Raw genomic sequence first — 54847 nt, forward strand, 5'->3', positions numbered from 1 at the left:
GACCAGGCGCTTCAGGTCGCCCGCCTGAGTGACGTCGGTCTGGGCAATGGCGGCCTGGCCGCCGGCGGCCGTGATTTCCTCGGCGATGGTATTGAGCAAATCCATGCGGCGCGCACCGAGCACGACGCAGGCGCCCAATGCGGCCAGATGGCGCGCGGTGGCTTCGCCCAGGCCGCTGCTGGCACCGGTGATGAGGACGACTTTCCCTGCAATAGCTTGACTCATGATGGGTTCCTTGTGAAGGCAGCACAGTGCTGCGGATGACATCGATCAATGCCGGCACAGCTTAGCGCATTTGCGTCCTTTTTTGCTATAAAAAAGATAATTACCAAATGGTAATTGTTAGGCACGAGCAATCAGCACCTGCATGGGGGCCATGGGAAAATCGCTGGCGCCATATTGCTCCACTTGCCGCCAGCCCGTGTCGCGCAGCAGCTGCGCCAATTCACCGTGCCGTGTCACCGTGCGGCCCAGCATGCGCATCGGCAAGTAATACGGCAGCACGCGCGCCGCGTCGCCCGGCGCCGCCGCGATTTCCGCCTGCACGCAGACGAGCACGCCACCGGGCTTCAAGGCCGCCTGCATCTTGCGCAAGGCAGCCGCCATGTCTGGCACGAAATGCAGCACGGACGAGCACCAGATGAGGTCGTAGCCGCCGCCGATATCGTCGCTGTCCAGGTCGCCGCCCAGGGTCTCCAGGCGGCCGGATAGTTGCGCATGGGCGATGTTCGCGGCCGCCACGGCCACCGTTTCCGGCCAGTCGAAAACGCAGCCGTGCACGCCCGCATGGGCTTGCGCCAGCGCAATGGCCACCCAGCCGGGACCGCCGCCCGCGTCGAGCAGGCGCAGCGGCGTGTTGCCGTCCGCAAACGGCGCGACGCGCTGCATCACGCACAGGGCGGCGCGCATGGTGACGGCGCGCTGCTCCTGGCCGATCTGCTGCTGCGCGGCGGCGGCCCAGTTGACCCCGCTCGCCGTGCTGTATGGCGTTACTTTTCCGCCGTCGCGCACCAGGGTGTTGAGCTGTGTGGCGAAATGGCGCAGCGCGTGCAGCCGGTATAGCCAGGCGTCGCCGCAAAAGGCAACAGCGTCGCGGCAAAAATACTGCAAGGTGGTGGCCGTGCAGCGGTAGCGTAGTGCGTTCGCATCCGTATCCGCATCGGCCCCATCGCGCTCCAGCACCTGCATGCTCCAAAGCAATTCCAGCAGCAAGGCCGTGTGCGGCCCATGTAGCGACAGGACGTCCGCCAGTTGCGCCGGCGTGTGCGGCGTTGCCAGCACCTCGAAAATACCCAGTTCCAGGGCGGCGGCCAGTCCATCGGCCTGGACGGGCGCGACGGCCAGGTCCCAGTACGGTTGCAAGGCGTGTTGCGTATCGAATGACATGATCTTCCTTTCGGCGAGGTGGGCATCAGCATCATTTTATGCAACAATGAGAATAATTATCATTTGCATTTGTATGCGCGGCGGCGTATTTCGTATGCGGGACGGCGCGCGGGAAAACGGGGAGGAGCGATGAGGGGACAGGAGAGGGAAGCGGCAGGCTGGACGCGGCGCCAGCTGGACCCGGGGTTGAAAGAGTGCCGCGCCGACCAGCGCCAGGTCGACCAGGGCTTGCTGCTCGTGCATTCCGACTACCGGCCACGGCTTGCGCTCGTCGAGCCATCGCAGCATGACGACGGGGGCGGCATGGTGATCACCATCGGCCTGGAAGGCGCGTCCGCCTACGCCACGCGCGATGGCGAACAATTGCGCTTCCAGGGCGGCCATACGACGATGACGGTGTTTCGCCACGTCAGCGGCGAGCGCCGTTTCGAGGCGCATCAACGGGCGGCGCAGTTGCGCGTGCTGGTCGATGAAGACGCGCTGGCGCGCTACTGGCCGGAGGGATTGGCGTCTCTGCTGCCCCACGGCGGCGCACGCCAGCTGGCGCATGCGGCCACCACGGCGGCCGCTACCCTGCACGCCCGCTCGCTGCTGCGCGCGACGGACCCGCTGGCCGTGCATATCAGCGTGCTCAGTATCCTGGCGGAACAGCTGCGGGGACTGCGGCCTGCGCCCGTTCTTGTACCGCGCTGGTCCGAGGCCGACATCGTCAAATTGGAACGCGTCTACGCGCTGATGCAGGAGCAGATGGCGCAGGCACTCACGCTCGATTACCTGTGCGCGCAAGCGGGCTTGAGTTTGTTCAAGCTCAAGCAGGGATGGCGTTACCGCTACAACGACAGCCCGCAGCGCACCCTGCTGGCGCTGCGCATGCAGCGGGCAAAGTTACTGCTGGAAAATGGTTGCCAGGTGGCGCAGGCGGGCTGGCAAACGGGCTACCGTCACCCGGCCAATTTCAGTGCCGCCTTCAGCCGCTATTTCGGCTACGCGCCGAAGACTGTGGGACGCGCGGGCGCGTAAAAAGCCGGTGTAGAATCGGCGGGCAGCATCCATAACTACGACCCACAAGGAGACATGATGGCCCGCAAAATCTTTGTCAATCTGCCCGTCCAGTCGCTGGAACGCTCCGTGGCGTTTTTCACGGCGCTGGGCTTCAGTTTCAATGCCCATTTCACGGATGAAACGGCGACGTGCATGATCGTTGCCGACGATATCTTCGTGATGCTGTTGACGCACGACAAATTCAAGCAATTCACGCCCAAGCAGCTGTGCGATACCAAGGTGGCGACGGAAGTGCTCGTGTGTTTGTCGGCCGAGAGCCGGGGCGAAGTCGATGCGCTGGTGGCAAAAGCCGTCCAGGCGGGCGGCAGCATCTACAAGGAGCCGATCGATTTCGGCTTCATGTATGGCCACAGTTTCCAGGATCCCGATGGGCATCAGTGGGAATTGATGTACATGGAAGCAGGCGCCGTACCTGGCTGATCGGTGGTGGTGTCGGATTACGCGGCGTGCCGCCGCTAATCCGACACTACGCTACGGCTCAGGCAGATCGGGTAGGTCGGATTAGCGCGGCAACGCCGCGCGTAATCCGACGTCTCCGGCCAGCTTAGGAAGCCAGCGCCAGCAGATCGACCACGTCCAGCCCGGCCAGGTCTTGCGTCGTATTGCCCGCAAACGCGGCGCGGCTTTGCTGGCCGTTTTTCAGCCAGGTGCGCGTGACGTCCTTGATCTGTGCCAGGGTGCAATTGAGCACGCCGGTACGGAACTGCTGGCGCACGGCTTCCGTCGTGCCCCGCTGCTGCATGTTCCACGCCGTCAGCGCTTCCGCGTACGGCGAGTGCGGCTTGTCGAGGCCCTTGATGACGCAGATGATGGCTTCTTCCACCTGCTCTTGCGAGAAATCGCCGTCGAGGATCTGGTCGAGCGTCGTGCCGAAGTCGGCGAACGTGCCGGCCAGGCGCGGATCGCGGTAGGAGCTCAGCGTGAATGTGCCGGCGCCGGCCGCGTAGCTGGCGCTGCCGCCATACGCGCCGCCTTTTTCGCGCAGGGCCGTATGCAGCACCTGGTTGGTCATCAGCTCGGCGGCCACGGCCAGGGCCGAAGCATCGGGATTATGCACGCCGGGCACGGCCCAGGAAACGAAGCAATGGTTGATCTGGCTCGTCGCATGCAGGGCCGTGTTGGCCAGTGGCAAGGCAGCCGGAGCGGCGGCAACGGCTGGCGCGGCCGCATCTTTGCTGGCGGCTGGCAACTCGAGCAGACGTGCCAGCGTGATGCCATCCTGCTCCAGGCCCGCGCACAGCACGGTCGGCTGCTGGGCGATGATGTGCGCGTGCAGGGTGTCGAGTTCGCGCGCGATTTCCTGCAAGCCTGCCGACGTTTTGCTCAGCTGCTGCAAACGGCGGTAGAACGGCAATGCTGCCGGGCCGCCGACGATGTCGTCGAAGCGGCGCGTCGGCGACAGCGGCGCTGCCGAGGCCAGCATGGCGTAGCGGTTGCCCGATTCGGCCAGGCTGGAGAGTTTGTCCTGCACCAGGCTTTCGATCAGGAACGCCAGGCGCTCTTCTTCATCGAAGCGTGGCTTGGCGATCCAGGCCGACAGCACGGCGGCGATCGCCGCGTGTTCTTCGCGCAAGCCGCTCGCCGAGAACGACAATTCCACGCGCATCGCCTGCTGCGGGCGGGGAATGGCTTCCAGGCCGATGTGGAACGACGGCACCATGCTCTGGCGCCAGGCGCTGGCGTCATCGAACGACATGTCGCCCACGCCCAGTTCCGGCGCCAGGTCCGTGTACAGGCGCAGCCATGGCCACGACGCTTCCGGCAGGCCCGATACGTCGTACAGCACGTTGGCATAGCTGATGCCGTTTGAGGCGATACTGAACGCCACGGCGCCATCGACTGCCGGCGGAATCGGCAGGGCCGGGCGCGGCGCGGCGCTGACGTCGCCCGGGCGGATGCGCGGCAGCACTTCCGAATTCGACGGCAGTTGCTGATGCGCTTCCAGCGCGGCCGACTCGGCCACGATGTGCTCGCGCTCGGCATCCGTCAGCTTCGCCTGCAGGGCGGCCAGCCTGGCGTCTTCCTGCGCGGCGCGGTCCGTGAAATAGGCGGCATCGGGCACCACGTGCGTCGTCAAACGGGTCGGGTTGGCGATCAGCTCGCGCACCAGCTGCTTGAAGAAGGCCGGGTCGTCGATCTGCTGCTCCAGCGTTTCCAGGATGGCCGCATTGTCGAAGGCGTCCATCACGTTGCCGTCGTACATGGCCAGCGGCAAGGCGTGCAGCAAACGGCCCAGGCCGTAAGGCATGCGGCCGCTGCTGATTTCGCGCTGGCTGTATTTGATGTCGCGCAAGGCCGCGTGCAGCACGGCGGCGGGAATGCCCTCTTCCGCCGTTTCTTCCAGCGCGGCCCAGATGCGCTGGTGCGCGTCGGCGATCTGTTCTTTGGTCAAACCTTCCATGCCGATGTGGAACACCATCTGGCGGATGCCCGCGTCGCGGCCATTCATGTCCGATGGGCGGCCATAGCCGGCCGATTCCATGGCGCGCATGACGGGCGCCGACGATTCGCCGAGCAAGCCGTGCGACAGCAAATGCGCGTGGTAGTAGGCGATGGGGTCGCTCGATTCGCCCATCAGCCAGGCAAATTGCAGGCCGAATTCATCGTCGCGCGCTTCCTGTGAAGGAATCTTGACGATGTTTTCCTGCGGCGCCGTCCACGCGGGCGCCAGCTGCGGCAGGCGGCGCGGGCTAAAGCCGCTGAGCTTGGATAGCACGCGCTCGGCGACCTGCTCCTGCACGGCCCACGCTTCGATATTGCCGGCGGTCATGATCACGGCTTGCGAAGGATGGTAGTGACTGGCGTGGAATTCTTTCAGCATGTCATGCGTCAGCTCGGGGATATTCAGCGGATCGCCGCCCGATTCCACTTCATACGTCGTGCCCTTGAGCAAGGCGCTGGCGATGCCGCTGTCGAGCGCACGCATGGGGCTGTTGAAGGCGCCCTTCATTTCATTGAAGACGATGCCCTGGTACACGAGCTTGTCGCCTTCGAACGCGTGGCGCCAGCCTTCCTGGCGGAAATTCAGGTAATCGAGATTCGGGAAGAAGGCGGCGTCGAGGTACACGTCGAGCAGGTTGAAGAAATCCTTGCGGTCGGTGCTGGCGAACGGGTACACGGTGCGGTCCGGATAGGTCATCGCATTCATGAAGGTGGCCGTCGAGCGGCGCAGCATCGAGAAGAACGGATCGCGCACCGGGTAGCGCGACGAACCGCACAGGGCCAGGTGCTCGAGGATGTGGGCGCGTCCGTCGCTCACTTCCGGCACAGTGGGAAAGGCCACCAGGAACACCATCTCAGCCTGCTCGGTATGCATGTGGATATGGCGCATGCCCGTTGCTGGCTCGACATATTGCTCGATGGTTGCCTGCAAGACTGGAATGAAGTTGCTGCTGACTTTTTCAAATGTGCTCATGCGGTATGGGATCTCTTCGGTAGGTGATTCGGAGTGTCGGTGGGGCTGCATCACATGTGGGGGCAAAGTGGCGCAATGCCAGGGGCGGGGCCACTTTGATGCCTGCGTGAAGTTTTTCCCTATTGTACTAGGAGTATTCGTGCGCCGCCGCCGGGGCCTTGCTGGCCGCCGGAAAAGCGACAGTGTTGCAAAATTGATCATTGCAAGGTGGGTGGCGTCTCCGAATGAAAGCTTAGCGTACCATGCGCCTTTTGCACTCCAGACTGAACCGAAGGCGCCTACCTTGTCCCGACTTTCCTTTCGCCAACTGTTATTTGCCGCCTTCATTTTGACGACGGGTATCTTGACGGCTACTTCCGTGCAAGCCCTGCTGACCCTGGAGCACCTGGCCCGGCTGGGGCGCGAGACGGCGGCGCAGGCGATTGCCCTGACGGAACAGTCGCAGCGCCTGTCCGAGCGCACCCTGGCCATGGAGCGCAGCGCGCGCCAGTTCCTCGTGCTGGACGACCCCGTGTTCCGCGAGCGCTACGCGGCGGCCCGCGACGAAGCGACGGCGGCGCTGCAAGTGCTGAACCGCGCCACGCCCGAGTTCGCTCCCCAGCTGGCCGACGAGTGGACGGTGCAGGCGCAATCGGCGTGGGAAGTCTTGCAAGCTGGAAAACGCCGCAAGCGCGATGGCCACGCCGTCGTGTACCGCGCGTTTGCCCGCATGACGCAGATCAATGACAGCCTGGCGCGCGAAAGCAAGACGGAAATCGGCAGCCGCAATGACGCGCTGCTGGCCGAGCTGGAGCGCCAGCGCCGCCTGCTGGGCCTGCTGGTGGGCGGCGCCGTGCTGCTGGCGGCCGTGCTGGCCACCTGTTTCGGTTTTTTACTCTCGCGCCCGCTGCGCCGCATCGAGACGGCCATCGAGCGCCTGGGCGAGAAGCGCTACGACCAGCCCATCGTCGTCGGCGGCCCGGCCGACACGCGCCGCCTGGGCCAGCAGCTGGACTGGCTGCGCCAGCGCCTGGCGGACCTCGATGCCGACAAGGAACGTTTTTTGCGCCACATCTCACATGAGCTGAAAACCCCGCTGGCGGCCCTGCGCGAAGGCGTGGCCTTGCTGGAAGACGAGGTGGCCGGCAAGCTCAGCGACAGCCAGCGCGAAATCGCCGGCATCTTGCAGCAAAACACGGCCTCGCTGCAAACCCAGATCGAAGACTTGCTGCGCTACAATACCGCCGCTTTTGACGCCCAGCATCTGGCGCACAGCAAGGTCGACTTGCTGGTCTTGCTGCAAGATGTGGTGGCCGCGCAGCGCCTGCAATGGCTGGCGCGCCGTTTGACGGTCGAGGTGCAGGGCGAATCCCTGATCGTGCAGGCCGACCGCGACAAGCTGGCCACCGCCCTGGCGAATTTGCTGTCGAATGCCGTGCGTTTCAGCCCGGAGGGCGGCACCGTGCGTTTCACCCTGGCTTGCGAAGGAGGCCGCGTGCGCATCGATTGCGTCGACGAGGGGGCCGGCGTGGCGCCCGAGGATGCCGCGCGCATTTTTGAACCGTTTTACCAGGGAGTGCGCCAGGCGGCCGGCGCGCGCAACGGCAATGGCATCGGCCTGTCCATCGTGCGCGAATATATCGCCGCCCACGATGGCAGCGTCACTCTTTTACCGCGCCAGGCTGGCGCGCATTTTCGGATAGAACTGCCCTTATGATGACGAGAACTTCCCTGGCCGGCATGGCCGCCTGTGCGCTGCTGTTGGGCGCTTGCGCCGCCAAGCCCCCCACCCAGACGCCCGTGCTGGTACAGACGCCGCCGCGCGTGGTGGTCGTGGCCGACCCCCAGCTGGCCGAACTGCTCGCGTATCAGAGTGCCTTGCGCCTGATGACGCCGTCGGAACTGGCGAAAGCGCAGCTGGACCTGGCGAAAGCCGATCATGCGCCGCACAACACGCTACGCCGCGCCATGCTGCAGGCGACCGTGCGCGGCCCCGGCGACCTGGCCCGCGCGCAAGCCTTGCTGGAACCGCTGGCCACGGCCACGGGCAAGGATGCGCAGCTGCTGGCGCCGCTGGCGCAATTGCTCGGCAGCCAGTACGCGGAACTGCGCCGCCAGGAAGACAGCATCGACAAGCTCAACACGCAGTTGCGCGACGCGCAGCGCCGCAACGACTTGCTCAATGAAAAGCTGGAAGCACTGAAAAACATCGAGCGCAGCCTGTCCGTGCGCCCTGCCGCGGGAGCGGCGAAATGAGCGAGCACGCCCACATTTTATTGGTCGACGACGACCCCGACCTGTTGCGTTTGCTGACCATCCGCTTGAAGGCGGGCAACTACCGCGTGACGGCCGTGGGCAGCGCGGAAGCGGCGCTGGCGCGCCTGGCCGTGGAATTGCCGGCCCTGGTTATTACCGATGTGCAATTGCCGGGCCGCGACGGGCTGGCCCTGTTCGATGAGATCCGCCGCCAGCATGCTGCCCTGCCCGTCATTTTGCTCACGGCGCACGGCACCATCCCCGACGCCGTCGATGCCACGGCGCGCGGCGCGTTTGCGTATCTGACGAAGCCGTTCGACGGCAAGCTCTTGATGGAAAAGGTGGCGTATGCCATCAACTTGTCCACCGTCATGCCGGCGCCCGCGTCCGGCGACGAAGGCTGGCGTGCCGAACTGATCAGCCGCAGTGCGCAGATGGCCGAGCTGCTGGCCGAAGCCAAGCTGGTAGCGGGGTCCGACGCCAGCATCCTGATCCGCGGCCCCAGCGGCACGGGCAAGGAATTGCTGGCGCGCGCGCTGCACAACGCCAGCCGCCGCGCCAAGGCGCCGTTCATCGCCGTCAACTGCGGCGCCATCCCCGAACAACTGCTGGAATCGGAACTGTTCGGCCACGTGAAAGGCTCGTTTACGGGCGCCGTCGGCAACCGCGAAGGTTTGTTTCAGGCGGCCGATGGCGGCACCCTGTTTCTGGACGAGATCGGCGACATGCCGCTGCCGCTGCAAGTCAAATTGCTGAGGGTGCTGCAGGAGCGGGCCGTGCGGCCCGTGGGCGCCGACCAGACGCGGCCTGTCGACGTGCGCTTATTGTCCGCCACGCACCGCGACCTCGATGTGGCCATGGTGGAAGGGCAATTCCGCGAAGACCTGTATTACCGCCTCAACGTGGTGACCTTGACCTTGCCGCCGCTGGCCGAGCGCCGCGAAGACATCGCCTTGCTGGCAAACCATTTTCTGCAGAAACTGGCCGCCAAGTACCAAAAAACCCTGAACGGCTTCGCGCCCGACGCCCTCACGGCGCTGGTGGCCGCGCCATGGCCGGGCAACGTGCGCCAGCTGGTCAATGTCGTCGAGCAAGTCTGCGCGCTGGCCACGGCGCCGCTGGTGCCCTTGTCGCTGGTGCAACGGGCCTTGCGCGTGCCGTCGCTCGAAGCGCTCAGCTATAACGAAGCCAAGCAGCGCTTCGAGCGCGACTACCTGATCCAGCTGCTGCGCCTGACGGACGGCAACGTGGCCGACGCGGCCCGCCTGGCTGACCGCAACCGCACGGAGTTCTACCGTTTATTGCAGAAATACGAGCTGACGCCGGCCCTGTTCCGGGCCGACGGCGACCCTGTCGCTGATTAGCGACAAAAATAAAGCGTTAAAAATCAGCGGCTTAGCCTGAAACATTGATATTGTTGCCACATTCTGTCGCTGACAGGCGACAAAAAGCCCCGTTTTTCGGGCCAGATCCGGCGGAAACGGGCTGGAAAAATCGAGTTTGCATGTAAGTCGTTGATTTTTAATGAAATTTAAAAGCTGGCACGGTGCTTGCTGTATGGGTAGATGTGACGCTTCAAAGTGTTGCTTTATCCAAGTAAGAAGCTTTTAACTTCATTGAGAGGAACTACCATGCAAACATCGAAACTGTTCAATACCCTGGTTGCCGCTATCGTACTGTCGGGCGCCTCGATCACCGCTTCGCATGCAGCTGACTCCGCCCCAAAAGCACAAGCTCCTGCTGACACCGTCGTGGCCGCCAACGCCGCCGCAGCCGTCCCTGATGAAACCATCACTTCCTCGGCCAAGGCCGCCCTGAGCGCCGATGCGCAAGCCGCTGCCCTGCCAGTCAAGGTAGCAACCCAGCAAGGTGTGGTCGTCCTGTCGGGCGACGTGCCGAGCGCCGAAGCGGGTGACCGCGTCGTGCAGATCGTCGCTTCCGTGAGCGGCGTGAAAGAAATCAAGAACGAGCTGAAAGTCAAAGCCGCCGGTTAATCCCTCGCGCTGTACTTTACTCCGGGTTGCCCTGTCTGCGGACAGGGCATTTTTTTGTCTATTTCAGTTGGTCTTGACTGTTTCGGCAGTTGCTTGCGGAGGCGTCAGTGTCACCGGGGCCGCAACGATGTCCCGCATCTGGATTGTCGTTGTATTGGGATAATCAAAGCCCGCCCCCGTGTTCCGGTCGACAATGTAGCCGATGCCACCACCCAGTAGAATATTGCCCCATACGGCACCATTCGACTTCGATACCAGAGTCGAACTTCCAGACAAATTGCCTTTCTTGCAGTCGACGATCATGTCGCCAGTGCTCTTATGCACCATAACGCTGCCAGGGCTGACAACGAACCAGTTCCCAGCATCGTTGCTGAGATTGCAGCCAATACCGGACACTTCCTTGCTCTCATGAATGGTTTGGATCGATACAGGCTGAAATTTTTCGCCCGCGACGGATGCGCAGCCAGTCAACGCAAGTGATGCTAAAACAAGAGGTAACTTATACATATTGACCCTAGATGTAGTTATAGTTTTTGGAACAAATCAGTGTAAATTGGCATTGTTTATTTATCTATGAAAATATTATATTTGTAGAAATTCTGTTTCTTTTTAGATGAATCATTGAAAGCGCGAATAATGCGGATAGCAAATTTTCGTCATTCTCACTGTATGATTTTTAGCGATGAGGAATCGAGTTCAACGGTAGAATAGCCAGCACTGGCGCCGATTCCGGCGCTTTTTGTCATCCATGGCGCAGTGTTGCAAGGCTGGGCCGCTACCAGGCCACCGCATGTCTTCTTTTTCTTCCGCCGCCCTGCTGCGCAATCTGAAACCCGACAACTTCACCATCGCCCTGCTCGTCACCGTGGCGCTGGCCAGCTTCCTGCCCTGCACGGGCCAGACGGCCGTGGTCTTCGGCAATATCACCACTGTTGCCATCGGCGCCCTGTTCTTCCTGCATGGCGCCAAGCTGTCGCGCGAAGCCGTGGTGGCCGGCGTCATGCACTGGCGCCTGCATTTGCTGGTGCTGGCCAGCACGTTTATTTTGTTCCCCCTGCTGGGCCTGGCCCTGCGGCCGCTGGCGCTGACCTTCCTCACGCCCGAGCTGTACGTGGGCATCCTGTTCCTGTGCGCGCTGCCATCGACCGTGCAATCGTCGATCGCGCTGACGGCCATGGCGCGCGGCAACGTGCCGGCCGCCATCTGCAGCGCCTCGGCCTCGAATTTCATCGGCATTTTTCTTGCGCCCATCCTCGTGGGTTTGCTGGTGGCCAAGGGCGCGGAAAGCAAGTCGTCGGTCGACGCCGTTTTATCGATTGTCATGCAATTGCTGCTGCCCTTCCTGGCCGGCCAGTTCCTGCGCCGCTGGATAGGCCGCTGGGTCGACCGCCACAAGGCCATGCTCAAGTTCGTCGACCAGGGCTCCATTTTGCTGGTGGTCTACACGGCCTTCAGCGAAGCCGTCAGTGAAGGCCTGTGGCACACGATCTCGGTGGAAACCCTGGTCGCTCTGGGCGTGTTCAGCATCGTGCTGCTGGCCCTGGTCCTGGGCCTGATGACCTTCATCAGCCGCCGCCTGGGCTTTAGCAAGGAAGATGAAATCGCCATCGTTTTCTGCGGTTCCAAGAAAAGCCTGGCCAGCGGCGTACCGATGGCCAAGGTCTTGTTTGCCACGCACTCGCTGGGCATGGTGATTTTGCCGCTGATGCTGTTCCACCAGATTCAGCTGATGATCTGCGCCGTGATTGCGCAGCGCTATGCGAGGCGCGACGAGGCGCAGGAAGTGCCGGCGGCGACGCCGTGATGCGGCTCCTGCAGTAGCCGCAGCGCATGCCGCAAGCCATCGACTATCACCGCATACGCCTGGCGCCGGCTCTCTTCGTCCCGTGCGCGCAGCACGTACGACGGGTGATACACGGCCACCACCCAGCGCCCGTCGTGTTCGATGGGCGTGCCGATCAGCGGCGTCATGCTGACCGCGCCATCCTGCAGCACAGATTTTAGTGCCGTGCTGCCCAGCGCCACGATCACCTGTGGTTTGCCACGTTCGATCTCTTCTTCCAGCCAGCCATGGCAGGCGAGGATCTCGCGCTGCGCAGGCGTCTTGTGCAGGCGGCGCTTGCCGCGCGGTTCCCACTTGAAATGCTTGACAGCATTGGTCAGATAGATGCTGTCGCGCGCCAGGCCCGCTTCCTGCATGGCCTGGTCCAGCAGTGTCCCGGCCGGGCCGACGAAGGGCAGTCCGGCCAGGTCTTCCTGGTCGCCCGGTTGTTCACCGACGAGCATGATGCGGGCGGTGTGCGGGCCTGTGCCGGGCACGGCTTGCGTGGCGTGCTGCCACAGCGCGCAGCGTCGGCACTGGTCCAGCGTCGTGGCAGTCGCGCGCGCGGGCTGGGCCCGCTCTGCGCTGATCGGGATCATGGCGGCGCCCTGCCGCTGTCCCACGCTGGCGGTCTGGCCCGTGCGCCGCTCGCCGTTGGCCGCGCCGCTCAGCATGGCGGGCACGATGGCGCCTTCGGGTAAATTTTTCCAGAAGCGCGAAGGGATATGGCTGTGCAGCAAGTCCGCATTCACGCGCGCGGGATTGAAGATGCTGCGGTAGTAGGTCAGCCACAGCGCTTCGCCCGCATCGTCGATGTCGGCCGCGCCGCGCAGCAGGGCCGGTCCCGCGTGCAAGGTGGCGCCATCCCACAACATGCTGGCGCCGGGCGTGGCGATCATCCAGCTGATGGAGCCCATGCGGCGCGCGAAGTGGCGCGCCACCTGCGGCAGCACCGCGTGCGTGGGCTCGAACCAGGCCACGAAGCGGGGCGCGCCGTCACTTTCGGCCCGCTCGCGGAAGCGCACGTAGGCATGCATGTCGTGCTCCTCGCGGTGCACGGCCTTGACCATGGCGTGCAGGCGCGCGCCGTCCGCGTCGGCCGGGGACACCACGTCGTGCTGGCCCTGCTGCCAGCGCCACAGCACCTGATACAGGAAGGCCCAGCGGTCATGCACGTTGAAACAGGCGGCGCTCTCCAGCAGTTCCACCAGCTGGCGGGGCAGGCGCAGCGGTGGCGCGCCGGTATCCGTGGCCTCTGGCGTGGAGGAAAACAGGTCGCCCTCGCCGGGCTGCGATTGCCAGGCCACGTCGGCAGGCGGCACGCCGCGCGCGATCAGTTCGCGCGCGGCCGCGCGCCACGCGTCGAACGATTGCGCCAGCCGCACCACGCGCTCATTGATCTCTTTCATGCTGCCTGCAGCTCCGGCCATAAGTTCAATTGCTGCGGTGCGTCCGCCATGGCGCGGCGCAAATGTTCGGAGGCGGTGGTGTCGCGTGCGGGAAAGTAGTCGGCCGTGATGATGAAGGGGGCAATCTTTTTCATGCTGCAGCGCAGGCGCGACAGGTCGGCATAGCGCACTTGCCGCAAACGGCGCAGGTCGACGATGCGCTGCGCGTTACGCAGGCCGATGCCGGGCACGCGCGCGATCATGTGCTGCGCCGCGCGGTTCAAGTCCAGCGGAAATTGTTCGCGGTGCGCCAGCGCCCACGCCAGTTTCGGATCAATGTCGAGCGCCAGGTTGCCGCCGCTGGCGGGCAGCAGTTCGCTGGCCTGGAAACCATAGCTACGCAGCAAGAAATCGGCCTGGTACAGCCGGTGTTCGCGCAGCATCGGCGGCGGCGCCAGCGGCACGCTTTTCGGGCTGTCGGGAATCGGGCTGAAGGCCGAGTAGTACACGCGCTTGAGTTTATAGCTGCCGTACAAGGTCTCGGCCGTGGCGAGGATTTGCTGGTCGTCGCTGGCGTCGGCGCCGACGATCATCTGCGTGCTTTGCCCGGCCGGCGCGAAGCGCGGCGAGCGCGGTTCTTCGGCCTTTTCATCGAGCTTGCGGCGGATGGCGCCCATGGCCAGCTTGATCGTGTGCACGCTCTTTTCCGGCGCCAGTTTCTGCACGCTGTCCTGGGTCGGCAGTTCGATGTTGACGCTGAGCCGGTCGGCATAGCGGCCCGCCTGCGCGACCAGGGCCGGATCGGCGTCGGGGATGGTTTTCAGGTGGATGTAGCCGCGGAACTGGTGCACCTCGCGCAACTCGCGCGCCACCTGCACCAGTTGCTCCATCGTGTAGTCGGCCGACTGGATGATGCCGGAACTGAGGAACAGGCCGTCGATGTAGTTGCGCAGGTAAAAGTCGGCCGTCAGTTTCACCACTTCGGCCACCGTAAAGCGCGCGCGCGGCACGTTCGAGGTACGGCGGTTGACGCAGTACTGGCAATCGTACAGGCAGTAATTGGTCAACAGCACTTTCAGCAGCGAGACGCAGCGCCCGTCCGGCGTGTAGCTGTGGCAAATGCCCATGCCCGAGGTGGCGCCAAAACCGTCCTTGCCGATGGAATCGCGCTTCGGCGCGCCGCTGCTGGCGCAGGAAGCGTCGTACTTGGCCGCGTCGGCCAGGATTTCCAGCTTGTCCGTCAATTCCATGGTGCACCTCGATATACTGTGTTTATATACAGTATATCAGGGAATCGGCCTGGTACCGGCTTGATCTGTGCAATGGCAGAACGCTATATATCGGTGTATATTACGGACCTGGTTCTTTTCTCATTCAGGATACGCTCATGTGCCTCACCTTGCGCCTCACCTCCCTCGCCCGCCTGCTTGGCGTCACCCTGCTCGCCACTGCCGCTACCTCCGCCCTTGCCGGCGAAGTGGTCGTGTCGGCCGCGGCCAGCCTGACGAACGCGTTCAAGGATGCGGCGCAAAGCTACGAGGCGCAGTATCCGGGCAGCAAGGTGTCCCTGAACTTTGCCGCCTCGGGCGTGCTGCTGCAGCAGATCGTCAAGGGCGCGCCCGTCGACGTGTTTGCCTCTGCCGACCAGGAAACCATGGATGCGGCGCAAAAGCAGGGCCTGGTATTGCCGGCCGACCGCATGGACTTCGTCGGCAACAGCCTGGTGCTGATCGTGCCGCACGATAGCAAGCTGGGCATCAAAGCTTTGGCCGACCTGACGCACAAGGGCGTGACCCGCGTGGCCATCGCCAACCCGGCCAGCGTGCCCGTCGGCCGCTATTCGGAAGGCGCGCTGAAGAAGGCGAAGCTGTGGGAAGCCGTGCAGCCGAAAGCCATCGGCACGCAGAACGTGCGCCAGTCGCTCGACTATGTGGCGCGCGGCGAAGTCGATGCGGGCTTTGTCTACGCCACCGACGCGGCCATCATGAAAGACAAGGTGAACGTGGTGCTGGACGTGCCGCTCGACGCGCCCGTGCTGTACCCGATCGCCACCATCAAGGGCAGCGGCAATGCGGCCGAAGCGAAGCGCTTCGTCAGCTACCTGCAGACGGCACCTGCGCAAGCCATCCTGGCCAAGTACGGGTTTAAAAAGCCATAAAGTAAAAAGACTGTACATGGATATCGCCTGGACCGCGCTGGCCCTGTCGCTCAAAGTTGCGGCGTGGGCCACGGCGCTCAATTTGCTGCTCGGCATCGGTACGGGCTATCTGCTGGCGCGCACGCGCTTTCCCGGGCGCGAGCTGCTCGACGCCCTGCTGACCCTGCCGATGGTGATGCCGCCCACCGTGCTCGGCTATTACCTGCTGGTGCTGCTGGGCCGGCGCGGCACCCTGGGCGTCTGGCTGCAGGACAACTTCGGCATCAACCTGATCTTTACGTGGCAGGGCGCCGTGATCGCTTCCACGGTGGTCGCCTTTCCCCTCGTCTTTAAGCCCGCGCGCGCCGCCTTCGAGGCGGTCGACGGGCAGCTCGAGCAGGCGGCCCGCGTGCTGGGCATTTCGGAGCTGGCGATTTTCTTCCGCGTCACCTTGCCGCTGGCCTGGCGCGGCATCCTGGCCGGCGTGCTGCTGGGCTTCGTGCGCGCGCTCGGCGAATTCGGCGCCACCCTGATGGTGGCCGGCAGCATTCCCGGCAAGACGCAGACCCTGTCGGTGGCCGTGTATGAAGCCGTGCAGGCGGGCCAGGATGACGTGGCCAATACGCTGGTCGTGATTATCTCGCTAGTCTGCATCGTGGTGCTGCTGTCGGCTGGCCGCCTGGCGCCCGGACGCGTCGCGCACAAATGAGGCCTATGATGACGCCCATGCAACTCGACCTCGACATTCGCGCTACCTTGCGCTCCGGCAAACGCCGTTTCGACCTGCACGTGCAATGCACCTCCGGCAGCCAGCGCATCGCCATGTATGGCCCGTCCGGCGCCGGCAAGAGCATGACCCTCAAAGCCATTGCCGGACTGTTTACACCGGATGCGGGCCATATCCGCCTGAACGGGCGTACCCTGTTCGACTCGGCCGCCGGCATCAACTTGCCGCCGCAGCAGCGCAATGTCGCCTACCTGTTCCAGGATTACGCGCTGTTCCCGCACCTGACGGTGCGCCAGAACGTGGGCTTCGGCCTGGCGCGCGGCTGGTTCAATCCGCGTGCGCGCGAAAAATTGCAGACGGTCGAGCATTGGCTCGATGCCTTCCACTTGCAGGAACTGGCGCACCAGTTTCCCGACGAGTTGTCCGGAGGCCAGCGCCAAAGGGTGGCGCTGGCGAGGGCGCTCGTGGCCGAGCCGAACGCGCTGCTGCTCGACGAGCCGTTCGCCGCCCTCGATCCGGCCCTGCGTGTCAAAATGCGCCTGGAACTGAGCCAGTGGCAGCAGCGCCTGGACGTGCCCATGATCCTGATCACTCATGATCCGGAAGATGCGCGCATCCTGGGCGAGCATGTGCTGTACTTGCGCGACGGACAGATCGATAACAGGGAAGAACACATGGCATTGGGTGAACGCATTGGATAAATCAGCGGCAGCGGAAATCGGCCTGCAAGGCTCGGTATGGATGACGGTGGGAGGCGAGCACCTGGGTGGCGCCGGCCGGGTGGAATTGCTGGGCGCCATCGCCGAGTGCGGCTCCATCACGCAGGCGGCCAAGCTCGTCAAGATGAGCTACAAGGCGGCCTGGGACGCGATCGACGCGATGAACAACCTGGCCGGCGAGCCGCTGGTCGAACGCCTGACGGGCGGCAAGGGCGGCGGCGGCACGCGGCTGACGCAACGGGGACGCCAGCTGGTCGACAATTTCCGCATCATCGAGCGCGAGCATGCGCGCTACCTGCGCCAGCTGGGCAGCCAGGCCGAAGGCATCGCCGACGATCTTTTACTCATACGGAGAATGGCCATGAAAACCACGGCACGCAACCAATTCCTGGGCAAGGTGGCCGAACTGAAACAGGGCGCCGTCAACGACGAAGTCACGCTGGAATTGCCCGGTGGCCAGCACATCGTGGCCATCGTCACGCAAGGCAGCAGCGCCAGCCTGGGCCTGGTGCCGGGCGCGGAAGCGTTTGCGCTGATCAAGGCATCGTCGATCATCCTCGTGGCCGACAGCGCAGGCGCGCGCTTTTCCGCACGCAACCAGCTGGCCGGGCTGGTGACGCGCGTGCAGACGGGCGCCGTCAACACGGAAGTGGTGCTGGACTTGCCACGCGGCGGCACGATCGCCGCCATCATCACCAACCAGAGCAGCACCGAGCTGGGCATCGAGATCGGCAGCAGTGTGACGGCGATTTTCAAGGCGTCCAGCGTGATCCTGGGCGTGCCGGCGTAAATGGGGTAGGTCGGATTAGCGCGCAAGCGCGTAATCCGACAAGGTTCCGGGGCCTGACCCCAGTTTTACGTTGCAGGCTTAATCCTTCAGCCTGGACAACCAATCGGCCGCCGCCGCCAGCGCCTGCTCCAGTTCCTGCGCCGTCTGCGCCAGCAGCGCTGGCACCTCGTCGAGGCGGCCCGCATCGATGGCTTCCTCGGTGGCGAACGCGGTGCGGATCAGGCGTTTCGTGCCCAGGGTGCCGACGGAGCCGCGCACGCTGTGCAGGATGCGCGCCACGTCGCTGTGGCGGCCTGCCTGCAAGGCTGTTTCGGCATCGCGCATGGGCGTCATGCCCTTGTTCAGCGCGTCTTCCACCATGCGCCGCAGCACGCCGCGCCCCTTCGCGTCGCGCCCCATCACGCGCATCAGCGGCGCCATGGAAAACACTTCCTCATCGGCGACGGGCGCCGGCCCCGCCGTCTGCACTGGCGGGCGCTTGGGCAGGTGGCGCAGGATCACTTCCATCATCTCTTCCACCACCACGGGCTTGGCGATGAAATCGCTGATGCCGGCCGTCATGCAGCGCTCGCGCTCGGACGCCAGCACGCCGGCCGTCATGGCGATCACGGGCAGGCTCAAGCGTAGTTCCGTGCGGATGATGTGGGTGGCGCTGAAGCCGTCCATGACGGGCATCTGCATGTCCATCAGCACGATGTCGTAGCGCAGCGCTTCCGTGCGCAGCCGTTCCACGGCCTGCAAGCCGTCGCCCACCACGTCGAGGGTGGCGCCCATGTGTTCGAGGATGCCGCGCGCCACGGCCTGGTTCAAATGGTTGTCTTCCACCAGCAGGAAATGCACGCCGGCCAGTTCCGTGCCCAGCGGCTGCTGCAGCATGCGCTGCTCGCCGCCGTCGTGCTTGGTAATCAGCGCCTGGTGCAGGGCATCGAACAGGCTCGAGCCCGTGATGGGCTTCATCAGCACGACATCGGCCTCGGCCGCGCTGGAGATTTCCTCGAGGTGGTTGCGGGCGAAGGCGTTGACCATCACCACGATGGGCTGGCGCTGGCCGCTGGCTGCCTGGCGGATGGCCTTGGCCGTGGCCAGGCCGTCCATCACGGGCATGTGCCAGTCGGCCAGCACCACGTCGTACGGCTGCTGCTGCGCCAGGCGCTCGCGGTACAGTTCGATAGCGGCAAAGCCGGAGTCCACTTCGTCGGCCAGCCAGCCCCACGCCTCGATCAGCTTGACGATCAGTTCGCGCGTGGTGCGGTTGTCGTCGGCCACCAGCAGGCGCAGCTGGCCCAGGGTGGGCGTGCGCCGCGTTTCGGCCGGCTGCGCCAGCATCTCGAACGGCACGCTGAACCAGAAGCGGCTGCCCTTGCCTTCGCTGCTGGCGACGGCGATGTCGCCGCCCATCATGTGGATCAGCTGCTTGCTGATGGCCAGGCCCAGGCCCGTGCCGCCGAAGCGCCGCGTGATGCTTTGGTCGCCCTGCGAAAACGCGGCAAACAGCTGCTGTTGCTGCAGTTCCGTCATGCCGATGCCCGTGTCGCGCACTTCGAAGCGCAGCCAGGCACGGCCGTTGTCCTTCTCGGCCAGGCTGACGGCCACCACCACTTCGCCGCTCTCGGTGAACTTGATCGCATTGCCGGCCAGGTTGACGAGAATCTGCTGCAGGCGCTGGGCGTCGCCCATGAGGCGGCGCGGCACGTCGGGCTCGACGGCAATCGCCAGTTCCAGCTCCTTTTCGCCCGCATTCATCGTCATCGTCGTGGCCAGCGTGTTCATGACTTCGTCGAGGTCGAATTCGACGGGCGACAATTCCATGCGGCGCGCCTCGATCTTCGAATAATCGAGCACGTCGTTGAGGATGCCCAGCAGCGACTGGCCCGCCACGCGCACCATGGTCAGATACTTGCGCTGTTCCGTATCGAGCTTGGTATTGCCCAGCAAATACACCATGCCCAGCACGGCATTGAGGGGCGTGCGGATTTCATGGCTCATGTTGGCCACGAAATCGCTCTTCGCGCGGTTGGCCGCCTCGGCCCGGTCGCGCTCCTGTTCCAGCTCCGCCGCGCGCGATTCGAGCTCCTGCTGCAAGCGGTCGCGCTCGCTCATCAGGCCGTTGAACGCTTCCGTCAGCTCGCCGATCTCGTCGCGCTGCTGCACGGGCACGGGAGTGAAACGGCTGCCGCTGGTGCGCAGCGCCTGCAGGGTGTCGCGCAGGCGCACCAGCGGCGAGAGCAGGCGCACGGTGACCCAGCCCAGCACGGCTGCGGCCAGCAGCGAGGCGAGGATGCTCCACAGCACCAACCGGTACAGCACGCCGTCGAACGGTTCGAAGGCGTCGTCGAGGGGCAGCGAGGCGGCCAGCAGCCAATTTACGGATTTCAGGCGCTTGAAGCTGTTGACGGCCGTGATGCCGCGGCTGTTGGTGCTGACCATGGTGCCTTCGCCATCGTCCTTCAGCAGCCGGGTGGTCGTCAGGTTGGCGTTCGGCAGGCGCGGCTGCAGCAAACGGCTGGTGTCGGGATGCAGCACATAGCGCGGCACGGCGCCGCGCGTGAGGACGAAGTAATAGCCGCTCTTGCCGATCTTTTCTGAGCGCAACCTCCCCAGCAGGTTATCCTTGTACAGGCGCAGCACGCCGATCACCACGCCGGCCACCTGGCCATCGGCGCCCAGCACGGGCGCGACCATCTGCACGATGGGCATGCCGCTCGATTTGCCCAGCATCGGCTCGGTGATCATGGGCTGGCGCGTGCGCAGCACGGTCTGGAAATACTCGCGCTCGGCGACGTTGATGCCGGCGCGCCCCGCCACTTCCGGCATGTCGGCCACGACGGCGCCGTGCGCGTCGAGCACCAGCACGTCGTCGAACAGCACCAGCATCGAGCGGCGCGAATAGTATTCGCGCAATTGGGCGGGCTGGGCGATCAGTTCCGGCGGCTGCTGCCGGGCCGTCAGGGTGACGATCTGCAGCAGCATGCCCAGCTTGTCGTCGAGCTCGGCGGCGGTGCGGCTGATCAGGGACGACTGCTGGCTCAACAGTACCTTGGTGAAATCGTCGCGCATGTGCTGCACCTGGATCATGGTGACCAGCGCGATCATGGCGATCGAGGTCAGGCTGGTGGCCAGCGCGACTTTTGCTTTGATGCCGAGAGGCTTCATGATTTCCTTTTCAGTACCGGGCGGCACAGGCGGCAGATAATGCTGTCAGGAATTTTCCTATCAATACCCCAGCTTGGCAAGCGCCGCCACGCAAATTGCCCTCTCCGCATGGGCTTTTGACGATGTTGCCATATAATTAAAGTCGGAACGTCGTTTATTCAGCGAAATTGCGGTGAAATTGGCACACGGCAACCCTGTATGCAGTAAACTTGTTGTTGCATTTTCTAAAAGGTACCGACATGACTGAAGCGCTACTCACTCCAACCTCGCCCACAGTGACCGTGGAAGCGTTGCGTGCGCGATGCTCGACCTGCAGCATGCATCAATTGTGTCTGCCGATGGGCCTCGACGTGGGCGACATGGACAGACTGGACCAGATCATCGGCCGCCGCCGCAAGATCGTGCGCGGCGCTTCGCTGTTCCGCATCGGCGACTCGTTCCAGAACCTGTATGCGATCCGTCTGGGCCACTTCAAGACCTACCAGATCAATCCGGGCGGCGAAGAGCAGGTGACGGGTTTCCAGATGGCGGGCGAACTGCTGGGCATGGACGCCATCAGCGCCGACCGTCACCACTGTAATGCGGTGGCGCTGGAAGACAGTGAAGTGTGTGAAATCCCGTTTTCCAGCCTGGAACAATTGCTGGGCAATATGCCGACCCTGCTGCGCCATTTCCACCGCATGATGAGCCAGGAAATCACGCGCGAGCAAAGTGTCATGCTGTTGCTGGGCAACATGCAGGCGACGCAGCGTTTTGCCGCCTTTATCGTCAACCTGGCGTCGCGCTATGAAGCGCGCGGCTATTCGGCCAGCAAATTTCAGTTGCGCATGTCGCGCGAGGAAATCGGCAACTACCTGGGCCTGACCATCGAAAGCGTCAGCCGTTTATTGTCGAAATTCAAGAAGGAAGGCTGGCTGCGCGTTTCCAACCGCGAGATCGAGATCTTGCAGCCGGCCAAGTTAAAAGCTATTACAGCCGGCACCGACGTCTGCAAGTAACAGCACCGTCAAAACCTGCTGCGCGTCGTGCTTTGCGGCCTGCGATGCTCGCTGTGCTATAGCACAGCTGTGCTTCTCAGCCACAAATCACTGCCGCTCGCTACGGTTTTTTCCCGGCGCTGTACGTTATAGCTCTTCATCCGCGTGCAGCGCGATGCTGCGTTGCACGGGCCAGGTCCAGATGCCGGACAGGCGCCACTCGCGTTTGTCGTTTTCCACCAGCACTTGCCAGCGGCTGCGCTCGAGCATCGGCAGCGCCACGGAAAAATTGCCGGCCGCATCGGGCTGCACCAGCAGCTTGATATCCTTTTCCGGCAGGGTCGCATGCGCCAGGTGCAGCTGCAAAGGCCCCTGGTACGCCTTGCCGAAGCTGTGCACGGAGCCGCTCAGGCGCGCTGCAGCGACGTCATACGACAGGGTCGTATCCATGGCCAGGTCGCTGGCGATCGTGTCGCGCTTCAAATCCTGGTTGATCGCCTTGCCCTGCTTGTAATAGTCGCCCACCACCAGCGCATCGGGCTGCGTAAACGCGATATAGCCCATGAAGCTGCCGACGACCACGGACAGGCCGGGACCGATCATCAGCAGCCATGGCCAGCGATGCTTGTACCAGGGGGCAACGGGAGGTTGCAGTTTCAGACTGTCGGACATGGTATTTCTCCTGTGTTTCTGGTATACGGCCAGCCCCCATGCGGGGACCGGCCTTCCTGCATTAGCGCGGCACGATGAACACCGCGCTTTCGCGCACGTGCAGCGACGGGTCGTCCAGCGAGTGCAATTCGATCGCAATCTTGTTCGAGCCCTTCTCGCCGACGCCGTGCGGCACGCGCAGGCGGATCGGCCAGCCCAGCGTTTCCGTCGGCTGCAAGGTCACTTCGTCGCGCGTCAGCAAGGTCAGGCCCGGCAAGCCGGATGCGCTGATTTTGAAATGCTGGCTTTGCTCCGAGGTGTTCATGATCTGCAGACGATAGACGTTTTCGATCATGCCGTCTTCCACCTCGCGTCCCATCGAACCGCGGTCGCGGATCACGTCCATTTTCAGGGGCGTGCGCAGGGCCAGCGACGTACACACGGCGATGATGATCAGGGCCAGGATGGACGTGTAGATCAGCACGCGCGGGCGCATGGCGCGCTGGCGGATCTGCTTCGAATTGAAGTTGTTTTCCATCGCATGGTCGGTGCTGTAGCGTATCAGGCCACGCGGCCGCTCGACCTTGTCCATCACGGTATTGCAGGCATCGACGCAGGCGGCGCAGCCGATGCATTCATACTGCAGGCCGTTGCGGATATCGATACCGGTCGGACACACCTGCACGCACAGGGTGCAATCGATGCAGTCGCCCAGCTTGTCGTTGTTGCCGGCCTTCTTGCTCATGGCGCCGCGTGGTTCGCCGCGCTTGGCATCGTAGGTGATGATCAGGGTGTCCTGGTCGAACATGGCGCTCTGGAAGCGCGCGTAGGGGCACATGTATTTGCACACCTGCTCGCGCAGCCAGCCCGCGTTGCCGTAGGTTGCCAGGCTGTAGAACAAGACCCAGAACCATTCCCAGGGACCGAAATTGAGGGTGGTCACCTCGCGCGCCAGTTCCTTGATCGGCGTGAAGTAGCCGACAAAGGTAAAGCCCGTCCACAGGGCGATGGCGCCCCATACCAGGTGCTTGGCCGTCTTCTTGAACGCCTTGCGCACGGAGGGGCCCTGCTTGTCGAGGGCCATGCGCGCGCTGCGCGTGCCCTCGATGCGGCGTTCGACCCACAGGAAGATTTCCGTGTATACCGTTTGCGGGCAAGAAAACCCGCACCACACCCGCCCGGCAATGGCCGTGACGAGGAATAACAAATACGCACAGATGATCAGCAGGGCCGCCAGATAGATGAAATCCTGGGGCCACAGCACGACGCCGAAAATGTAGAACTTGCGCGTGGTCAAATCGAACAGCAGGGCTTGCCTGCCATTCCAGGTCAACCACGGCAAGCCGTAGAACGCGAGCTGGGTAAGCCATACGCATACCCATCGCCAGGTAGCGTAGCGTCCTTTGGCCTCGCGAGGGTAGATTTGCTCGCGGGCCGCATACATCTTGATGACTTGAGGTTCCATTACATCATTTCACGGGCGTCTGGGGATTCGACAGGCTCCAGACATACGCCGACAGCACGTGTACCTTGGATTCGCCGAGGAAGTCGCTGAAGGCCGGCATGGTGTTGTTGCGACCCTTGCGCACGGTTTCCATGATGGTATCGGCGCTGCCGCCGTACAGCCAGATCTTGTCCGTCAGGTTAGGCGCGCCGAGCATCTGGTTGCCCTTCGCATCGGCGCCGTGACAGGCCATGCAGGCGCCGAACTTGGCCTTGCCCAGCACGGACTTGACGGGGTCCGACGTGGAACCGGACAGACTCAGCACGTAATGGGCCACGTTCTCGACATCTTTTTCGGAACCGAGCGCGGCGCCCATCGGCGGCATCTGCCCATTGCGGCCGTGCATGATGGTGGTCTTGATGATGTCGGGATCACCGCCATACAGCCAGTCCTTGTCCGTCAGGTTGGGGAAGCCCTTGTTGCCGCGGGCATCCGAACCGTGGCACTGCGCGCAGTAGGTCAGGAACAGACGCTGGCCGATCGCTTGCGCCTGCGGATCGGCGGCCACCGTCTTCAAGTCCTGGCTCAGGTACTTGTTGAACAGGGGGCCGTAGTCGGCTTCCGCCTTCTTCAGCTCTTCCTCGTACTGGCCCGTCGATTTCCAGCCCAGGCTGCCGGCGTAGGTGCCCAGGCCCGGGTACAGGAACAGGTAGGCCAGCGCGAAGACGATGGTGATGTAGAACAGCCACATCCACCAGCGCGGCATCGGCGTATTGAGTTCCTTCAAGTCCTCGTCCCACACGTGGCCCGTGGTGCCGTCGGCGGGGGCGCCGGCGGCCACTTTCACTTTCGACTGCGAGTACAGCAGCACGCCGCAGCCGATGATGCCCAGCAGGGACAGCACGACGATGTAGATATTCCAGAAGCCATTGGTAAAGTCAGCCATGGTTGCGCTCCCCTTGTGCCGGCGCGGCATCGGCCGGATAGTCGAGCGCCTCGTCGGCGAACGGCAGGCGTGCCGCCGCGTCGAAGTCGCCATTGCTGCGGCTGAACGTCCACCACAGGATGCCCACGAATGTCATAAAGGAAACCACCGTCATGACGCTGCTGGCGCTGTCAAACAGGTTTTCGATTGCCATGCTAATTCCTTGTTTTGATTAATGTACCGAGGCCTTGCAGATAGGCGACCAGGGCGTCTTCTTCCGTCTTGTCCTGCAGCTGCGCGGGGCCGGCGGCGATCTCTTCGTCGCTGTACGGCTGGCCCAGGCGTTTCAGGGCGCGCATCTTCGGCATGATGTCGTCAGGCACCAGCTTGGTCTTCGCCAGCCATGGGTAGGCCGGCATGTTCGACTCGGGCACCACGTCGCGCGGGTTGTTCAAGTGCGTGCGGTGCCATTCGTCGCTGTAGCGGGCGCCCACGCGGGCCAGGTCCGGCCCCGTGCGCTTGGAACCCCACTGGAACGGACGGTCGTAGACGAACTCGCCGGCGACCGAATAGTGGCCATAGCGTTCCGTTTCCGCGCGCAGCGGACGCACCATCTGCGAGTGGCAGTTGTAGCAGCCTTCGCGCACGTAGATGTCGCGGCCCGCCAGGCGCAGCGGCGAATACGGCTTCAGGCCGGCGACGGGCTCCGTCGTGCTCTTCTGGAAGAACAGGGGGACGATCTCGACGGCGCCGCCGATGCTGATCACCACCGTGACCAGGGCGATCAGCAGCCAGGGGTTTTTCTCAATCCATGCATGTGAAAATTTCATTTGCTTTCGCTCCTATCAGGCGTGCGCCGCGTTCAGTTCCGGAATGCGGGCGACGGGGAGTTTGCTGCCGCGCAGAGTCATCCAGGTGTTGTAGCCCATGATGCACATACCCGACAGGTACAGCAGGCCGCCGGCCACGCGCACCACGTAGTACGGATACGTTGCTTTCACGCTCTCGACAAAGGTGTAGGTCAGGGTGCCGTCCGGATTGACCGCGCGCCACATCAGGCCCTGCATCACGCCGGCGATCCACATCGCGGCGATGTACAGCACGATGCCGATGGTGGCCACCCAGAAGTGCACGTCGACCAGGCGCGTGCTGTGCATCTGCGTGCGGCCCGCCAGGCGCGGCAGCAGGTAGTAGATCGAACCCATGGTGATGAAGCCCACCCAGCCCAGGGCGCCCGCATGCACGTGGGCAACGGTCCAGTCGGTGTAGTGCGACAGCGAGTTGATGGTCTTGATCGACATCATCGGACCTTCGAAGGTGGCGATGCCGTAGAACGACAGCGAGACGATCATGAATTTCAGGATCGGATCGGTGCGCAGCTTGTGCCAGGCGCCCGACAGGGTCATGATGCCGTTGATCATGCCGCCCCAGCTTGGTGCCAGCAGGACCAGCGAGAAGACCATGCCGATCGATTGCGTCCAGTCAGGCAATGCCGTGTAGTGCAGGTGATGCGGGCCCGCCCACATGTAGGTGAAGATCAGCGCCCAGAAGTGGACGATCGACAGACGGTACGAGTACACGGGGCGCTCGGCCTGTTTCGGGATGAAGTAGTAGACCATGCCCAGGTAGCCGGCGGTCAGGATGAAGCCCACCGCGTTATGGCCGTACCACCACTGGATCATGGCGTCCTGCACGCCCGCATACGCGGAATACGACTTGGTGAACGAGGCTGGCATGACGGCGCCATTGACCACGTGCAAAATCGTCACGGCCAGGATGTAGGCGCCGAAGAACCAGTTGGCCACATAGATGTGCTTGACCTTGCGCTTGATCAGGGTGCCGAAGAAGACGATGGCGTAGGCGATCCAGACGACGGCGATGAGGATGGCGATAGGCCATTCCAGCTCGGCGTATTCCTTGCCGCGGGTCAGGCCCATGGGCAGGCTGACGACCGCGCACAGGATTACCGCTTGCCAGCCCCAGAAGGTAAAGGCGGCCAGTTTGTCGGAAAACAGGCGCACCTGGCAGGTGCGTTGCACGACGTAGTACGAGGTGGCGAACAGGCCGCAGATGCCGAAGGCGAAAATCACCGCATTCGTGTGCAGCGGACGCAAGCGTCCGTATGTCAGCCATGGTATGTCGAGGTTCAGGGCAGGCCAGGCCAGCTGAGCGGCGATGATAACGCCAACCAGCATGCCGATGATGCCCCATACCACAGTAGCGACCGCGAATTGCTTCACGATCTTGTAGTTATAGTTCAGCGATTGATCCACAAAGACTCTCCCTGGAATTACTATTTATGATGGTGGCCAGAGAGTAAGTGTTTGACCGCGAAAAAACTTTGATGTGGATCAAAATTCCCCGGATGAAATAAGCGTAGCGAACTGGCATCGAAATAAAGTGATATTTCGATCAAAAAAGCCGTACAAGATCCCTGCAAAAAGGGCATGTGGAGCAGACGCGCCGGCCATGGCGTGCGGGACGCCGGCCGGGCGATGAAGTCAGGGATGCGGTTCGCCGGGCGCCGGCTTGACCGTCGTATCGTCGTCCTGCAGCACGCGCAGGCCCGGTCCGACGAGGTCGTCGAACTGGCCGCTGTCCGAGGCCGTGAAATACACCCACAGGGCGATGAAGACGACCACGACGCTCAGGGGGATGAGGAGATACAGTGCTTCCATGTTCAGGCTTTCCGCAGGCGCAGGGCGTTGGCGATGACGACGGCCGAGCTGGCAGCCATGCCGACGCCGGACAGCCAGGGGTTCAAGAAGCCCAGCGCGGCGGCCGGGATGGCCGTCAGATTGTACAGCGTGGCCCAGCCCAGGTTCTCGCGGATGATGCGCATGCTGCGCGCGGCCGTCTTGGCCGTGTCGAGCACGGACACCAATTGGCTCGACAGCAGCACCGTGTCCGCATGCGCTTGCGCCAGCGCGGCGCCGGAGCCCATGGCGAAGGACACGTCGGCACCGCTCAGCACGGCGGCGTCGTTGATGCCGTCGCCCACCATCGCCACCACGGCACCCGTCGCCTGCAATTGCTGCACGAAATCGAGCTTTTCATCGGGCAGGCATTCGCCGCAGGCCGTGGCGATGCCCAGCTCCGCCGCCACGCTTTGCGTCAGCGCTTCCTGGTCACCGCTCAGCAGCACGACTTGCTTGCCGTGCCGGTGGAAATACGCGACCACGTCGCGCGCTTCCGGGCGCAGCGCGTCGCTGAGCAGGAAGCGCGTCAGCCAGCGCCCCTGCGTGCCCAGGTACAGCGGCGTCATTCCCTGCATGCCGACGGCCGTGTCACCCAGCGGCGGACCCGCGATGGCGGCGACAAAGGCCGCATTGCCCAGGCGGTAGCGCACGCCGTCGACGAGGCCCTCGAGGCCCTGCCCCTGCACTTCCTGTAATTGTTCCGCATGCGTGCGCGGTGTTTCTCCCGCTGCTGCCAGGATCGCCTGTGCCAGCGGATGGGCGCTGCCCGCCTCCAGCGCGGCGGCCACCTGCAGGCAGTCGTCTTCCGTCATGCCGTCCAGGCCCTCGATCTGTTTCAGCACGGGCCGGCCCAGGGTCAATGTCCCCGTCTTGTCGAAGACGATGTGGGTGGCGCGGTGCAGGGTTTCCAGCACGTGCGGCTGGACGATCAGCACGCCGCGCCGCAGCAGGCTGTCGGTGGCGGCCGCCAGCGCCGTCGGCGTGGCGAGAGACAGCGCGCACGGGCACGAGACAACCAGCACGGCAATGGCCACGGGCCACGCCTGCGACGGGTCGTGCCAGCTCCAGAAGGCGAACACGGCGACGGCAAACAGCAGCAGGCCCAGTACGAACCAGGCGGCGACCTTGTCGGCCCACTGCGCGATCTGCGGCTTGCCGCTGCCGGCCCGCTCGATCAGCTTCAACAGGTCGGACAAGGTGCTTTCGCGCGCCGGTTTCAGTACGCGCAAGATCAGTGCCGCGCTGGCATTGATTGCGCCGCCCGGCACCCGCTCGCCCAGTTTGCGGCGCTGCGCCGCGCTCTCGCCCGTCAGCAGCGATAAATCGAGCGCGCTCGTGCCTTCGATGATGACGCTGTCGGCGGCGATCGCCTCGCCCGGCTTGACCAGGATGATGTCACCGACGGCCAGGCTGCCGGCCGGCACCAGGGTGGTGGCGCGGTTGTCGGGAAAGCCCGCCATCAGCGAGGCGGACGCGGGCAAGGCATGCTGCAGCCTTTCCAGCGCCGAGGCAGCCTTGCGGCGCGCCTGCAGCTCGAAATAGCGGCTGCACAGCAGCAGAAAAATGAACATCGTGGCCGAGTCGTAATACACCTCGCCGCGGCCCGTAAACGTCGCCACCACGCTGCCGAAGAACGCTGCCAGGATGCCCAGCGCCACGGGCACGTCCATGCCCAGGGTGCGCGCGCGCAGGCTGGCCCAGGCGCCCTGGAAAAACGGCATGGCCGAATAGCAGATGGCGGGCAGGGTCAAGAGCAGGCTGGCCCAGCGCATCAGGCTGGCCATATTGTCGTCCAGCGTGCCGTCTTCGGCCGCCAGGTAGGCGGGTGCCACGTACATCATCACCTGCATCATCGACAGGCCGGCCACGAACAGCTGGCGGCCTAGCGTCTTGCTGGCTTTTTGCAGGCGTTCGCCATGGCGCACGGCGTCATACGGATAGGCCGTGTAGCCGACTTGCCGCACGGCTTGCAGGATATCGCCCGGCTCGCACTGCGCGCGGCTCCAGCGCACGTACAGGCGCTCCGTGGCGACGTTCAGGCTGGCCGCCTGCACGCCTGGCAGGCGCGTCAATTGACGTTCGATCAGCCAGACGCAGGCGGCGCAGCGGATGCCTTCGACAGACAGGGTCGCTTCGCAGCTGCTGGCGTCGCGCGCGAATTGCGCGTCGTCATTGCTGTACAAACGCAGTTCGGGCGGCACCATGGTGGCGTCAGCCGCGTTGACGGCGTATTCGTCGCGGTCGCGGTAGTAGGCGCTCTGGCCGATGTCGACGATGGTTTGCGCCACCGCTTCGCAGCCGGGGCAGCACATGGCGCGCGGCACGTCGTCGATGGTGACGTGCCAGCTCGAGCCGCTGGGTACGGGCAAGCCGCAATGGAAGCAGGCGGAGGGTTGTAAAACTGCATTCATAAGTTTGTTTTCATGCGTCTTTTCATGGATGGCCCGTGACGCACAGGGCGTCGAGCCAGCCCAGCGAGACGCCATTCGCTGCGCGCAGCAGGCCCAGCAAGCCAAAGCCCAGCACCAGCACGCCGCTGGCGATGCGCACGGGGCGGCGCTGCATCTGTGCGCGCAGGCGCGTGCCCAGCAGTCCCATGCCCAGCAACGTGGGCAGGGTGCCCAGGCCGAAGGCGGCCATCGTGGCCGCGCCGCTCAGGGCCGAGCCTTGCATCATGGCCGTCAGCAGGGCGCTGTAGACCATGCCGCACGGCACCCAGCCCCACAGGCCGCCCACGGCCAGCGCCTTGAACGGCGTATCCATGGGCATCAGCGGTTTCAGCAGGGGACGCACGCGGCGCCAGACGACGTTGCCCGCCGCTTCCAGCCGGGCCAGGCCGCGCCAGGCATCCATCAGGTACAGGCCCAACGCCACCAGCATCAGGTTGGCCAGCCAGTAGCCGGCCACTTGCAGTGACGCCATGTGCAGCATGCCGGCGCCGGCCAGGCTGCCGGCCAGGGCGCCGGCCAGCATGTAGCTGCCTATGCGCCCGCCGTTGTAGGCCAGCACGCGCAGCACATTGGCCTGCACGGTTGTCTGCAATGCCGGGCGCGCCACGGCGATGGCGATCACGGGGCGCGCTGGCGCGGGAGCGGCACCGCCGCTGATCGACAGGGCGCCCACGATGCCGCCGCACATGCCGATGCAGTGCACGCTGCCGGCCAGGCCGACCAGGAACATGGGCACGAGGCTGAGGGCGTTCATCGGGCGGTGTTACACCGTTTTCGAGTAGCGCAGCGGCTGCACCGCGTCCGGCGCCGCGTTGGCGCGCGCCATGGTCAGGTAGCGGTCGAAAACCATGCAGATATTGCGGATCAGCAAGCGCCCTTTCGGCGTCACCGTCAGCCAGTCTTCCTCGATGACGAGCAAGCCGTCACGCGCCAGTTCGCGCAGCTTTTCCAGTTCCGTGGCGAAGTAGCTGCGGAATTTCACGGGGTGCGCCTGCTCGATGGTGGCGATCGACAATTCGAAATTGCACATCAGCATCTGGATGATGATACGGCGTAATAAATCGTCCGTATCGAGCTTGATGCCGCGCGCGATCGGCAGCACGCCTTCGTCGAGCTTTTCATAGTACGCGTCGAGCGTCTTTTCATTCTGGCTGTAGACGGCGCCGACGGAACTGATGGCCGACACGCCGCAGGCGATCAGGTCCGCTTCCGCGCGCGTGGAATAGCCCTGGAAATTGCGGTGCAAGCGGCCCTGGCGCTGCGCCACGGCCAGGTCGTCCGTCGGCTTGGCGAAATGGTCCATGCCGATGTAGACATAGCCGGCGGCGGTCAGGCGCGCGATGCACAGGCCCAGCATGGCCAGCTTGGTGGCGCTGTCGGGCATGTCGGCGTCGAGGATGCGGCGCTGCGGCTTGAACAGGTGCGGCATGTGCGCGTAGTGGTACAGGGCGATGCGGTCGGGGCTGGCGTTGATCACCTTGCGCAAGGTTTCCGTCATCGTGTCCAGGTTTTGCTTGGGCAGGCCGTAGATCAGGTCGATGCTGATCGAGCGGAAACCGGCGTCGCGCGCCGCCTGCATGATGGCCACCGTTTCCGCTTCCGGCTGGATGCGGTTGACGGCTTTTTGCACGTCCGCGTCGAAATCCTGCACGCCCAGGCTGATGCGATTAAAGCCTTGCGCGCGCAGGGAAAACACGCGCTCGCGCGACACGGTGCGCGGGTCGATTTCGATCGAATATTCGCCGTCTTCATCGGACGCGAACTCGAAATGCTGGCGCAGGTGCGCCATCAGTTCGTCCATCTGCTTTTCGCTCAGGTAGGTGGGCGTGCCGCCGCCGAAGTGCAATTGCTCGATCTGGTTCATGCCGGCAAACAGCTTGCCCTGCATGGCGATTTCCTGTTTCAGGTAGCTGAGGTAGGTGGCGGCCTTGCTGCGGTCTTTCGTGATGATCTTGTTGCAGGCGCAGTAGTAGCACAGGGTGTCGCAGAACGGCACGTGCACGTACAGCGACAGCGGACGTCGGCCGCCGCGCATGCGCAGGGCGGCCAGCGCTTCGAGGAAATTGCCGTAGCCAAAGTCGGCACTGAAACGGTCGGCGGTCGGATACGACGTGTAGCGGGGGCCGGACTGGCTCATCTTGCCGATGATGACCGGGTCGAATTCGACGACGGCGTCCAGGTCGGCGGAAGCACTGCTGAGGAGTGTAGGCATGATGTGTTTTGATGTCTTGAAAGGTTTAGGCGGCCAGGCGTTTCATGGCGGGTTTGCCGGCGTTCGCGGCGCCGCCCTTGCCGCCGGGCATGGCGACGCGGCGCGGTGGCGGCATCTTGCCGAAATTGAACAGGCTCACGGCTTGCGACAGGCTGGCTGCTTCTTCCGCCAGGCGCGTGGCGGCCGCGGCGGCTTCTTCCACCAGGGCCGCGTTCTGCTGCGTCACCTGGTCCATGTGGGCGATGGCCTGGTTGACCTGGTCGACGCCGATGCTCTGCTCGCGCGAGGCGATGGAAATTTCCTGCATGATCGCCGTCACCTGCTTGACGGAGCTGACCACCTGTTCCATGGTGGCGCCCGCGCGGTTCACCTGCAGCATGCCGGCGCCCACCTTGCCGACGGAAATTTCGATCAGTTGCTTGATGTCCTTGGCCGCCACGGACGAGCGCTGCGCCAGGTTGCGCACTTCGCCCGCCACCACGGCAAAGCCCCTGCCCTGCTCGCCGGCGCGCGCCGCTTCCACGGCCGCGTTCAGGGCCAGGATGTTGGTCTGGAAGGCGATGCCTTCGATCAGGCCGATGATGTCGACGATCTTCTTTGACGAGGTGTTGATGTCGTCCATGGTGGTGATCACTTCGGAAACGATCTCGCCGCCCTGCACCGCCACTTTCGAGGCGGCCACGGCCAGTTCATTCGCCTGCACCGAGTTGTCCGCGTTCTGTTTCACGGTCGACGAGAATTCCTCGATGCTCGACGCCGTCTCTTCAAGGCTGGCCGCCTGCGATTCCGTACGGCCCGACAGGTCCATATTGCCGACGGCGATTTGCTTGGTGGCCACGGCCATGGTTTCCACGTTGATGCGCACGTCGCGGATGGTGGCGATCAGGTTGCTGTTCATCTGTTGCAGGGCGCGCAGCAGCTGGCCCATTTCATCCGTGCTGTCCGTTTCAAAACTGCCCGACAGATCGCCGGCGGCAATGGCCCGCGCGCCGTTCAGGGCCTTGCCCAGCGGCTTGAGCACGGACATGCGCAAGGTGTACCAGAGGAAGACGTTGATCAGGAAACCGAACAGGGTGGCGCCGAAGATGGCGTAATTGGTGATCTTGCCGCCGCTGGCGAACAGGCTGATGATGCACACCAGCAGCTGCAGGCAGTTGACGATGGAGGTGGCGGCCCAGATGCGCAGGTTGAGCGACATGTGCGTCAGGTTGTGCAGCAGGTGCGCCAGGCCCGGGCGCACGATCTGGCCATGCTTGATGACGATGTTGCCGCCTTCCTTGTTGCGGATGGCCGCGTAGGCTTCCTCGGCCGCCTTGACCTGGTCCTTGTCGGCCTTCACGCGCACCGACATGTAGCCGATGGTCTTGCCCGCTTCGCGGATGGGCGTGACATTGGCGCGCACCCAGTAAAAATCGCCGTTCTTGCAGCGGTTCTTGACCAGGCCCGTCCAAGGTGTGCCGGCCTGAATCGACGCCCACAGGTCGGCAAACGCCTCGGCCGGCATGTCCGGGTGGCGCACGATGTTCTGGGGCGAACCGAGCAGCTCTGCCTCGCTGAAGCCGCTGACCTGGCTGAAGTACGGATTCACGTAGACGATATTGCCGTTCATATCCGTTTTCGACACGATGGCCTGGTCGTCCTGGACGAGGACTTCACGGTTAGTCACTGGCAAATTTTGTCGCATGGTCGCGGCTTCCTGGTCGGTTAAATGAGCAATTGGTAAGTAAGACTTGCACGATTGCAAGAATGGAGATCAGTGTAAGGAGTCGCCTGCGCAAATTTATTGATGTAGATCAAAATCCTCCAGATTGGCTCGGGTAATTTGCCGCAGCTCTCAAGCCAGTCCCATTTCGTCCCGGCAGCTTTTCGTTTATAGTGCCAAATTGGCTATTTCTTTTGCTAAGCTGCACTATTTTCCAGAGCAGCGGTCCTTTTCAGGAGACGCATGGGTTTATTCGATTTTTTCCGCAGCCCTCCCTCGCGCGATGCCTTTGCGCAGATCGTCCTGCGGCAGATCGGCCAGGATGGCCTGGCATCCGACAGCCGCTATGAACGGGAACAGTTTCGCATCGTGTCGGGCAGCGACGACGGGCATGTTTTCAATCTGGACAATGCCTACCGCGACTATTGCGCCGCGCCGCGCAAGCAGCGTGCACACGTCGTGCAGCACTACCTGAGCATCTACTCGGCTCCCGGCGTGCCATCCAGCTTTGCCGACGCCCGCGCCAGCCTGATGCCCGTACTGCGCAGCCGCCGGCAGGGCGACCATCTGCGCCTGCTGGCGCAGACCGAGCCGCAGCGTCCGGCATTTGCCACTGCCTGCCAGGACTTCAGCGAGGATGCGGTCGTCATGCTGGCCTACGATACGGAAGCGAATATGGCCACCATCGGCCAGGCTACGCTGGCGCAGTGGGGCGTGACGTTCGAACAGGCGCTGGCGGCGGCCATGGACAATTTGCGCGACCGCACGGCGCACAGTTTCGTCGCGTTGGGCAACGGCTTGCTGCTGGGCGACTGGAACGACGCCTATGATTCTTCGCGCCTGCTGCTGCCGGACTTGCTGTACCGCGCCTGCGAAGGCGGCGAACCGCTGGTGATGGTGCCCACGCGCGGCCGCTTCCTGCTGGCGTCGTCGCACCATGCGGCGGGACAGCTGGCCATGGTGGCCCTGGCCGACCAACTGGCGCGCGACGAGGGGCGGCAGGTCTCGACCGCCCTGTATGGCGTGCGGGATGGGAAAATCGTCGCCTGCGAACCGGCCGATGCGGCCGTCGCCACGGCGCTGCGGCGTTTCCAGACGATCGTGCGCGCCGATCTCTACAACCAGCAGAAGGAAGAGTGGGAGCAACTCAACACGAGCACGGGCGAAGATGTCTTCGTCGCCAGCTGCCTGCTGATCGAACGGCAGCCGGGCGAGCGCGTCGTTTCCGTGAGCAGCTGGGCCCGCGACGTGCATACCTTGCTGCCGCGCACCGATGTCGTGGCGCTCGAGGTGCGCGACGAGCATGGCGAGCGCAGCGGCAGCAAGCTGCTGGCGTGGGACGAGGCGCAAGCCATCGGCGGCGGCCTGATGGAGCAAATCGATTGCTACCCGGTGCGCTACCGCGTGCGCGCGTTTCCCGATGCGCAGTGCGTGGCGGCGGCGCCGGCCTGCGAGCTCTGAAGCTGGCCGCTAATCCACGCCCGCCGTCAGCGGCCGCAAGCCGCCCACGGCGTAGCCTTGCGCATAGTCGATGCCCAGCTCGCGGATGACGGCCAGGGTGGCTTCGTCTTCCACGTATTCGGCCACCGTTTGCAGGCCCATCACGTGGCCCACTTCATTGATGGCCTTGACCATGGCGCGGTTGATGGCGTTGGTGGCGATGTCGCGCACGAAGACGCCGTCGATCTTCAGATAGTCGACGGGCAGGGCCTTCAGGTAGCCGAACGAGGAAAAGCCGCTGCCGAAGTCGTCGAGCGAGAAGCGGCAGCCCATGGCCTTAAGCTGGCGCATGAATACTTGCGCCTTGGGCAGGTTGGCGATGACGGCCGTTTCCGTGATTTCAAAACAGATTTGCTCGGGCGCAATCGCGAATTGCACGAACTGCTCGGTAATGTAGTCGTGCAAGCCCGTGTCGGCCAGCGACATGCCCGACAGGTTGACGGAATACAGGGCCGGTGCGCGGCGCCGGCTTTCGGCCAGCGCCTCGAGCGGCGGCAGGCTGTCGCGCACGCTTTCGATATGCGCGCAGACGGCGCGGATGACCCAGCGGTCGATGGGCAGCATCATGTCGTAGCGTTCGGCGGCGGGAATGAAGGCGCCGGGCAGTATCAGGTCGCCCTTGCTGTTGCGGATACGGATCAGCACTTCGTCGTGGTGTTCCTCGCGGTCGTGCAGGTGCACGATGGGCATGGCGTACAGGCGGAAATAATCGTGTGCGAACGCTTCGTTCAGACGCGAAATCCACAGCATTTCGCCGTGCCGCTGCGCCAGCATGACGTCCGATTCCTGGTAGACATGGATGCGGTTGCGGCCCTGCTCCTTGGCCAGGTAGCACGCCTGGTCGGCAGCGCTCAGCAGCTCGCTCATGGACTTGCTGTCCTGGTTGATTTCCACGATGCCGATGCTCACGCCCAGCTCGAAGCTGCGGTTATCCCAGGCGAAGCGGAAATCGCGGATGGACTGGCGCAGCTGTTCGCCGATCTGCCGCGCGTGATCGAGCGGGCAGTGGGGCAGCAGCACGCCCAGTTCGTCGCCGCCAAGGCGCGCCAGGATGTCGCTGTCGCGCATGCGCCCCTGCAGCATCTTGGCCAGCAGCTGCAGCAGCACGTCGCCGGCGCCGTGGCCGCAGGTGTCGTTGATGACCTTGAACTGGTCCAGATCCAGGTACAGCAGCGCATGTGTGTGGCCGTCCTGCTTGGCCGTGTGCAGGGCGCCGGCCACCAGATGTTCGAATTCGCGCCGGTTGATCAGGCCCGTCAGGGCGTCGTGCGTGGCTTGCCACGACAGCTGCTGGCTCAGCTTGCGTTCGTGGCTGACGTCGCGAAACACGACGACGGCACCGAGGATCTCGCCGTCGCGCGACCAGATGGGCGCGGCCGAGTCTTCCACGGCGATATGCCGCCCTTCGCGCGTGACCAGCTGCGCATGCGTGGAAATGCCGATGGCCTGGCGCTGGCGCAAGCACTTGATGGCCACGTGTTCGAGCGGCGCCCCCGTGTGTTCATCGACGAGCTTGAGGGTTTCCCAGATGTCCAGGCCCTGCGCCAGCTCGTTGCTCCAGCCCGTCAATTGCTCGGCCACCCGGTTCAGGTAGCGCGTCTTGCCCTGAGGATCGGTGGTGATGACGCCATCGCCGATGGAGCTGAGCGTCACTTCGGCCAGTTCCTTGCTTTCTGCGATCAGAAGTTCGCGCTCCATGTGCTCGGTGATATCCCAGATGATGCCCAGGGTGCGTTCGGGATGCCCGTCGGCATCCATGAAAATTTGCGCCTTGGCCGCCAGCCAATGTTCGCTGCCGTCGGGCCAGACGACGCGGTATTGCAGGGCGTAGCCTTCGCGCCGGCGCACGCCGTCCTGCAGCACGGTCATGACCTTGTCGCGGTCGCTGGCGTGCACGCAGTCGAGAAAGGCGCGAAATGGCTGCGTCAGCGCGCGTTCTTCCAGGCCCAGCAAGGCAGCGCCCTTGGCCGACCAGCTGACCGTGCCGTCGATGACCTGGCCATCGACGATGCGCGAATCCCAGATGGCCATGTGCGCCGCCTCCAGTGCCATCTGCAAACGTTTCTGCTGGTCGCCCATCATCCCCTCCCGACATGGATACGGAGATAGACGGGGCGGTGGCGTTTAAGTTCCCGGCACGTCCTGCGGTGCGAGCGGCGCGGCGCGCGCCACGTCGCGCACGTTCTTTTGCACGGCCACGGCGGCGAACAGGCTGAGTAAAAACGCCATGGCATAGAACCCTTTTTCGCTGTTTTGCAGGGTGGCGTTCCACAGGCCCACCGTCAGCAGCAGCAAGGCCAGCAGCACGGAAATCCAGCACAGGCCAAAGTAAATCCCCGTCACGGCGATGCCTTCGGCGCGGTCGCGCACGGATTTCTGCAGCGAGATGGCGGCGAACAGGCCGTACACGAGAATCGTGAAGTAATAGCCCTTCTCGTTGAGGGGCATGCTGGCGTTCCACAGGCCGGACAGGTAAGTGACGATGCCGATCAGCAATGCCGCCCAGGACGCGCCGATAAAGGCGCTGCTGGGGCGTGGGGCGGGGGAAGTCTGCATAAGGTCTCCATGGGCAGCGGGCGCCGCCGGCATGGCCGGGGCGGCAGGCACGGATGCGCCTGCCGCCTCATCAGACCAGAAAGTTTATTTGCTTGGCTTGATCATGCGCAACAAAGCGGACACGGCGGTGACGCCTGCCAGCACCAGGCCGCCGGCGATCAGGCCGGCCACCGCGTTGATCAGGCTGGGCGTGACGGCGGCCAGCACGGGGCCGATGCCGGCCACGCTGCCCACCGCTTCTTCCGCATGGTGCAGCATCGCGCTGGCCCACGGCCAGCCGTGCGTCAGGATGCCGCCGCCGACCATGAACATGGCCAGCGTGCCCACGACGGACAGGAATTTCATCAGTTTCGGCGCCGCCGATACCAGCATGCGGCCAAAGCCGCGCACGCCATCCATCAGCGCGCCCGCACCCTTGCGCGCGGACAAATAAAAGCCCGCGTCATCGAGCTTGACGATGCCGGCCACCAGGCCGTACACGCCCACCGTCATGATGATGGCAATGCCGACGACGACGGCCACCTGCTCGGCAAAGGTGGCCGCGGCCACGGTGCCCAGCGCGATGACGATGATTTCCGCCGATAAAATAAAATCGGTGCGGATGGCGCCCTTGATCTTGTCCTTTTCCAGGGCGACGAGGTCGACCTGCGGGTCGCGCAGCGCCTGCGCCAGCTCGGCCTTGTGGCTGTCGTCCGGATGCAAATACTTGTGGGCAATCTTTTCGAAACCTTCGAAGCACAGGTAGGCGCCGCCCACCATCAGCAATGGCGTGATGGCCCACGGCGCAAACGCGCTGATGGCCAGCGCGGCGGGCACGAGGATGGCCTTGTTCTTCAGCGAACCGACGGCGACGGCCCAGACGACGGGCAGTTCGCGCTCGGCGCGCACGCCGGCCACTTGCTGCGCGTTCAGGGCCAGGTCGTCGCCGAGCACGCCGGCCGTCTTCTTGGCGGCCACCTTGGTCATCAGGGAAACGTCATCGAGGATGCTGGCGATGTCGTCGAGCAGGGCCAGCAGACTGGAGCCGGCCATCTCAGCGCGCTCCCATGGTGGTGGCAGGGAGTCGTGGAGCGAGGAAAGTGTTGTTTTTCATGATGTTATTCTTGGTTGTACGGCAAGGAAGTGTGTGACTGCGATCTTACCTCAGGGCGGGCCGGCAAGGCCGCACCGACCGGGTTAAAATTGCTCATCGTCACCATTTTTTGGACACCGCATGCATTTCGCCACCTGGATCACCTTTGTCATCGCCGCTTCCATCATCGCCGTCTCGCCCGGCTCGGGCGCCGTGCTGTCGATGTCGCACGGCCTGTCGTACGGGGTGAAAAAGGCCAGCGCCACGATTCTGGGCTTGCAGCTGGGGCTGCTGGTGGTGCTGGGCATCGCCGGCGCCGGCGTCGGTTCCCTGCTGCTGGCCTCGGAGGTGGCGTTCAATATCGTCAAGACGGTGGGCGCCCTGTACCTGATCTATTTGGGCCTGTCGCAATGGCGCGCCAAGGTGGCCGTCACGGGCGACCTGCATGCCGACGCCGTGGTGCCTTCCATGGGCCGGCGCGTGCTGACGGGCTTTCTGACCAACGTGACTAATCCGAAGGGCATCATTTTCATGGTGGCGGTGTTGCCGCAATTTATCAGCCCGGCAGCGCCGCTGCTGCCGCAGCTGCTGATCCTGGCCGTCACCATGTGTACGATCGATCAGATCGTCATGCACAGCTACGCCTTCCTTGCCTCGTCGATGCAGCGCTTTTTCCGCGATGCGCGCGCCGTGAAAAAGCAGAACCGCTTCTTTGGCGGCTTGCTGATGGCCGTCGGCGCGGCCCTGTTCTTCGTCAAGCGGGGCAGCCAGGCTGCATCCTGAACGAAGTCAATATGCAAACATTTGTAAGCCCGCTTGCGAGGTCCGTCGAATGCGGATGTAATCGGTGGCAATCATCCCTGTAAGTCCTGCCTGGAGCGCTGCCATGCGTCCGACCCTGTCTTTCCCCTTCCTGCGCACCGTGTGCGCCGTGCTGCTGTCGTCGGCGTGCGCCTTCGTCCTGGCGCAGGACCCGCCCGCCCGCGTGGGCCGCATTTCCACCGTCGAAGGGCAAGTGCTGGTGCGCGCCGGCGATGGCGACGCGCAAAACGCCCTCTTGAACTGGCCTGTCACGACGGATAACCGCTTGAGCACCCTGCGCGGTGCGCTGGCGGAATTTCGTGTGGGCGCGGCCGCCGTGCGCCTCGATGGCGATTCCGAGCTGGAAGTGAGCGAACTCGATGACGACAGTTTCAAATTGCACCTCAGCTATGGCACGGTCAGCGTGCGCGTGCGCAACCCGGACGCGCTGCGCGGCTTCGAGCTGACCACGGCCCAGGCCCGTGTGATCCTGACCCAGCCGGGCTGGGTGCGCATCGAGGCGGGACGCCAGCCCGGCACCAGCGTCGTCAGCGTGCTCGACGGCGCGGCCGACGTGGATGGCGCGACGGGCAGCGTGACCTTGCGTGCCGGCAAGCGCGCCGAGTTGACGGACGAAGAATTGCGCACGGGCGCGGTGCAGCGCGTGGCGTTCGACCACTGGCCCGAAGCCTTGCCCGCCGCCGCGCCGGCCTTGCGCTATGTCACGGACGATACCACCGGCTATGAAGAGCTGGACCGCTACGGCGCCTGGCAGGAAGACGCACAATACGGGCCCCTGTGGCTGCCGAGCAGCGTGCCGGCCGGCTGGGCACCGTACAGCGACGGGCGCTGGACGTGGATCGCGCCGTGGGGCTGGACCTGGGTCGACAATGCGCCGTGGGGCTATGCGCCCTCGCACTACGGCCGCTGGGTGCTGCTGGGCCACCGCTGGGGCTGGGCGCCCGGCCGCGAGCGCGGCCGCGTGCCGTGGGCGCCGGCCCTGGTGGGCTGGGTCGGCGGCAACCATGGGCAGCAGCACGGCCAGCGGCCGGGACCCGGTATCGGCTGGTTCCCCCTGTCGCCGCACGACCGCTACGTGCCCGGCTACCGCGCCAGCGCGGACTATGAACGCCGCATCAACCGCGTGGCCGAGGGGCGCCGTTTCGTGGCGGGCGAACGCGAACGGCGCGAAGGCATGACCATGCTGCCCGGCGAGCGTTTTGGCGCCTCGCGCACGGTCGACGTGCCGCGCCGCAACCGCACCACCATGCCGCCGCCCGTCATGCAAAGCTTGCCGTTGAGCACCGCGCCTGCACCGGCCGACAACTGGCAGCGTCCCGTTGAGGCGCCGCGCGGCGACCGGGAGCCCCGGCGCGACTGGGGTAGCCGCCCTGGCCGCCTGCAGACGGACGACGGCCAGACGCACCTGGCGCCGCATCCCATGCAGCCGAACCGCCCGCCCGTGCCGGCCCAGCCGCAGCAGCCCCCCATGCCGGCGCAGCCCGTGATGCCGGCGATGCCGGTCTTGCCACCGGTGCATGACCATGTGGCCCGTCCCGGCTGGCGTGGCGAGGAGCGGCCCCGCGCCGACTGGCCCCGCGCCGAGCGTGGCCCCCGCCGCGAGGTGCTGCAGACGGCGCCGCCGCCATCTTTGCCCGCGCCGCCGCCGGTGGCACAGCCGCGCCCTGCGCCGCCGATGCCGGCCCCTGCCGCCCGTCCGCCCCAGGAAGCGCGCAGCGCCGAGCGTCCCAATCCGCCCCGTGAACGCAACAATGAGCGCAACATTGAGCGCAACAACGAGCGCGGCGGTCCCGGCCGCAATGGCCGGATGCAGGAAGCGGAGCGCTGACGGCCGTGCCGTCTGTCGCGCCGTATCGACGTTCAAGCCGCGAAATGCGCAGTTCGTCACATACCGGAGGTAAAGCCGCCGTGGTTTGGCTACAGTACGGCCACTGCTTATCCTCCAAGTGACAGCATCGACTTTTCCGGCTATTTTGTCCAAACGAAATAGTTTTCGCCAGCTTACCCAGCTGGCTTTTTTTTTCCGCGCCCCTGGGGCCATGGCGGCCGGCGCAGGCGCTGCCAAAGTTGGCTACAATACGCCTTTATGCAGCCGCCGCGCGATAAGCGCTGCCTGTTCTGACCGGCACTGATTGGATTTCCCATGCAAACCACCCCACCGACCGAAGTGACGATTCCTCCCAGCGAATCGCTGATCGAATACCCGAGCGATTTTCCCATCAAGATCATGGGTCCGACGCATGTCGATTTCGCGCCGACCATGCTCGAGCTGGTCATCAGCCACGATCCGACCTTCCATGTGGGCCGCATGGAAGAGCGTCCATCGGGCAAGGGCAATTACACGGGCCTGACCGTGACCGTGCGCGCCATCAGCCGCGAGCAGCTCGACGCCCTGTACATGGCGCTGTCGGGCCACCCGATGGTCAAGATCGTCATGTAAGCAAGGTGGGCGCTTCGCGTGCCTGGAAGGCGGCGATTTCTTCGTCCAGCCAGGCACGGAAGGCGTGCACGGGCCCGCGCTGCGCCGCAGCGGGCGGGCTGACCAAGTAATACGCGTCGGCGCAGGGCACCGCCATATCGAACAGGCGCACCAGCCGTCCCGCGGCCACTTCCTGCAACGCCACCACATGGCGCACCAGCGCCACGCCATCGCCATCGATGGCCGAACGGATCAGCATCGACAAATCCTCGTACAGTACGCCGCCCACGGGTTCAGCCAGCGGCAAGCCAGCCGCCGCAAGCCACGGCCGCCAAGGCTCGAGCGAGCGCAGCAAGGTCACCTGCGCCAGCGCCTCCGGCGTGGCCGGCAAGTTGCCGCCCCGGTAACGGGGGCTGCAGACCGGGTAATACACGTCGCCCATCAGCGGCTGCACCAGCAGGCCGGGATAATGGCCGCGGCCGAAGCGGATGCCCACGTCGATGCCTTCGCCTTCCAGGTCCTGCAAGGCGCCGCTCGTTTGCAGCACCACTTCGATGCCGGGATGGCGTTCGATGAAATGTCCGAGGCGCGGCGCCAGCCAGCGCGCCGCAAACGAGGGAATCGCGGTGATCGTCAGCCGCGTATTGGCAGGCGCAGGCCGCAGGGCTTGCGCCGCCGTGGCGATCTCTGTAAAAGCCTTGCCCAGCACCAGCGCGAATTGCCGCCCCTGTGGCGTGACCGTCACATGGCGGCCATTGCGCAGGAATAGCGGCAAGCCCAGCTCTTCTTCCAGCTTGCGCACCTGGTGGCTGATGGCGCCGTGCGTCAGGTGCAACTCCTCGGCCGCGCGCGAAAAATTGCCGTGGCGGGCAGCCGCCTCGAAGGCGCGCAGTGCTGAAAAATTCGGCAATCTGGACATGGCGTTTAATGTGAATAAAAGTAACTAGAACGTCGAATATAACTCGTTTTGTTAGCTTAACACGGCGCTTTATGATGAATCCTGTTCACTTATCCACAGGAAGGCCCGCCATGTCCCTCATTTTGTATGTCGACCGCAACCGCATCAGTCCGTACGCCCTGTCCACCTATGTCGCCCTGAGCGAAAAGCGGCTTCCCTTCACCGTCCAGGACGTCGACCTGGACGCCGGCGCGGCGCGTCAGCCGCCGTTCAGCGCCCTGAGCCTGACGCAGCGCGTGCCCGCCATCGACCACGACGGCTTTATCCTGACGGAATCGAACGCCATCGCCGATTATCTCGACGACGTCTTTGCCGCGCCCGACTATCCTTCCGTGCTGCCGCGTGATCTGCGCCAGCGGGCACGGGCGCGGCAGGTGCAGGCCTGGCTGCGCAGCGATCTGCTGGCGCTGCGCAACGAGCGCGATTCCACCGTCGTGTTCCACCCGCCCCGCGCGGACCATGCGCCGCTGTCGCCGGCGGCACAGGCCGCTGGCGCCAAGCTGCTGCAGATCGCGGGCGAACTGGTGCAGGGCGAGCATCTGTTCGGCGCCTGGAGCATCGCCGACACGGACCTGGCCCTGATGTTGTTGCGTTTGATCAAGAGCGGCCAGCCCGTGCCGCCTGCGCTGCGCGCGTATGCGCTGGCCCAGTGGCAGCGTCCTGCCGTGCGGCAGTGGCTGGCGAACGTGCCGTTGCCGCAACTGGCTTAGTCAGCAGCCACACGAGGGCAAAGGCGCCGCTGGCCGCCGCCGTCACCCACAGCAGCGGCTTTTCGCTGCCGTCCGTGATGGCGGCGATGACGGCGCCGCAGGCGGCCGTGATGGCCATCTGCACGAAGAAGAACAGGCCCGAGGCGCTGCCCGCCTGGGCGCCATACGGCTGCAGCACGGCCAGCTGGCAGGCGGGAATCGCCATGCCCACCGACACCATCACCAGCAGCATGGGCGCCACCAGCGACGCCACATGCTGTGGCGCCAACGTACCCGCCAGCAACAGGCTGGCCGCCCCCGCCACATTCAGCAGCACCGCCACGCCCAGCATGTGATCGGCGCCCAGGCGCGGTCCCAGCGCGCGGAACAGGCTCGAGCCCGCGATATAGCCGCTCACCGTCAGCCCGAACACCAGCGCATACGCGCCAGGCGACAGCTGCATGCCCCTTTGCAACAGCACGGACGATTCCGCGATGAAGGGGAAATACGTGCAATACACACAGCCGATGGCCAGCGCATAGCGCAGGAAATATCTGTCGCCCAGCAGGCGGCAGTACAGCGCCAGGGTATTGCCCTGTGGTACGACGCTGGCCGGCTTGGTTTCCGGCACCCAGGCGGCGATCAGCCACAGCGAAAGCGCACTCAGCAGGCACAGCACGCCAAACACGGCGCGCCAGCCGAGCGCCGCGTCGAGCACGCTGCCGGCCAGCGGCGCCAGGATCGGCGATAAACCCATCGCCATCGATATTCTGCCCAGCATGCGCGCCTGCGTGGCGGGGTCGAAGCGGTCGCGCACCATGACCCGGCCGATGATGGTGCCGCTGCAGCCGCCGAACGCCTGCAGCACGCGCGCGGCGATCAGCACGTGCACATCGCTGGTGAAGGTGCAGACGATGCTGGCGAGCACAAAAATGCCCGTGCCGGCCAGCAACACGGGTCGGCGTCCGTAGCGGTCGGCCAGCGGCCCGCAGGCGAGCATCGAGGCGGCGGAGCCGGCCATGAACAGGCTCAGGGTCAGTTGTAACTGGGCATCGCTGGCATGCAGGGCATCGGCCATGGCCGGCAGCGAAGGGAGATAGATGTCGATGCTGATGCGCGACAGGCAGACCAGCAGCAGCACGATGCCGCCCCAGGCCCATAAAGCGATGTGTTTCTGCATTGTTTTATACGATCCTTGCAAACGTGCGCCCCGCTGGCGCACCGGAACGGTGAGAGTAGGTTGGTTGTGGTGTAATGCGAAGTGCCACTCATCAGAAAACTTATTGGACCACTTGGACGATCATCATGCCGCGAGGAAAATCACCGCACGCCCTGGACTTGCCTCGTCCCACCAGCTGGCTCGACAAGGCGGGCGTCAACAAGCAGGATGGCGCGTATGAAGCGCTGCGCTCGGCCATCCTGACGAAGATGCTGCCGGCGGGCAGCCGGCTGCCATCGAGCCGCACCCTGGCCGAACGGTGGGAGTTGTCGCGCGGCACCATCGAAACCGTGTTCGACCGCCTGCACGCGGAAGCGTATGTGACGCGCGTGCCCGGTTCCGGCACGCGCGTGTGCGCCGTGGTGCCGGAGCGCTTTTTGATGGCAGGCTTCGGCGATACCGCCCCGGCCGCGCCGGCCAGCGTGCCCGCGCCTGCCTTGGACACGGGTGTGCGCGACGGCTTGCCCTTCGTGGCGCGGCGTGCCGACGCCAGCCTGTTTCCCATGGCTGCCTGGTCCAAGTGCGCCACGCGGGCGCTGGCGGCCGCCACGCCGGAGCAGCTGTGCAGCGCCGATCCGGCCGGCTTGCCCCAGCTGCGCCAGCAGATCGCCGACTTCCTCGCCAAGTACCGCGGCATCCGCTGCGACCCGCAAGATATCGTTGTCACGACCGGCATCCGCCACGCGATCGACTTGCTGGCGCGCGGCATCGTGCGCGATGGCGACAAGGTGTGCCTGGAAGAACCGGGGTACCCGGCCGCGCGCGCCCTGTTTGCCCTGGCCGGCGCCGTGCCCGTGGATATTGCCGTCGACGCCGAGGGCATCGATTGCGCCGCCCTGGCCGCGCACACGGACGCCTGCCTCGCGTACGTGACGCCGGCGCACCAGTCGCCGCTGGGCGTGACCATGTCCGTCACGCGCCGCCTGGCCTTGCTGGAATGGGCGAACGACAGCGGCGCCTGGGTGGTGGAAGACGATTACGACAGCGAATTCAATTACCACAGCGCGCCGCTGGCGGCCCTGAAGGCACTGGACCAGTACCAGCGCGTGATTTATTGCGGCAGTTTCAACAAGACCCTGTTTGCCGGCCTGCGCGTGGGCTTCATGGTGCTGCCGCCCGCCTTGCGCCCGCAGCTGCTGCGCATCGTGCAATTGACGGGCAGGTCCGTGGGCGTGACGGAACAGCTGGCGCTGGCCGCCTGGATGGAAGAAGGCGCCTTCGTGCGCCATCTGCGCCAGGCCAGGCTGGCCTACAAGGAGCGGCGCGACCTGCTGCTGGCCTGCCTCGAGCAGACGGCCCCCGGGCGTTACACGATTTCCGGCCAGCAGGCGGGCTTTCATTGCGTGCTGTGGCTGCCGCCCGATGGCGATGAACGGGCCTTTTGCGCGCGCGCGGCGCAGGAGGGTCTGGCGCTGCAGCCGCTCGGCGATTTTTGCCACAGCGCCAGGCTGGCGCCGGCCGTGCTGCTCGGTTACACGGCCTTGAGCCTGGCCCAGGTGCGCTACGCTGCACAAAAATTGGGCAGCTTGCTGCTGCCTTCTGGCAACGACGAGGCGCCCTTGGCTGAATGAAACGGCGGCCTGGCTTATAATCACGGCTTCGCCGCAGCGTCCGCAGGGCGCCGGCAGCTGATTACAGAATCTGTCATGACCACCACCCGCACCGAAACGGCGCTGATCCGCGAGCTGGGCCGCGTCGATTACGAGCCGACCTTTGCCGCCATGCGCGCCTTTACCGATGCGCGCACGACGGACACGCGCGACGAACTGTGGATCGTCGAACATCCGCCCGTATTTACTTTGGGCCTGGCGGCCGACCGCGGCCATCTGCTGGCCGGCGCCGAGAGTGTGCCCGTGGTGCAGACGGACCGGGGCGGCGAAGTGACGTTCCACGGCCCCGGCCAGGTGGTGATTTACCTGCTGATGGACTTGCGCCGCAACAAGCCGGGCGGCAAGCTGTATGCGCGCCAGTTCGTGCATAAAATCGAGCAAGCCATCATCAACGTGCTGGCGGCGTATAATCTCGCTGGCGAGCGCATCGATGGCGCGCCTGGCATCTATATTGCTGGCGGACCAGACAAGGGTGCGAAGATCGCCGCGCTGGGCTTGAAAGTGCGCGGCAACGGTTGCACCTACCATGGCGTATCGCTCAACGTGGCGATGGACCTGGCGCCGTTTTCCTGGATTAACCCTTGCGGCTATTCCGGCCTGAAGACGGTGGACATGCGCAGCATGGGCGTCGTGGCGCCGCTGGCCGAGGTGCAGCGGGCCCTGGCCCAGGAATTGACCGTATTACTCGATGTAAGCGAAGTAAACAGCGCCGCAGGCGCGCCTCAGGCAGCGGATGCCTGAGCAAACAAACCAACATGCCCGTCAAGGGCTTGCAGCCATGACTTCTGAGACCATTTCCAGCACCGCCCCCGCCGCTCCCGCCTACAACCCGAGCGAAAAGCAAAAAGGCGCCAGCAAGACTTCGCGCATCCCGATCAAGATCGTCCCGATCGAGCAGATCGAGCGCCTGAAAAAGCCGGACTGGATCCGCGTCAAGGCCGCTTCGGCTTCGACCCGTTTCTATGAAATCAAGGATGTGTTGCGCGAAAACAAGCTCGTGACCGTGTGCGAGGAAGCCAGCTGCCCGAACATCGGCGAGTGCTTCGGCAAGGGCACGGCCACCTTCATGATCATGGGCGACAAGTGCACGCGCCGCTGCCCGTTCTGCGACGTCGGCCATGGCCGTCCGGACCCGCTGGACAAGGAAGAGCCGGCCAACCTGTCGAAAACCATCGCCAAGCTGCGCCTGAACTACGTCGTCATCACCTCCGTCGACCGCGATGACTTGCGCGACGGCGGCGCCGGCCATTTCGTCGAGTGCATCCAGCAAACGCGCGCCCTGTCGCCGAACACCCGCATCGAAGTGCTGGTGCCCGACTTCCGTGGCCGCCTGGAAAAAGCCCTGGATCTGTTCAAGGATGGTTTGCCTGACGTCATGAACCACAACCTGGAAACGGCACCGCGCCTGTACAAGGAAGCACGTCCCGGCTCCGACTACATGCACTCGCTGAAACTGCTGAAGGATTTCAAGGCCATGTACCCGGACGTCAAAACCAAGTCCGGCATCATGGTGGGCCTGGGCGAGACGGACGAGGAAATCCTGCAAGTCATGCGCGACATGCGCGAGCACGACATCGACATGCTGACCATCGGCCAGTACCTGGCGCCATCGAACAGCCACCTGCCCGTGCGCCGTTACGTGCACCCGGACGTGTTTAAAATGTTCGAAGAGGAAGCCTATAAAATGGGCTTCACCCACGCCGCCGTGGGCGCCATGGTGCGCAGCTCGTACCACGCGGATGAACAGGCGCACAGCGCCGGCGTGGAATCGGCGCTGAATTTCTAAGCAGCTTGCGCCACATCAAAGCCGCCCGCGATAGCGTGGCGGCTTTTTTTTGCCTGATTGAGGTGATGTACAATATCCTGTACAATTATTGGCATGTACTTTCCATGGAGTGGTGGCACCGCATGAATATCCTGACTTTCAGCGAGGCGCGCGCGGGCCTGAAAAGCGTGATGGACGACGTCTGCAACGACCATACGCCTACGGTGATCACGCGCGTGAATGGCGAACATGTGGTGATGCTGTCCTTGTCGGACTACAACAGCATCGAGGAAACCCTGTATTTGCTGGGCACGGCAAAGAATGCCAGCCGGCTGATGGCGTCCGTGGCGCAGATCAAGGCGGGCAAGGCGCAGCCACGGGCATTGGCGCGGCATGAAAAACCGGAAGACTGAAAACAAGCAGCAGGCGCGCGCCGCCGTGCTGGCCTGGACCGATCATGCCTGGGAAGATTATCTGTTCTGGCAAGAGCGCGACCTGAAAATCCTGCAAAAAATCAATGACTTGCTCGATGAATGCCTGGCCGATCCGTTCAAGGGCACGGGCAAGCCGGAACCGCTGAAAGGCGACCTGACGGGCTTTTGGTCGCGCCGCATCGACCGCCAGCACCGGCTTGTGTATCTGCCCGACGCGGGCTGCATCTACGTGGCGGCCTGCCGTTATCACTATGATGACAAATAGGCATTGCCCAGCCGTACCGTAACGCGGTAACGAACGTGACGCGGCTATACTGATCAATGATGTTTTAAAAACATGATTGACGGGGGAGCCATGGACGTACGCATCGACGCATCGTGGAAGGCGCGGCTGGAGGGGGAGTTTGCCCAGCCCTACTGGGAGCGCCTGGCCGCCTTCGTGAAGGAAGAGTACGCGGCGGGGCCGTGTTTTCCTCCGGGTAAATACATTTTTCGCGCCTTCGACCTGACGCCGTTCGAGCAAGTCAAAGTCGTGATCCTGGGGCAAGACCCGTATCACACGCCCGGTGCCGCCATGGGGCTGTGCTTTTCGATTCCCGAAGGCACGCCGCCGCAGCCTAGCCTGCAGAATATCTTCAAGGAATTACACAGCGATGTGGGCGTGGCGCGCACGCGCACGGATTTGTCCGATTGGGCGCAGCAAGGCGTGTTCCTGCTCAACAGCGTGCTGACGGTGCGCGCCGGGGCGGCCGGTTCGCACGCGGCCAAGGGGTGGGAAAAGCTGACGGACAGCGCCATCCGCCACCTGTCCGCCGAGCGCGAACACCTTGTGTTCATCCTGTGGGGCGGCTATGCGCAAGCCAAGCGCACCCTGATCGACCCCGGCAAGCACCTGGTGCTGGCGGCGCCCCATCCATCTCCCTTGTCGGCCAGCAAAGGTTTCTTTGGCAGTAAGCCGTTCAGCCAGGCAAATGCGTATCTGCAGGCGCATCACCATGCCGAAATCAAATGGGGCAATGAATAATGGTGACATTTTGTCTCCAATAAGGGTTGCTTTGTCCCCATCATGTGCTATGCTCATTGGGATACCCGACGACACCCGAACAAACCCGACGACACGAGCTAAATAATGAGTGTGACTGAAGAACGCGGCCGTATTACGGCCAGGGTTTCCGGCTCAATTGCCGAGAAACTTCAAGAAGCGGCTGAGCTGACCGGCGCTACCTTGAATCAATTCCTCGTGCAAGCTGCATTGGAAAAGGCGGAAATGATCATCGATCGCGAATACCTGATCCGCTATTCCCGTCGTGACGCCGCCATGATGATCGATTTGCTGGAAAACCCGCAGGGGCCGAATGCGGCTTTGACGAAGGCTTTTGAAAATTATGCACAGAAAGTAGAGAATGGCGTACTTCGTGACAGCACTGAAAGCAATACATGATGTAACAAGGTTTCATTGCGGCACACCGGTATTGGATACGTGGTTGCAGACAATAGCAAGGCAGCATCAGCGGCATGGCGCATCGCGAACGTTCGTGCTGGTCGATGAAACTGATCCTACGGAAATTATTGGCTATTTTTCACTGGCGATTCGTACCATGACCCCCAAGGAGGCTATTCCCATCGCCATGATGAAGAAGTTGCCCAGCAACGTACCCGGCTTTACCTTGGCGCGGCTTGCTGTCGCGCAGCGGCATCAGCGTCGCGGCTTTGGCCGATTGCTGCTGGTAGCGGCCATGAAGCGTGTGCAATCGGTCGCAGCGGAGGTGGGCGGTTTTGCCCTGTTTGTCGATGCCAAAGAGCCGCAAGGCACGCAATTTTATCAACAGTATGGTTTCACGCCCCTCCCCGATGATCCGCTGACCATGCTGCTACCAATCGCCGATATTCCCCATTAAAACAGCATCCCGATAGACGCCACGAGATCGTTTCTTAACGGCAACCGACAGCGGCAGGCGTTGCTCCCTGCCGCTGTCTTCGCGCGTAACGGTGGTAACGGTTAAAAACTGGTCGACAGGCCGGCGTAGATGCTGCGGCGGGCGCCATACTGCGGCGCTCCCACGCCCACGCCGGAACCGTCGCGCAGCAAATACGACTTGTCGAACAGGTTGATCAGGGCCAGCCGTCCTTCCACCTTGCCCACCGGCGTGTTTTTCCACGTGTGCGTGAGCGCCGTGTTGACGGTGAAGTAAGCCGGCAGATGGCCGGAATTCGGTGCGCCATCGTCCGGCGTCATGCGCAGGCCGCTGCCGTAGAGGAAGTCAGCGCTCACTTGCGAATCGCCGAAGTGATAATGGCCGCCGCCCGACAGCGTGTATTTCTGGTCATGATCGAGGTAGACATAGTGGCTGCTGATGTAGTTCAACTCATCGGCGCCAAACAGGGCTTGCCCCGAATTGATGTTGCGGCCCTGCGCCTTTTGCGTGCTGGCGTTGAGGAACAGGCCCCAGTTTTTCTCGCTGTAGATGGCAGACAGCTCCAGGCCCTTGGCGTAGCCGTCCGCATAGTTGAACGGCGTCAGGATCAACGCCTGGCCGAACTGGCCTTCGTCGAGCAGATTGTTGATCTTTTTATAGTACACATCGGCCGTCACGGTCAGTTTTGAATTGACCTGGTGGCTGATGCCGATATCGTAGTAATGCGTGCGCTCGGCCTTGACGTTGTCGGACCGGCCGATTGCCGGCGCATTCGTCGTGTTCGCGTACAGGTCGATGCTGCCCTGGGCGGCCAGTTCTTGCGGCGGCGGCGTGAAGTAGCGCGAATAGCCGGCGTGCAGGGCCGTGCCCGGCGCGATCTGGTAAGCGAGGTTGACGCGCGGGCTCCATTGCTGTTCGCTCGTGTAGGCCGAGACCTTGTCGAAGCGGGCGCCGTAGTTCAGGGTCAGCGGTTTGCTGATATGCCACTCATCCTGCAGGTAGACACTGGCCAGGGTGCCCGTCTTGCCGCTGTTGTCCAGAATGCTGATCGGCGTGGTGGAAGTTTGCGCGCCGTCCATGGCGGGGAAGACGGCCACCGTGTTGTCGCTCGTCGTTTTCTGGCGCGTGTAGGCCAGGCCCGCGCGCACGGTGTGGTCCTGGTGCAGCTTGTAGCTGATGTCGAACTGGGCACCGGAAGCGCTGTTCGCGCGGCGCGAGTCCGAGGCCACGCCGTTGTAGATCAAGTCGCCGATGGCGTCGGGCGTGAAGTGCAGTTCCGAATACTGGTGGAAGGCCGACACCTGGTAATTGACGTCGCCCAGGCTTTTTTGCAGCGACAGCACGAGAAAACGGTTCACTTCGCGCTGGTTTTCATTCAGCTGCGAGGAAGGGATGCTGGACGTGCCCGCCTGCGCATCGCTGTGGCCGGCCAGCGAGAAGGCGGGCGCCTGGTCCGGGTTGTTCGGGATCTGGAAGCGGCCGTTATACGTGCCGAACATGGCGCCCAGGCGGGTGTTGTCATCGAGGAAATACGACAGGCTGCCGAACGATTTGTTCTGGCGCGTCTTGTCGTGCAGGGCGCTGCGCGTGGCTTGCGGGTTTTCCACGCCCAGGGCATTGCCCAGATAGCTGCCGGACAGGTAGTAATTGAACTTGCCCACGCTGCCGAAAAATTCGGCACTCGGCTCCACATGGTCGTGGCTGCCCACCATGATGCCGATGCGCCCGCCAGGACTCAAGCCGCCTTCCTTCGTTTCAATATCGACGATGCCGGCCGTGCGCAGGCCGAACTGGGCCGGCAAGGCGCCCGTCATGAAATCCGTCTTGTCGATCAATCGCGTGTCGATCGACTGGCCGAAGCCGCTGATGCTTTCGGGCAACTGCACGCCGTTGATGCGGTATTGTACGTTGGCATGGTCGTCGCGCACGTGCAGGGCGCCGGAGCCCTTTGAATCCTGCGACACGCCCGGCAGGCGCAGCAGCACTTCATTGAACGGCGTGTTGTCGCCCTGGCCCAGCATGTCGACCATGTGGCTGTCGATGCTGTAGATGGTGGTGCCGACCTTCGGCGACAGTTCGATGCGCGCGCTTTTCAGATGGGCGGAGGTGACTTCGACCTTTTGCATTTCCGGCGGGGCGGCATCCGTCGCGGTGCTGGCTTCGGCAGGCTCGGCGGCGTGAGCGGAAACGGTAAACAGGCTGGCAAGGGCGAGCGACAGCGCGCTCAGGCGTGGTGTGTGTTGCATGGTAAACCTCGAAAATAGTCAACGCCAGGCGGCCCGGCGCGCATCAAAGTGCGGCAAGGGGCAGCCTGAAAAGGATAAAAACAGCGTGGGAACTACAGTGAGGCGGCAGGCGGGCCGCGCACGGGCGGCAGGATCAGGGCGGCGACGGGCGCCAGGGTAGCGGGCGCGAGGGCCAGCAGGCGGTACGGCAGTAACTGGGCGGGCGGCTCGGCGATGGCCGGCGGCACGGCGATGTCGGCCACCTTGTCGATGACGGTGGCGCACAGCGCGCACTCTTCCGCGTCGAGCGTCGTCTTGTGCAGGTGCGAGGCGGCCGTCGACAGCAGGAACACGAGGGCCAGCGCACTGAACAGCGCCACGCACAGCCGCCACGGCGTGCGCGCGAGGGCGGACGCCGGGTAAGGCTTGCGGGATGGCTGGCGGGAAGACATGGGCGCATAGTAGCAAGAAAATCGCCGCCTTGTCAGCGCTTGTTGCGTCATTTGCGCCAGAGCGGGCTTACAAGGTGGCGCGCAGGTCGCGCGGCGACAGGCCGTAATGCTGGCGGAAACGGGCCGCGAAGCGCGAGGGCGAGGCGTAGCCGCAGGCGGCGGCGATGTCGCCGATGGGTAAGATGCCAGATTGTAATTCCTGCAAGGCCAGTCCCAGGCGCACGTCTTCCAGGATGGCGCGGAAGTGACGCTGTTCCAGGGCCAGCTGGCGGCGCAGGGTGGAGGCGCCCAGGTGCAGATGGCTGGCGACCTTGGCCACGCTCCAGTCGGCGCCCGGGTCCAGCAGCAGCACTTGCTGCACGCGCGGCCAGCGGATCGCGGCGGTCCAGCAACAGCGGGCCGCAATGGCCGCCCAGTGCCAGGGCCAGCAGCAAGCCTTCGGCCTGGTGCGCCAGCAGCGCGGGCGGTGTGCTGCTCGCCAGGCTGGCCGTCAGCTGGTCCCAGGCCAGTGCCGCGTGGGCATCGAGCGGCACGCACAGGCTGGCCGTGGCCGCCTGGCGCAGCTGGGTATCGACGAGGCCGCCATGGCGCGCGCGGAAACGGGCGATCAGGGCCGGCGAAAAACTCAGCACTTCCGCCCGATAGCCTTGCGCGTCAGGCAGGTTGGCTACGCCCAGTTCCTGTCCCGCCGGCATCATCACCACGTCGTGCGTGCCGGCGCGCGCCTGGCGCGCCCCCCATTCCAGCAGCTTGGTTCCCTGCCGCACGCGGCACAGGGCGCTCTGGAAGACGGGCACGCGGCGCAGGGTTTGCGCGCGGCGCGCTTCGATGGTGCCGTGGGCGATGCGCAGCTCGCTCAGGGCCACCGCTTCCATGTCATCTGCCATACAGTCCCGTCAGTTGTGCCTTGCCCAGCGCGTTGGCATTGAGCATGTAGCCCAGCATGGCGCCGCTGGCGTGCTGGTCCAGCGGCAGCTTGTCCGTTTTCAGCGCCCACACCGTGATCTGGTAGCGGTGGGCCTGGTCGCCCGGTGGCGGGCAGGCGCCGCCGTAGGCGCTATCGCCGTAATCGTTGCGCCCTTGTACGGCGCCGGCCGGCAGGGTGGCGGTTGTCGTTCCCGCAGGCAAGGACGTGGTGCTGGTCGGCACATTGAATACGCTCCAGTGCCACCAGCCGCTGCCCGTGGGCGCGTCCGGATCGTACAGGGTGATGGCGTAGCTTTTCGTGCCGGCTGGGGCATTGCTCCACGACAATTGCGGCGACAGGTTGCCGCCCGTGCAGCCGAAGCCCTGGAACACTTGCGCGCTCGCCAGGCGCTGGC

General features: G+C 64.2%; 53 protein-coding genes (2 of these 53 cut by a window edge). 26 read left to right on the forward strand and 27 right to left on the reverse strand.

The window, feature by feature from the left end; translation table 11 throughout:
• A protein-coding gene (locus JAB8_RS06590; protein WP_070288937.1) for an SDR family oxidoreductase crosses the window boundary here: on the reverse strand, positions 1-225 show its start. Its footprint begins 528 nt before the window's first position; only the first 225 of its 753 coding nucleotides appear in the window; the start codon lies at positions 223-225; its stop codon lies beyond the left edge, outside the window.
• Positions 226-342: 117 nt separating this feature from the next.
• Positions 343-1386: a methyltransferase domain-containing protein gene (locus JAB8_RS06595; RefSeq protein ID WP_070288938.1), complete on the reverse strand. Its 1044-nt coding sequence runs from the start codon at positions 1384-1386 to the stop codon at positions 343-345.
• 129 nt (positions 1387-1515) lie between these two features.
• Between JAB8_RS06595 and JAB8_RS06600 the strand changes: the two genes are divergently transcribed.
• Positions 1516-2406 (forward strand): AraC family transcriptional regulator, encoded by an 891-nt coding sequence (locus JAB8_RS06600; protein ID WP_070288939.1) that lies wholly within the window; start codon positions 1516-1518, stop codon positions 2404-2406.
• Positions 2407-2463: 57 nt separating this feature from the next.
• The gene (locus tag JAB8_RS06605; protein ID WP_070223284.1) at positions 2464-2868 is read left to right on the forward strand and encodes a VOC family protein; all 405 of its coding nucleotides are present in this window, start codon (positions 2464-2466) and stop codon (positions 2866-2868) included.
• A 124-nt stretch (positions 2869-2992) separates the two neighbouring features.
• On the opposite strand, the gene JAB8_RS06610 is transcribed toward JAB8_RS06605, so the two are convergent.
• Positions 2993-5863 (reverse strand): insulinase family protein, encoded by a 2871-nt coding sequence (locus JAB8_RS06610; protein WP_070288940.1) that lies wholly within the window; start codon positions 5861-5863, stop codon positions 2993-2995.
• 283 nt (positions 5864-6146) lie between these two features.
• On the opposite strand from JAB8_RS06610, the gene JAB8_RS06615 reads away from it, so the two are divergent.
• The 4 genes from JAB8_RS06615 (at position 6147) to JAB8_RS06630 (ending at position 10092) form a co-directional block, all read left to right on the forward strand.
• A complete protein-coding gene (locus JAB8_RS06615) occupies positions 6147-7559 on the forward strand; it encodes an ATP-binding protein (protein WP_070288941.1) in 1413 nt (470 codons plus the stop codon).
• A complete protein-coding gene (locus tag JAB8_RS06620) occupies positions 7556-8098 on the forward strand; it encodes a hypothetical protein (protein ID WP_254679462.1) in 543 nt (180 codons plus the stop codon). The genes JAB8_RS06615 and JAB8_RS06620 overlap by 4 nt, the downstream gene beginning before the upstream one ends.
• The gene (locus JAB8_RS06625) at positions 8095-9462 is read left to right on the forward strand and encodes a sigma 54-interacting transcriptional regulator (RefSeq protein WP_070288943.1); all 1368 of its coding nucleotides are present in this window, start codon (positions 8095-8097) and stop codon (positions 9460-9462) included. Before JAB8_RS06620 ends, JAB8_RS06625 begins: the two co-directional genes overlap by 4 nt.
• 267 nt (positions 9463-9729) lie before the next feature.
• Entirely contained in the window at positions 9730-10092 is a 363-nt protein-coding gene (locus tag JAB8_RS06630; RefSeq protein ID WP_034752546.1) for a BON domain-containing protein, read from the forward strand.
• A 63-nt stretch (positions 10093-10155) separates the two neighbouring features.
• Here JAB8_RS06630 and JAB8_RS28875 read toward each other — a convergent pair whose 3' ends face one another.
• Positions 10156-10599, reverse strand: coding sequence for a hypothetical protein (locus tag JAB8_RS28875; protein ID WP_070288944.1), 444 nt, complete (start codon positions 10597-10599; stop codon positions 10156-10158).
• A 283-nt stretch (positions 10600-10882) separates the two neighbouring features.
• Between JAB8_RS28875 and JAB8_RS06640 the strand changes: the two genes are divergently transcribed.
• Complete coding sequence (locus JAB8_RS06640) at positions 10883-11896, forward strand: bile acid:sodium symporter family protein (RefSeq protein WP_070288945.1); 1014 nt, start codon at positions 10883-10885, stop codon at positions 11894-11896.
• Here JAB8_RS06640 and JAB8_RS06645 read toward each other — a convergent pair.
• Both JAB8_RS06645 and JAB8_RS06650 read right to left on the reverse strand, forming a co-directional pair.
• On the reverse strand, positions 11848-13323 hold the full coding sequence (locus JAB8_RS06645; protein ID WP_070288946.1) for a UdgX family uracil-DNA binding protein: 1476 nt from the start codon (positions 13321-13323) through the stop codon (positions 11848-11850). The two genes, JAB8_RS06640 and JAB8_RS06645, sit on opposite strands and share 49 nt — an antisense overlap.
• On the reverse strand, positions 13320-14552 hold the full coding sequence (locus JAB8_RS06650; RefSeq protein WP_070288947.1) for a putative DNA modification/repair radical SAM protein: 1233 nt from the start codon (positions 14550-14552) through the stop codon (positions 13320-13322). The genes JAB8_RS06645 and JAB8_RS06650 overlap by 4 nt, the downstream gene beginning before the upstream one ends.
• Before the next feature lie 137 nt (positions 14553-14689).
• On the opposite strand from JAB8_RS06650, the gene modA reads away from it, so the two are divergent.
• Genes modA through JAB8_RS06670 form a run of 4 tightly spaced genes read left to right on the forward strand, consistent with a single transcriptional unit; the run spans position 14690 to position 17675 of the window.
• Positions 14690-15460 carry a molybdate ABC transporter substrate-binding protein gene (gene modA / locus JAB8_RS06655; RefSeq protein WP_070223268.1) on the forward strand — a complete coding sequence of 257 codons (771 nt, stop codon included), beginning with the start codon at positions 14690-14692 and terminating at the stop codon, positions 15458-15460.
• Between the two features lie 16 nt (positions 15461-15476).
• Entirely contained in the window at positions 15477-16148 is a 672-nt protein-coding gene (gene modB / locus JAB8_RS06660) for a molybdate ABC transporter permease subunit (RefSeq protein WP_070288948.1), read from the forward strand.
• Between the two features lie 8 nt (positions 16149-16156).
• On the forward strand, positions 16157-16867 hold the full coding sequence (locus tag JAB8_RS06665) for an ATP-binding cassette domain-containing protein (protein ID WP_217494205.1): 711 nt from the start codon (positions 16157-16159) through the stop codon (positions 16865-16867).
• A 40-nt stretch (positions 16868-16907) separates the two neighbouring features.
• Positions 16908-17675: a TOBE domain-containing protein gene (locus tag JAB8_RS06670; protein ID WP_070223263.1), complete on the forward strand. Its 768-nt coding sequence runs from the start codon at positions 16908-16910 to the stop codon at positions 17673-17675.
• Between the two features lie 78 nt (positions 17676-17753).
• Here the strand turns inward: JAB8_RS06670 and JAB8_RS06675 are convergent, their stop codons facing one another.
• A complete protein-coding gene (locus tag JAB8_RS06675) occupies positions 17754-20828 on the reverse strand; it encodes a response regulator (protein ID WP_070288949.1) in 3075 nt (1024 codons plus the stop codon).
• 239 nt (positions 20829-21067) lie between these two features.
• Here JAB8_RS06675 and fnr point away from each other — a divergent pair, with 239 nt between their 5' ends.
• Positions 21068-21826: a fumarate/nitrate reduction transcriptional regulator Fnr gene (gene fnr / locus JAB8_RS06680; RefSeq protein ID WP_070223259.1), complete on the forward strand. Its 759-nt coding sequence runs from the start codon at positions 21068-21070 to the stop codon at positions 21824-21826.
• A gap of 126 nt (positions 21827-21952) precedes the next feature.
• Here fnr and JAB8_RS06685 read toward each other — a convergent pair whose 3' ends face one another.
• From JAB8_RS06685 to JAB8_RS06735, 11 genes are all read right to left on the reverse strand, one after another.
• Entirely contained in the window at positions 21953-22477 is a 525-nt protein-coding gene (locus JAB8_RS06685) for a FixH family protein (RefSeq protein ID WP_070223257.1), read from the reverse strand.
• A 61-nt stretch (positions 22478-22538) separates the two neighbouring features.
• Positions 22539-23921 carry a cytochrome c oxidase accessory protein CcoG gene (ccoG, locus tag JAB8_RS06690; RefSeq protein WP_121670761.1) on the reverse strand — a complete coding sequence of 461 codons (1383 nt, stop codon included), beginning with the start codon at positions 23919-23921 and terminating at the stop codon, positions 22539-22541.
• 4 nt (positions 23922-23925) lie between these two features.
• Positions 23926-24846: a cytochrome-c oxidase, cbb3-type subunit III gene (ccoP, locus tag JAB8_RS06695; protein ID WP_046681778.1), complete on the reverse strand. Its 921-nt coding sequence runs from the start codon at positions 24844-24846 to the stop codon at positions 23926-23928.
• Complete coding sequence (locus JAB8_RS06700; protein ID WP_070223255.1) at positions 24839-25039, reverse strand: cbb3-type cytochrome c oxidase subunit 3; 201 nt, start codon at positions 25037-25039, stop codon at positions 24839-24841. Before JAB8_RS06700 ends, ccoP begins: the two co-directional genes overlap by 8 nt.
• A 1-nt stretch (position 25040) precedes the next feature.
• Positions 25041-25655 (reverse strand): cytochrome-c oxidase, cbb3-type subunit II, encoded by a 615-nt coding sequence (gene ccoO, locus JAB8_RS06705; RefSeq protein WP_070223252.1) that lies wholly within the window; start codon positions 25653-25655, stop codon positions 25041-25043.
• Positions 25656-25670: 15 nt separating this feature from the next.
• Positions 25671-27098 (reverse strand): cytochrome-c oxidase, cbb3-type subunit I, encoded by a 1428-nt coding sequence (ccoN, locus tag JAB8_RS06710; protein WP_046681775.1) that lies wholly within the window; start codon positions 27096-27098, stop codon positions 25671-25673.
• A gap of 228 nt (positions 27099-27326) precedes the next feature.
• Positions 27327-27503 carry a cbb3-type cytochrome oxidase assembly protein CcoS gene (ccoS, locus tag JAB8_RS06715; protein ID WP_046681774.1) on the reverse strand — a complete coding sequence of 59 codons (177 nt, stop codon included), beginning with the start codon at positions 27501-27503 and terminating at the stop codon, positions 27327-27329.
• Positions 27504-27505: 2 nt separating this feature from the next.
• On the reverse strand, positions 27506-29935 hold the full coding sequence (locus JAB8_RS06720; protein WP_070288950.1) for a heavy metal translocating P-type ATPase: 2430 nt from the start codon (positions 29933-29935) through the stop codon (positions 27506-27508).
• A gap of 22 nt (positions 29936-29957) precedes the next feature.
• Complete coding sequence (locus tag JAB8_RS06725; protein ID WP_070288951.1) at positions 29958-30728, reverse strand: sulfite exporter TauE/SafE family protein; 771 nt, start codon at positions 30726-30728, stop codon at positions 29958-29960.
• Between the two features lie 9 nt (positions 30729-30737).
• On the reverse strand, positions 30738-32186 hold the full coding sequence (gene hemN / locus JAB8_RS06730; protein WP_070223244.1) for an oxygen-independent coproporphyrinogen III oxidase: 1449 nt from the start codon (positions 32184-32186) through the stop codon (positions 30738-30740).
• A gap of 25 nt (positions 32187-32211) precedes the next feature.
• A complete protein-coding gene (locus tag JAB8_RS06735; RefSeq protein WP_070223242.1) occupies positions 32212-33870 on the reverse strand; it encodes a PAS domain-containing methyl-accepting chemotaxis protein in 1659 nt (552 codons plus the stop codon).
• A gap of 261 nt (positions 33871-34131) precedes the next feature.
• Between JAB8_RS06735 and JAB8_RS06740 the strand changes: the two genes are divergently transcribed.
• The gene (locus JAB8_RS06740; RefSeq protein WP_070288952.1) at positions 34132-35349 is read left to right on the forward strand and encodes a hypothetical protein; all 1218 of its coding nucleotides are present in this window, start codon (positions 34132-34134) and stop codon (positions 35347-35349) included.
• Positions 35350-35358: 9 nt separating this feature from the next.
• Here JAB8_RS06740 and JAB8_RS06745 read toward each other — a convergent pair whose 3' ends face one another.
• The 3 genes from JAB8_RS06745 to JAB8_RS06755 all read right to left on the reverse strand — a co-directional run bounded on the left by JAB8_RS06745 (position 35359) and on the right by JAB8_RS06755 (position 38976).
• The gene (locus tag JAB8_RS06745) at positions 35359-37470 is read right to left on the reverse strand and encodes an EAL domain-containing protein (RefSeq protein WP_230504438.1); all 2112 of its coding nucleotides are present in this window, start codon (positions 37468-37470) and stop codon (positions 35359-35361) included.
• A gap of 42 nt (positions 37471-37512) precedes the next feature.
• Positions 37513-37944 carry an inner membrane protein YiaA gene (yiaA, locus tag JAB8_RS06750; protein ID WP_070223239.1) on the reverse strand — a complete coding sequence of 144 codons (432 nt, stop codon included), beginning with the start codon at positions 37942-37944 and terminating at the stop codon, positions 37513-37515.
• Between the two features lie 84 nt (positions 37945-38028).
• Complete coding sequence (locus JAB8_RS06755; protein ID WP_070223238.1) at positions 38029-38976, reverse strand: DUF808 domain-containing protein; 948 nt, start codon at positions 38974-38976, stop codon at positions 38029-38031.
• 181 nt (positions 38977-39157) lie between these two features.
• On the opposite strand from JAB8_RS06755, the gene JAB8_RS06760 reads away from it, so the two are divergent.
• The 3 genes from JAB8_RS06760 to JAB8_RS06770 all read left to right on the forward strand — a co-directional run bounded on the left by JAB8_RS06760 (position 39158) and on the right by JAB8_RS06770 (position 42278).
• Entirely contained in the window at positions 39158-39799 is a 642-nt protein-coding gene (locus tag JAB8_RS06760) for a LysE family transporter (protein WP_070223237.1), read from the forward strand.
• Between the two features lie 103 nt (positions 39800-39902).
• Complete coding sequence (locus JAB8_RS06765) at positions 39903-41666, forward strand: DUF6600 domain-containing protein (RefSeq protein WP_070223236.1); 1764 nt, start codon at positions 39903-39905, stop codon at positions 41664-41666.
• A gap of 315 nt (positions 41667-41981) precedes the next feature.
• Positions 41982-42278 (forward strand): DUF493 family protein, encoded by a 297-nt coding sequence (locus JAB8_RS06770; RefSeq protein ID WP_070223235.1) that lies wholly within the window; start codon positions 41982-41984, stop codon positions 42276-42278.
• On the opposite strand, the gene gcvA is transcribed toward JAB8_RS06770, so the two are convergent.
• On the reverse strand, positions 42271-43176 hold the full coding sequence (gcvA, locus tag JAB8_RS06775; protein ID WP_070223233.1) for a transcriptional regulator GcvA: 906 nt from the start codon (positions 43174-43176) through the stop codon (positions 42271-42273). The two genes, JAB8_RS06770 and gcvA, sit on opposite strands and share 8 nt — an antisense overlap.
• 110 nt (positions 43177-43286) lie before the next feature.
• Between gcvA and yfcF the strand changes: the two genes are divergently transcribed.
• Positions 43287-43925, forward strand: a complete 639-nt coding sequence (gene yfcF / locus JAB8_RS06780) for a glutathione transferase (protein ID WP_083287351.1) — start codon at positions 43287-43289, stop codon at positions 43923-43925.
• Here the strand turns inward: yfcF and JAB8_RS06785 are convergent.
• Positions 43813-45084, reverse strand: coding sequence for a multidrug effflux MFS transporter (locus JAB8_RS06785; RefSeq protein ID WP_070288954.1), 1272 nt, complete (start codon positions 45082-45084; stop codon positions 43813-43815). The genes yfcF and JAB8_RS06785 overlap by 113 nt on opposite strands.
• 125 nt (positions 45085-45209) lie before the next feature.
• Here JAB8_RS06785 and JAB8_RS06790 point away from each other — a divergent pair, with 125 nt between their 5' ends.
• From JAB8_RS06790 to JAB8_RS06825, 8 genes are all read left to right on the forward strand, one after another.
• Positions 45210-46694, forward strand: coding sequence for a PLP-dependent aminotransferase family protein (locus JAB8_RS06790; protein WP_070288955.1), 1485 nt, complete (start codon positions 45210-45212; stop codon positions 46692-46694).
• A gap of 75 nt (positions 46695-46769) precedes the next feature.
• The gene (gene lipB / locus JAB8_RS06795; RefSeq protein WP_070223225.1) at positions 46770-47474 is read left to right on the forward strand and encodes a lipoyl(octanoyl) transferase LipB; all 705 of its coding nucleotides are present in this window, start codon (positions 46770-46772) and stop codon (positions 47472-47474) included.
• A gap of 37 nt (positions 47475-47511) precedes the next feature.
• Positions 47512-48519: a lipoyl synthase gene (lipA, locus tag JAB8_RS06800; protein WP_070223223.1), complete on the forward strand. Its 1008-nt coding sequence runs from the start codon at positions 47512-47514 to the stop codon at positions 48517-48519.
• Between the two features lie 122 nt (positions 48520-48641).
• On the forward strand, positions 48642-48911 hold the full coding sequence (locus tag JAB8_RS06805) for a type II toxin-antitoxin system prevent-host-death family antitoxin (RefSeq protein ID WP_070223351.1): 270 nt from the start codon (positions 48642-48644) through the stop codon (positions 48909-48911).
• On the forward strand, positions 48892-49197 hold the full coding sequence (locus JAB8_RS06810) for a Txe/YoeB family addiction module toxin (RefSeq protein ID WP_070288956.1): 306 nt from the start codon (positions 48892-48894) through the stop codon (positions 49195-49197). The genes JAB8_RS06805 and JAB8_RS06810 overlap by 20 nt, the downstream gene beginning before the upstream one ends.
• 90 nt (positions 49198-49287) lie before the next feature.
• On the forward strand, positions 49288-49956 hold the full coding sequence (gene ung / locus JAB8_RS06815; protein ID WP_070288957.1) for a uracil-DNA glycosylase: 669 nt from the start codon (positions 49288-49290) through the stop codon (positions 49954-49956).
• 105 nt (positions 49957-50061) lie between these two features.
• Positions 50062-50373 (forward strand): DUF1778 domain-containing protein, encoded by a 312-nt coding sequence (locus JAB8_RS06820; RefSeq protein ID WP_071650246.1) that lies wholly within the window; start codon positions 50062-50064, stop codon positions 50371-50373.
• Positions 50348-50830, forward strand: coding sequence for a GNAT family N-acetyltransferase (locus JAB8_RS06825; RefSeq protein ID WP_175444800.1), 483 nt, complete (start codon positions 50348-50350; stop codon positions 50828-50830). The genes JAB8_RS06820 and JAB8_RS06825 overlap by 26 nt, the downstream gene beginning before the upstream one ends.
• A 101-nt stretch (positions 50831-50931) precedes the next feature.
• On the opposite strand, the gene JAB8_RS06830 is transcribed toward JAB8_RS06825, so the two are convergent.
• The 3 genes from JAB8_RS06830 to JAB8_RS29680 form a co-directional block, all read right to left on the reverse strand.
• Positions 50932-53094 (reverse strand): TonB-dependent receptor, encoded by a 2163-nt coding sequence (locus JAB8_RS06830; RefSeq protein ID WP_070288958.1) that lies wholly within the window; start codon positions 53092-53094, stop codon positions 50932-50934.
• Between the two features lie 92 nt (positions 53095-53186).
• Complete coding sequence (locus JAB8_RS06835) at positions 53187-53525, reverse strand: hypothetical protein (protein ID WP_070288959.1); 339 nt, start codon at positions 53523-53525, stop codon at positions 53187-53189.
• Between the two features lie 67 nt (positions 53526-53592).
• Positions 53593-53886, reverse strand: coding sequence for a helix-turn-helix transcriptional regulator (locus JAB8_RS29680; RefSeq protein WP_217494203.1), 294 nt, complete (start codon positions 53884-53886; stop codon positions 53593-53595).
• A 43-nt stretch (positions 53887-53929) separates the two neighbouring features.
• Here JAB8_RS29680 and JAB8_RS29685 point away from each other — a divergent pair, with 43 nt between their 5' ends.
• Positions 53930-54454 (forward strand): hypothetical protein, encoded by a 525-nt coding sequence (locus JAB8_RS29685; RefSeq protein WP_217494204.1) that lies wholly within the window; start codon positions 53930-53932, stop codon positions 54452-54454.
• Here the strand turns inward: JAB8_RS29685 and JAB8_RS06845 are convergent.
• Positions 54402-54847, reverse strand: partial view of a YbhB/YbcL family Raf kinase inhibitor-like protein gene (locus tag JAB8_RS06845; protein ID WP_070288960.1) — the 3' portion only. Its footprint extends 100 nt past the window's final position; only the last 446 of its 546 coding nucleotides appear in the window; its start codon lies off the right edge, out of view; the stop codon is at positions 54402-54404. The genes JAB8_RS29685 and JAB8_RS06845 overlap by 53 nt on opposite strands.

It is taken from the genome of Janthinobacterium sp. HH106 (assembly GCF_001758725.1).
In the GTDB taxonomy this organism is placed as follows: Bacteria; Pseudomonadota; Gammaproteobacteria; order Burkholderiales; family Burkholderiaceae_D; genus Janthinobacterium.

What these genes read in the sequence shown, in the direction of transcription:
- JAB8_RS06685 (WP_070223257.1), bottom strand. Translation starts at nt 22,477, where the DNA reads ATGTCCGACAGTCTGAAACTGCAACCTCCCGTTGCCCCCTGGTACAAG.
- gcvA (WP_070223233.1), bottom strand. Translation starts at nt 43,176, where the DNA reads ATGTCCAGATTGCCGAATTTTTCAGCACTGCGCGCCTTCGAGGCGGCT.
- ccoS (WP_046681774.1), bottom strand. Translation starts at nt 27,503, where the DNA reads ATGGAAGCACTGTATCTCCTCATCCCCCTGAGCGTCGTGGTCGTCTTC.
- JAB8_RS06755 (WP_070223238.1), bottom strand. Translation starts at nt 38,976, where the DNA reads ATGGCCGGCTCCAGTCTGCTGGCCCTGCTCGACGACATCGCCAGCATC.
- lipA (WP_070223223.1), top strand. Translation starts at nt 47,512, where the DNA reads ATGACTTCTGAGACCATTTCCAGCACCGCCCCCGCCGCTCCCGCCTAC.
- hemN (WP_070223244.1), bottom strand. Translation starts at nt 32,186, where the DNA reads ATGCCTACACTCCTCAGCAGTGCTTCCGCCGACCTGGACGCCGTCGTC.
- JAB8_RS06605 (WP_070223284.1), top strand. Translation starts at nt 2,464, where the DNA reads ATGGCCCGCAAAATCTTTGTCAATCTGCCCGTCCAGTCGCTGGAACGC.
- JAB8_RS06735 (WP_070223242.1), bottom strand. Translation starts at nt 33,870, where the DNA reads ATGCGACAAAATTTGCCAGTGACTAACCGTGAAGTCCTCGTCCAGGAC.
- lipB (WP_070223225.1), top strand. Translation starts at nt 46,770, where the DNA reads ATGACCACCACCCGCACCGAAACGGCGCTGATCCGCGAGCTGGGCCGC.
- JAB8_RS06640 (WP_070288945.1), top strand. Translation starts at nt 10,883, where the DNA reads ATGTCTTCTTTTTCTTCCGCCGCCCTGCTGCGCAATCTGAAACCCGAC.
- JAB8_RS06790 (WP_070288955.1), top strand. Translation starts at nt 45,210, where the DNA reads ATGCCGCGAGGAAAATCACCGCACGCCCTGGACTTGCCTCGTCCCACC.
- JAB8_RS06785 (WP_070288954.1), bottom strand. Translation starts at nt 45,084, where the DNA reads ATGCAGAAACACATCGCTTTATGGGCCTGGGGCGGCATCGTGCTGCTG.
- JAB8_RS06670 (WP_070223263.1), top strand. Translation starts at nt 16,908, where the DNA reads ATGACGGTGGGAGGCGAGCACCTGGGTGGCGCCGGCCGGGTGGAATTG.
- ccoG (WP_121670761.1), bottom strand. Translation starts at nt 23,921, where the DNA reads ATGGAACCTCAAGTCATCAAGATGTATGCGGCCCGCGAGCAAATCTAC.
- JAB8_RS06630 (WP_034752546.1), top strand. Translation starts at nt 9,730, where the DNA reads ATGCAAACATCGAAACTGTTCAATACCCTGGTTGCCGCTATCGTACTG.
- JAB8_RS06595 (WP_070288938.1), bottom strand. Translation starts at nt 1,386, where the DNA reads ATGTCATTCGATACGCAACACGCCTTGCAACCGTACTGGGACCTGGCC.
- JAB8_RS06610 (WP_070288940.1), bottom strand. Translation starts at nt 5,863, where the DNA reads ATGAGCACATTTGAAAAAGTCAGCAGCAACTTCATTCCAGTCTTGCAG.
- JAB8_RS06675 (WP_070288949.1), bottom strand. Translation starts at nt 20,828, where the DNA reads ATGAAGCCTCTCGGCATCAAAGCAAAAGTCGCGCTGGCCACCAGCCTG.
- JAB8_RS29685 (WP_217494204.1), top strand. Translation starts at nt 53,930, where the DNA reads ATGGCCGCCCAGTGCCAGGGCCAGCAGCAAGCCTTCGGCCTGGTGCGC.
- JAB8_RS06760 (WP_070223237.1), top strand. Translation starts at nt 39,158, where the DNA reads ATGCATTTCGCCACCTGGATCACCTTTGTCATCGCCGCTTCCATCATC.
- ccoP (WP_046681778.1), bottom strand. Translation starts at nt 24,846, where the DNA reads ATGGCTGACTTTACCAATGGCTTCTGGAATATCTACATCGTCGTGCTG.
- JAB8_RS06625 (WP_070288943.1), top strand. Translation starts at nt 8,095, where the DNA reads ATGAGCGAGCACGCCCACATTTTATTGGTCGACGACGACCCCGACCTG.
- JAB8_RS06720 (WP_070288950.1), bottom strand. Translation starts at nt 29,935, where the DNA reads ATGAATGCAGTTTTACAACCCTCCGCCTGCTTCCATTGCGGCTTGCCC.
- JAB8_RS06725 (WP_070288951.1), bottom strand. Translation starts at nt 30,728, where the DNA reads ATGAACGCCCTCAGCCTCGTGCCCATGTTCCTGGTCGGCCTGGCCGGC.
- yiaA (WP_070223239.1), bottom strand. Translation starts at nt 37,944, where the DNA reads ATGCAGACTTCCCCCGCCCCACGCCCCAGCAGCGCCTTTATCGGCGCG.
- JAB8_RS06665 (WP_217494205.1), top strand. Translation starts at nt 16,157, where the DNA reads ATGACGCCCATGCAACTCGACCTCGACATTCGCGCTACCTTGCGCTCC.
- JAB8_RS06650 (WP_070288947.1), bottom strand. Translation starts at nt 14,552, where the DNA reads ATGGAATTGACGGACAAGCTGGAAATCCTGGCCGACGCGGCCAAGTAC.
- JAB8_RS06645 (WP_070288946.1), bottom strand. Translation starts at nt 13,323, where the DNA reads ATGAAAGAGATCAATGAGCGCGTGGTGCGGCTGGCGCAATCGTTCGAC.
- JAB8_RS06745 (WP_230504438.1), bottom strand. Translation starts at nt 37,470, where the DNA reads ATGATGGGCGACCAGCAGAAACGTTTGCAGATGGCACTGGAGGCGGCG.
- ccoO (WP_070223252.1), bottom strand. Translation starts at nt 25,655, where the DNA reads ATGAAATTTTCACATGCATGGATTGAGAAAAACCCCTGGCTGCTGATC.
- JAB8_RS06700 (WP_070223255.1), bottom strand. Translation starts at nt 25,039, where the DNA reads ATGGCAATCGAAAACCTGTTTGACAGCGCCAGCAGCGTCATGACGGTG.
- JAB8_RS06740 (WP_070288952.1), top strand. Translation starts at nt 34,132, where the DNA reads ATGGGTTTATTCGATTTTTTCCGCAGCCCTCCCTCGCGCGATGCCTTT.
- yfcF (WP_083287351.1), top strand. Translation starts at nt 43,287, where the DNA reads ATGTCCCTCATTTTGTATGTCGACCGCAACCGCATCAGTCCGTACGCC.
- JAB8_RS06835 (WP_070288959.1), bottom strand. Translation starts at nt 53,525, where the DNA reads ATGTCTTCCCGCCAGCCATCCCGCAAGCCTTACCCGGCGTCCGCCCTC.
- JAB8_RS06600 (WP_070288939.1), top strand. Translation starts at nt 1,516, where the DNA reads ATGAGGGGACAGGAGAGGGAAGCGGCAGGCTGGACGCGGCGCCAGCTG.
- JAB8_RS06770 (WP_070223235.1), top strand. Translation starts at nt 41,982, where the DNA reads ATGCAAACCACCCCACCGACCGAAGTGACGATTCCTCCCAGCGAATCG.
- JAB8_RS06830 (WP_070288958.1), bottom strand. Translation starts at nt 53,094, where the DNA reads ATGCAACACACACCACGCCTGAGCGCGCTGTCGCTCGCCCTTGCCAGC.
- modA (WP_070223268.1), top strand. Translation starts at nt 14,690, where the DNA reads ATGTGCCTCACCTTGCGCCTCACCTCCCTCGCCCGCCTGCTTGGCGTC.
- ung (WP_070288957.1), top strand. Translation starts at nt 49,288, where the DNA reads ATGGACGTACGCATCGACGCATCGTGGAAGGCGCGGCTGGAGGGGGAG.
- JAB8_RS28875 (WP_070288944.1), bottom strand. Translation starts at nt 10,599, where the DNA reads ATGTATAAGTTACCTCTTGTTTTAGCATCACTTGCGTTGACTGGCTGC.
- JAB8_RS06820 (WP_071650246.1), top strand. Translation starts at nt 50,062, where the DNA reads ATGAGTGTGACTGAAGAACGCGGCCGTATTACGGCCAGGGTTTCCGGC.
- JAB8_RS06810 (WP_070288956.1), top strand. Translation starts at nt 48,892, where the DNA reads ATGAAAAACCGGAAGACTGAAAACAAGCAGCAGGCGCGCGCCGCCGTG.
- modB (WP_070288948.1), top strand. Translation starts at nt 15,477, where the DNA reads ATGGATATCGCCTGGACCGCGCTGGCCCTGTCGCTCAAAGTTGCGGCG.
- fnr (WP_070223259.1), top strand. Translation starts at nt 21,068, where the DNA reads ATGACTGAAGCGCTACTCACTCCAACCTCGCCCACAGTGACCGTGGAA.
- JAB8_RS06620 (WP_254679462.1), top strand. Translation starts at nt 7,556, where the DNA reads ATGATGACGAGAACTTCCCTGGCCGGCATGGCCGCCTGTGCGCTGCTG.
- JAB8_RS06805 (WP_070223351.1), top strand. Translation starts at nt 48,642, where the DNA reads ATGAATATCCTGACTTTCAGCGAGGCGCGCGCGGGCCTGAAAAGCGTG.
- JAB8_RS06765 (WP_070223236.1), top strand. Translation starts at nt 39,903, where the DNA reads ATGCGTCCGACCCTGTCTTTCCCCTTCCTGCGCACCGTGTGCGCCGTG.